Source organism: Streptococcus sp. 'caviae', from assembly GCF_001937065.1.
Lineage (GTDB): Bacteria > Bacillota > Bacilli > Lactobacillales > Streptococcaceae > Streptococcus.
The window spans coordinates 1-57,671 of sequence record NZ_MOWR01000001.1; the positions used below are offsets into that span (position 1 = coordinate 1).

Consider the following 57,671-nt stretch of genomic DNA (forward strand, 5'->3'; position numbering starts at 1 on the left):
CGCGACTCACGATTATGGTGTAGCAAGCTACGGTTTAATCGTGCGTTCCACTTGCATGTATTAGGCACGCCGCCAGCGTTCGTCCTGAGCCAGGATCAAACTCTCTTCATAGTTTGAGCTCTCACTCATTCCTGTCACTGACAGATTTATTTCTTGACAGGTTGGTCTCCCAACCCGCACTTGGTTCGTCTTGTTCAGTTTTCAAAGGGCTTCCCTCGTATTGAGGCAACTACTATATTCTATCAGCTCAGCTCTCTTTTGTCAACACCTTTTTTTACCTTTTTTATCACTTAAATATTTGGCCTCTCCATTTCCACGCTGATGAAGACCTGATGACGTAATAATTCCAGCAGTGGTCGATGGTGTTAAAGGACCTAATGAACTGTGAAGAGGGGGGGATTAAAACTGACATAACCAGTCACCCAACCACTGTGTCAAGAGTTTATTTCTATAAAAACATACTAAGATTAGTAGTGAGGAAATCTCCGACGGGAGAGAGTACTCACTACTTTTTTCATTCTCAAGATGATAAAGTAGAGGTGTCTTGTTAAGTCGAGGGTTCTTTTGACGCTAGACGTCGTAATAAAAACTGGCAAGACACCTGTTTTAGGAAGAATGTTATCAAAGTATGTGGGACGCCAGACGTCGCGTATTGAAAATGACATCACTAAAACAAGGAATCATTCAAGACAAAGAGGTAATAGCATGCGAGTAGTATTTGGGATTGACGTGAGTAAGGTAAGTTCAGAAGTGGCTATTCTAGTCAACGGCGAGAAGGTTCATGGCTATACCATGCCCAATGATGCCATTGGCTTTGCTCGGCTACTTGGCGATTTGAGAACCGTCCACAAGCCAGAAATCATCTTTGAAGCAACAGGTGTCTACTCTCGCCGTCTCCAAGCTTTTCTAGAAGATAATGGCTATGCTTACACACGACTTAGCTAAGAAGCAACTGGATAGCTTGCGTGTACGGAAAACCGATCAAATTGACGCTGAAAAACTGGCTCAATCTCAATTTGTGCTGAATCGTAAACCGACTTATGTCCAAGAAGAAGTCTACCAAAACTTGCGGGATCTCAGCCGTTTCTATCAGAATCTGACTGAGGACATTGTTCGGACCAAAAATCGTCTGCACAAGGTCTTGCAGGTCGCTTTCCCTGAATTGGAAAATATCTTGTCAACACCAACTGGGGAACAATACTGGAACTTAGTTACTGCGTTTCCTTGCAAGGACTTCGTGCTTGAGGTAGGCAAAGATGAGCTCTCGGAGAGCATCCTTCAGTCCACTTCAAAACGGATTTCTGATAAGCGTGTCGCTTACTTAGCAGAGAAGCTGACAGCACTAGCCAATCAGTCTTATTGTGCCGTTAAGAAAACCTCTCCAATGTTCGAAGAGATCCGTTACTATGCAAAAGAATTGCTTAGACTTTCTGAAAAGAGACAAACAATCTTAGACGAAATGGTAGAACTAGCTCAACCCTTACCTGAGTATGAGATCCTTCTCTTCTATTCCTGGTATCGCTGAAACAACTGCAACAAGCATTATTGGTGAACTCGGTGACATTCGTCGGTTTCATTCTGCCAATCAAATCAACGCCTTTATCGGCATTGATCTTAGGCACTATGAATCTGGAAATTTCCTCGCTAAGGAACACATTACCAAACGCGGCAACCCTTATGCCAGAAAGATTCTTTTCAAATGCATTCACAATATCGCTTCAGCCAGTCACACCAATCCTTGCCATATCGCAGACTTTTATGAGAAACGAAAAAGACAATCGCAAACGACTTCAACTAAGCCGCACACGATTGCCTCCATACATCGTCTCATTCGGACAATGTATTACCTCATAACGCATAACAAACTTTACGATTATACTTCAACCAAAAATCAATAAAGGGGTTATGCACTATTATTGTAACACCTTATCAAAAAAATCACAAAATAAGGTGTTGTTTTAGTGTACACTTTTTAGATTTAAACAACTTAAAAAGATACAGTAGACTTTAAACATCTACTATATCTTTAAAAAATAGTTCTCAAAACCGTTGATAGACTTGACAAATGGTAGAAAAAGAATCCGAGATACTAGCATCTCGGGTTCAAGAAGACATTTTTTTAAATAAAGAAATAATTTTTCCTAGATTGCAGTGATTTTTTAGTCTACCGTATTTTTAGTGCTTAGAACACTTGATTTGCCATTGCCGGAAGTAATGCGGTAATCATCATAAGTACTATAAGAATAGCTGTCATCCTTTTTGTCATCGCCAACATATTCAACAAGAGCTGACCATGATAACTTTTGAATGATGTCTCCTGATGAGTCGTGTTCTGAGTTATAGCCATAGTAAAAATCATAGATTACCGTAAATTCAACCGAAAAGGTTGTTGGTCCGGTTTGAGTCACCTTGGTAACATCAACATCGCTAAATGTGATGGAGTCCGCACTTCGATTTTTAGCACCGGTGGTATTCGTATCTATCGTATTTTTGACATCTTGATAGAATTTGTTATTGTTTCCGCCGGTAAACACATCATCCAGATCATCCGGTGTTGTTTGTGAAGAAGCATAGGAACTCATTTTGCGGTAAGCTTCTGTAATCAGTGAATCCGCAGTATCACGGTCAAGAACACCGTCGGCATCCAGAGTAACGGTATCGCCATCATAGATATCTTCTATTGACTGTGTTTCGGATTTCAGGGGCGATTTCCCGGGGAATGATTTTTGAACATAAATCTTGGAAGCATCTGTGACCGCTAATTTTGAAACTTTATATTTGCCATCATGCAGTTTGCCGATTTTTCGGCTGCCTACATACAAATCACCATCAGTAAGATTACTGTTAACCTGAAAACTGAGATATTTTACATTTAAATTAACTTTTACATTATTGGTAATCGTTTCCTCGGATGAAACTTCAAGTTTCTGACCGGATATTACTCCTTTAGCAAGGAAATTATAGGTTCCCGGATAAAGCCGTGACAGTGTTTTAGTGTAAGAATCGCTGTCAGTTTTGGCAATTCTCTTATGATTAACAAATAATTCCAAACCCTTGGTGTTGACAGATACTGTGGCTGAAACAGGTTTGACAGCAACACGCCAGTCAGGGAAAACAAGGAACTTTCTGCCCACATTTTTCAGCTGCCGGTAATCAGACATAAGGTCATCCATCTTCAGCGTCCTGTTTTCCTCAGAATTTCTATAAGTTAATTCTGATTTTTTGATTGGCTTTTCAGTATCACTCCATACTTCAAATGCCAGGGCTTTAGTAAAACTATGATTGGCAGCTTTCAGATACCTTTCGGCGACAGCTTCACGTGAAAAATACTGATTGCCATAGATATATCCTGCTCCAAGCGCCAGTAAAAGAAGGATCATTAGCGCAGCTAACATTTTCTTACCTTTTGACCAAGACTTTTCAGCTGGTTTTGCCGGCTGACTGATGGGCTTAGTCTCTGCCGATTGGCTGATTTTAGCTACATCAAAATGCTGACTTTTCGCAAAAAGGAATTCATCCGGAGTTGGCTTGCGGCCAAACTGTTTTTCAAAAGCCTGTACCCACAATTGTTTAGGGAGCTTTTTAGCACCAGCAGCAGGTGATTTTGATGCATGGACTTTCTCTGTTCCTTCACCTTCAGATTCAGCAGAAGCTTTGCCGGCTTCATTTAAATTTTCCACAGGAACGGCTGGAGAATTTATCTCCGAGGATTCTGCTGTACCTAGAGGGACATGTGCTATTTTCTTAATATCTTTTAAATCAAAATCAGCCTTTTTGCCTTCTAAAAACTCTTGTGCGGTCGGCTTACGGCCGATAACTTTTTCAAATAATTCTACCCATTTTTCTTTGCTTGCCATAGTATCATCCTATATTTAATATAATTTTGTCAATGAATCTTTGATGCCGTCCAGTCCGCCTAAGAGATTGGCTGCAATTGATTTAGTCGTGAAGAAAATAATCAGCATAAAAACAAGCAATGCAAGCAGGCGCACATAAAAATTGTTTAGACTTCCCAGCGAAACCTTGATATTTGCTAAAAAGGCTACAATCAAAACAGCCAAACTAACAACACTTAAGAGAGCTAAATATATAAATACAGTTTGAATAGAGCGAATAGCCGGTACTTCTTTAATCAAATGCGAAACCGATGACAGCCCTTCAAAAGGATCAGAACCGACAGAACTAAAAGATGATACGATTTGATAGGAATATCTGCTGGACACAACCAACTTATTTGAAGTTAAGAAAGTCAGCAAAAAGATAAGCAGGTTAAGCACTGCTAAAAGCGGTGTGTAAGCAATAAGTTTTCCCCATAAGAAAGTCACTTTTTCTTGGGATTTAGCAGCAAATTTATGAATTAAAGCCGGCACAGCAGTTACGATAACATAAGCAATGAAAACAATAACTGCAACCACTATTATCTTACTGAGACCAAAATTGGTACGTACAGCATCTTCAACAACCGAAAAAGCTTCCGGCTCATTAATTTTAAAACTCTCACCGCCGATGGTCATATTAATAATTGAGGTAAAAATTCTATTAATATAGTTGACTAAACCAGCAGCCAGAAAAAGCGCTGCAAGAGCCAGTGTCACCAGTCCATAAGCAAGCTGACTGTTTGATGACTGCGCCTCCGGTCTTTTTAGGCCTTCCCAAAACCAAACAAAATAACTTTTCCCCTTTTTCTTTAACTGTTCAACCTGCTGATGCGATTCTGTCTGAGCCTTAGCCTGATTTGCAGCAAGTTCCTGCTCAAGCTGTGAACTTTGGGCTGGCTCAGCTTCAGCTGCTTCTGTCACTCTTTGGTCAGACTCTTGAACCAGTTCGCTTTTTTCAGCATCAGTTTCGGCAGCATTCTGAAATTCTCCGGCAGCCAGAGCCTCTGCAACCTCTCTGGCAGACGGCTCACGTCCATTGATGGCCTCAAAATAATCCACCCAGTCTTCCTTATTCATGTCAATCTCCTTACAAAAATATTACATAATAAAATAAATTATAGCATGACATTTTTAATCTGACAAGGTGATAACAGCAGTATCTAAGCGGGTTTTCGCCATCCCTTCAAAGAAAATAAGCTATGATTTTATCCCTGTCAATCTCATTTAAATAACTGCCGGTTTCAACCTTTCTCCCAGTTGGCAACCGATGGGCAGCTGAGCTCATGTGTGGTAATAAATCATATAAAAAGGCCGGAACCCTCGGTTCCAGCCTTAATGACTGTCATATTTTATTTAGCTTCAATAACACCTAGATTTCCGTCTTCACGGCGATAAAGGACATTGGTTGTGTTGTCATTAGCATCTGTGTAGATAAAGAAGTCATGTCCCAAAAGATCCATTTGCAGACGGGCTTCTTCAATATCCATTGGCTTCAATGTAATATTTTTTGTTCTCACAACTTTTACTGCTGGTGTTTCTTCAATTTCTTCTGCTTCAAACTCAGTTGTAAAAACATGAGATGCCGGTTTCTTCTCACGGTGTTTCTTAGCAATTTTTGTTTTATTCTTGCGGATTTGACGTTCAATCTTATCAACAACTAAATCAGTTGACCCATACATATCCTGAGAAATATCTTCGGCACGAAGAGTGACTGAATCGAGAGGAATAGTAACCTCAACCTTAGCCGTTTTTTCGCGATATACTTTTAGATTGACGCGCGCATCTAATTCTTGATCCGCATTAAAATACTTTTCGATTTTTTTGAGTTTAGACTCAACATAGTTGCGAATCGCATCTGTTACTTCAATGTTCTCGCCACGAATACTATATTTAATCATAAGCTACCTCTTTTCTTACGCTTTAGATAAGCGCTTTCTTCATTATTATTATATCGCTTTCATGAAAATTTGCAAGCTTTTTTGTCATCGTGCCAAAGAAAAGGACTTTATTGTTTTCACGCCGTTTTCACGCAATAGCTGACTGGCCAGCTGAATAGTGGCACCTGTAGTGTAGATATCATCCACTAAGATAACCTTAGCAGGTAATGCTTTAACCTTTCTTAAATAAAAAAATTGCTGGCTGGACAGCCTCTCCTCACGTGTTTTGTTCGATTGCTTCATACTGTCCTTTTTTCCTAATATTTGGCTGTAGGGTAATTTTGCCTCATCTAAAAAAGCTTCTACCTGATTAAATCCGCGGCTGCTTAAGCTGGAGCGGCTGAGGGGAATAGGAACCAAAGTATAGCCCTGCCTGTTTCTCAAAGCTTTCTTGACAGGCCTCGCAAAAACCTTCCTTAAGAGATAATCTCCTTGGAACTTATACGTGCTAAAGTAATCTTTCATGGCTTGATTGTAACAAAAGAGAGCTCTGTGGTTGACCGCCTGTCCCTTGCTTTGCCAGTAAAGGCAGTCCTGACAATAAGTAGTCATATCATTTTTACAGCAAGCAGGACAATGGCTGTCCGAAATACGCTGAAACTTAGCAAAACAGCTGGAACAAACCGCTTCTTGGCCAGCACTCAGGAAAAAGACAGAAGAAAAGCTCAGACTCCTTTCAAAAGGTGACTGGCATAGCAGACAATTCATGTAAAACCTCCCCTTCGATTCATTTCTTTAATTTCGGAAATGGCCATTTTTATTGCCTTGTTAAGACCATTATGGAAAAAAATCAAGGTTCCTGTCGGCCGATCTGCTGAGCGTCCGACCCGGCCGGCAATTTGTATCAAGGCTGTCTTGGTGAATAAACGGTGGTTAGCCATCATTACAAAAACATCAATATTTGGAAAGGTGACGCCTCTTTCTAAAATGGTTGTTGATACCAAAATTTGAATCTGGCCCTTTCTGAAGCCATCAACCTTTTCTAAGCGGTCCGGGCTTAAACTGGAAACAAAACCAATGGATTCGTTTGGAAAATATTTTTTCAGAGCTTCTGTAAAAAGTATTCCCAATTCGATATGCGGAAAGAAAATCAGCAGAGGAAAGCGGCTCTGCCGCTGCTTGCGAACATAGCTTAAAAAGCGGACTGGCAGCTTTTGCCGGTCTAATTTTTCCAGAGAAAAAGCCAGCCAAACATTCTGAGGTACAACCAAGGGTTTAGCGTGAAAACGTCTGGCTAGGTGCAGCTGTTTTAATTTACCCTGCTTGATCTGCCTGTCCAGCTTATCAGTAGAAGTGGCTGTTAAATACACCTTGACACCGTCAGATTTTAGGCAGCGATTTAGAGCATAGTGCAGCATTTTGTTATCAACAAATGGGAAAGCATCAACCTCATCTACAATTAAAAGGTCAAAAGCCTGATAAAATCTTAAAAGCTGATGAGTCGTCGCAATCACTAAGGGACTGCGTTCATAAGCTTCTGATTGAGCATGCAGCAAGCTAATTGGGCAAGAAAAATCACGGCTTAAACGTTTATACAGCTCCAAGCAAACATCAACCCGAGGGCTGACCAGTGCAGCTGCCTTCCCCTGTCTGAGAATATCATCCAGCGTTTCGTAAATCATTTCGGTCTTTCCGGCCCCAGTAACGGCGTGAACAAGTATATTTTCTTTATTTTTGACAGCTTCTCTGAGACCGTCTGAAACGTCCTGCTGAAAAGGAGTCAGCTGCCCCTGCCAATTCAAGGCCTGAATTTCAGGGAATGCCTGCTGCTCAAAGTAAAACAGTTTTTCTTGGCTGCTGATACGGCCAAAGACCAGACAGCCTCGACAGTAAACAGAACCGTCAGGCAGAGTGTTTTCAGAGCTGTTTTTGCTGCCGCAGCGGTTGCAGATAAAATAAGGAAATTTCTCTGTCATAGCCGGCATACTTTGGGCATGCTTTTTTAACCTGTCATCTAACTGGCTTTCTGTCCACAAACGCCCATAATAATTTTTTAAATCCTCCATCAATTTTATTATTCGTCAAAAGTTATAAAAACCGGCTTGCACCTTTTCAAAAAAATGTGTACACTTTGTCTATGAACTATCGTACAATTGCTAAAAACGGCAGCACAGAAGAAATTATTAAAAAATCCCGCTTCATCTGTCAGGCCAAAAGAATTTACTCAGAAGCAGAAGGGCGCGATTTCATTGCTCAAATCAAAAAAGAGCATTATAAAGCTAGCCATTCCTGCTCTGCTATGATTATCGGAGAAAACAGTGATATTAAGCGCTCCAGTGATGATGGCGAACCCAGCGGTACAGCGGGAGTTCCTATGCTGAGCGTTCTGGAAAAAAACAACCTGACTAATCTTGCAGTTGTTGTCACCCGTTATTTTGGCGGCACCAAACTAGGAGCCGGCGGCCTTATCCGTGCGTACTCGGGAAGTGTGGCCAATACTGTCAAGGCAGTCGGAATGGTCGAAGTCAAAGAACAGACAGGTCTAAAACTGGAATTAACCTATCCTCAGTATCAGAATTTTGCAACTTTCTTAAACACCCACGGACTGCAGGAGCACGATACTGATTTTGCCATCACTGTCACTGCGACTGTTTATGTTGATGAGGAGGATATTGACAAGATTCAGCGTCAATTGAATGATTTTTATCAAGGAAAAGTTAGCAGCCGCATTTCTGGCAGCCAAATCGTCGAAATTCCTGTGATATGATTTATTTATCACGGTGATAAATAATTTATATTTTACAAAGCCTGCTTTTCAGCCTATACTGGAAACAAATTAAACTTTGTGAGGTATATTTATTATGACAAAAATTTACGATAACATCACCCAATTAATCGGAAATACACCTATTGTTAAACTCAACAAGGTTGTTCCCGAGGGTGCAGCTGATGTTTACCTTAAGCTTGAAGCCTTTAATCCCGGTTCTTCAGTCAAAGACCGTATCGCCCTGAACATGATTGAAGACGCTGAAAAACGCGGCATTATAAAACCTGGGGATACTATTGTTGAGCCAACCAGCGGCAATACAGGTATCGGACTTTCCTGGGTAGGCGCAGCCAAAGGCTACAAGGTCATCATTACCATGCCTGAAACGATGAGCGTTGAACGCCGTAAAATCATACAGGCTTACGGAGCTGAACTTGTTTTAACACCGGGAAGCGCCGGAACCAAGGGAGCCATTGACAAAGCTCATGAAATTGCTAAGGAAGTCGGCGGCTGGGTTCCTCTCCAATTTGATAATCCGGCTAATCCAAAGACGCACGAACTGACAACAGGACCGGAAATCCTAGACGCCTTCGGTTCACACGGACTGGATGCTTTTGTAGCCGGTATCGGTACAGGCGGTACAATCACTGGTGTTTCTCGGGTTCTCAAAAAAGATAATCCTGATATTAAAATTTACGGTCTGGAAGCAGATGAATCTGCTGTACTTTCCGGTGACAAACCTGGTCCTCACAAAATTCAAGGTATCTCAACTGGTTTCATTCCGGTAGCACTTGACACCCATTCTTATGATGAGGTTATCCGTGTTAAATCTGATGATGCTTTGGCAACCGGCCGCAATTTTGGCGGTAAAGAAGGCTTCCTTCTGGGGATCTCCGCCTCAGCCGCAGTTTGGGCCGCTATTGAAGTCGCTAAAAAGCTGGGTAAAGGCAAAAAAATCCTGGCTATTGCACCGGATAACGGGGAACGCTACCTTTCAACAGCACTGTATGAATTTGACTGATAAAGATAAAATTAAGGCAGTAAGCTTACCTGTGTTTAAGCAGGTAAGCTTATTGCTTTTTTCATCAAATTAAAGAGAGCAGCATAAAATCACACTGGAATTGATTTTATGCTGCTCTCTTATTTTGTAAGCCATCTTTTGAACGTTTTTTATTTTTCAAACTGTTGGCAATTAGTCGCTTTTAATTTTAAATGTGGTCATCTTTCTGCTGATCCTGTTTTAAATACTCAAGATTTTCCTCAATCCAGACAGGCAGATTGTCCGCTAAGGGCTTAAAGCCAATGTGCAGACGGCTGTTGGAAAAACGATGCCGGTGCTGATAATGGTGTTTTTCTTCTTCCAGAGTGCGCAGGGACAGACTGGCTTTTTGACTGTATTCATCATAGTCAACAACCTGAACAAGGACTTCCTCGCCTACAGACAGGGTTCGGTAGATATTATCAATATAGCCCGTTTTAATTTCAGAAATATGGATGAGCCCTATTGAGCCATTTGCCAGCTGAACAAAAGCGCCATAGGGTTTGATGCCGGTAATTTCACCCCTTATCTTATCACCGATCTTCATCGTCAGTCACCTCAATGGTCTCAATGACAACTTCTGTCAGCGGACGATCTGAACCGTCTGTAGAAAGAGCCGCAATCTCATCTAGGACCTCGTAAGAAGCTTGATCAGCCAGCTGGCCAAAAACAGTGTGCCGGCGGTCAAGGTGCGGTGTACCGCCATTATCAGCATAAGCAGCTGCAATGGCCTGCGGCCAGCCGCCGCGCTCTAATTCTTCAACACTGTAAGGGAAATTTTGATTCTGAACAATGAAAAACTGACTGCCGTTGGTATTTGGACCTGCATTTGCCATTGACAGAGCACCGCGAAGGTTATACAGCTCCTCTGAAAATTCATCTTCAAAACGCTGTCCGTAAATAGACTCTCCGCCCATACCGGTACCGGTTGGATCACCGCCTTGGATCATAAAATCCTTGATAATCCGGTGGAAAATAACACCGTCATAATAACCGTTTTTAGCCAGTCCAATAAAATTAGCTACCGTTTTTGGTGCTTGTTCTGGGAATAATTTTACTGTTAGATCACCGTGATTAGTCTTAATAACTGCTGTGGGAACATTAATACTATTCACATTTAACTGCGGAAACTGTACTTCTTTTTCTGTCAAACCTAATTCCTCCAATGCATATAAAATGCCATCTTCTTCTACATTTTTTGTAATAAAATCAGCCTTTTCTTTCAAATCACCATGGCCATTGCCCATAGCAACGGTGATGCCGGCATAATCAAACATTTCCAAATCATTCAGTCCATCACCAAAGAAAAGGACATTCTGGGGTTTTAAATGAACGCTTTTTAACACATGAGCGAGACCTGAGGCCTTGGAGACACCGTTTTTGATGACATCAGATGAGTTAGGATGCCACCTGACAAAACGAATATCCTTAGCCAGCTCTGCCGGCAGCTGCAGGCTGTCCCCAACATCCTCAAAGGTCCACATATGATAGACGTCATGCTCTTGATAAAAATCCGGCTCAACATCGCACAGGCCGTAAACAGGAACCAGCGCCCTGTCGACTAAGTCAGTACGCCTTGAAACAACAGCCTTATCCTTACCGGCAAAGCCGTAGTCAATGCCTGTTTCCTTGCACCAAGCCACATATTTTTCAATGATATCCTTGGAAATAGGATCATTGAAAATTTCATTGTTCTCATGGTCAATCACGTAAGAACCATTGATGGTTACAAAAAAGTCTGGTTCTAAAGCACGGATTTCAGGAACAACACCGTAGGGTGCTCTGCCGGAAGCGATGCCTGTCAGGATGCCCTGCTTTTTCAGACTTTCAAAAACAGTTGTGATTGACGGCGGCATATAGCCGCTGTCTTTGATACGAAGCGTGTCATCAATATCAAAAAAGACAGCTTTAACTTTTTTAGCCCTGCGTTTTAATTCGGAATCCATCTTTACCCCTTGTCAACTCATTTCTTTTAATATTATAACACACTAATCGTCATCCTGCGGTACCAAATGATGCTGAAAAGCATAGACCACTGCCTGTGTCCGATCATCCACCTGCAGTTTTGACAGGATATTAGACACATGAGTTTTGACCGTTTTTAAAGAGATAAAAAGTTCATCAGCTATTGTTTGATTGTCATAGCCTTTGGCGAGCAGCTCCAAAATATCCCTTTCCCGAGCGGTCAAGTCCTCATGCAAGTCAGGATTGTCATGATGGGCTTTGATTTTCTTATCAACTTCCGTTTCAATGGCCAAATCACCCTTAGCAACTTTTTTGATGGCATTTAGAATTTCTGCAGCGCTGGAAGTTTTTAGCATGTAGCCCTTAGCTCCTGCTTCGATAACAGGATAAATCTTTTCATTATCAAGATAACTGGTCAGCACTAAAATTTTAGCGTCTTTCCATTCCTTCAGAAGTTCAAGCGTCGCCTCAACCCCATCCATCTCAGGCATGACAAGATCCATGACGACAACATCAGGCTTTAATTGCAAGGCCAGATCAATCCCCTGACGGCCATTGCCGGCTTCTCCGACAACCTCAACATCTGCCTGCAAATTAAGAAAACTCTTCAGACCCAGTCTTACCATCTCATGGTCATCAACCAGAATAACCTTTATTTTACTCATCAACATCTCCTTTCATTATCGGTACATGAATATCCATAACAACCCCTTTATCCTTGGCACTCAGGAAGGATACTGTTCCGGCTAAATCATTGACGCGGTCTTCAATATTTTTCAGTCCGTAACTCAGATCGCGAACGGCATCCATGTCAAAACCGATACCGTTGTCAATCATTTTGAGCTGAACCTCAGAAGGCGTTTGGTACAGATAGACTTCTATGCGGCTTGCCTTAGCATGTTTCAGCGTATTACTGATAAATTCTTGGGCAATGCGAAAGAAATTACTTTCAATCGCCTTGGGGAGTTTAGTAATATTTTCTTTATAAACGACTTCAATATTGCTTTTATCTGTCAGCTCTTTAATAATCATAGCCAGCCCTTCTGACAGCGTCTTTCCTTCCAGCTCAGTGGGACGAAGGTGCAGGAGCAGAATCCGCAGATCATTTTGAGCATTGTTCAGCATATCCTCAACAGCCAAAAGCTGGGTCTGCAGCTGATCCTTTTCTAACTGTTCCAGATTATGCGAAACGCCTGACAGAATCATGGAAGAAGCAAACAGCTCCTGGCTGACCGTATCGTGCAGATCCCGGGCAATTCTCTTTCTCTCTTTTTTGACGATTTCCTGACTGCTGGTAATATAGGCATTCTCTGTTTTTTGCAGATTATTGGTCAGCTGCTGCATCTTATTGGATAAGCGGTTGACATTCTTGCCAAGCTCGGTGTCGTTTTCCTGATTGATGGTTTGATTGAGCAAAATCCGCCTTAAATTTTGATTTAAGTGCCTTTTACTGTTATCATCAACAATCATCCACACCAGCAGTAACAGAAAGGTCAGGGAAATAAAAGCTGCAAGAAGCGACAGGATAAACTGCTCCATAACAACCCAGTCTTTCAGTAAATCAGTTAGGTCAAGATTGAGGCTGTTAATGATGACAAAAACAATAGAGATAACGGTAACCGCAGCATAGAGGAAAATCATGAAAATGGTTCGTTTTCTCATATACGTTCCACCTCCACTATCCCTGCAATGACATTTACAATAATCTTAACCGACTTGGTCAGATCCTGCCTGCTGTCTGCCAGCTTAATGCTCTCATTGCGCAGGTCATACTCGGGCGAATCAAAGAAGCGGACACTCCCATAAATACTGCTGGCATCCAGCTTTACAGCAACATCAATAGGAACTAAGATCTTGGTCGGTCCATAAACCTTGCGAATGATGACAAGATTGTTCTGTCCCATCATAATCACCTGACTCAAATTAATCACATCGCTGCCGCTTATCCGAATGACATTAATATCGTCAAAGGCGTAAGAATCGGTCTCGATATACTCATTATTGCCAATCCATTGGTGTGGTTTCTTGATGACATTGAGCCCTTCTTCCTGCAGCCTTAATAAAGCGTAACGATTTTTCTTTTTAACCTGGGCAAAGTGATTGGTCATTACATAGAGGATTCCCATAAGAACCGCAGCAATGGTGTAGGGGTTCAGCATGAAAATCAGAAAAAGCAGCAGCAAACTGGCTGTCAGCAGAAAATCATTTTTACTGCCCAGATGATAAAATCTCAGGGCTAAAAGCGTAATTACCAGAATCAGGATGAAACTCGATAAATCTTTGGACAAAATGGTCATAAAGGCCAAAGCAATTAAAATGGTTTCAACCACTAGAAAAAATTGGAATTTTCGCATAGGTTACCTTCAAGTCTTATAATTCTTAGTCATTGTACCAAAATTCACGATAAATTTCATCTGCTTACCGGCAGTCAAAAAGGAGAAGAAATGTCAGAATCTGCTATCTCTTCTCCCTTTTATATTTAATCATTATTCTGAGACGGATGACTCAACAGTCGTATCAGCTGTTGTTGCTTCCGTTGTCTCTTCTGTTACAGTTGTTGTTTCCTCGGTTGCCTCAGACGATGACGGATGGGTATCGGTTCCACCCGATTCCGAAACATAGAGAATGACATCGTCATCTGATGACAGGCTGACAATCTCTCCGTAATAAGGGCTTTGGCCTACAACCACAGCCGATGAGGCTGGCGATGAAATCTCTGTTGAGTAATCGCTGGCATCATAAACCTTTATACGTTTTGATGAAATGCCCATAGCTGTTAACGTATTAACAGCTTCCTCATAGGTTGTGTTTTTAAGATTCGGCATAGTCATCTCAACAACCCTGAGAGTAATCTTTTTACCGCTGCCGGAACGATAAGTCTTCCCAGCTTTAGGCGACTGGCTAATTACTGTTCCGCCGCTGTACTCATCTGATGACACTTCTTTCAGAGCAATTTTTTTCCTGGATACACCGTAATTATTGGTTAAGTTATCAATAACATCTTGGTAATTTTGACCAGTGTAGTCCTCCATCTTAAAACCTTTGGAGCTGGCGATAAAAATATCAACATTGGATCCTTCGCGCTTCTTAGTGCCTGCGCTTGGATTCGTGCGAACAACCTTGCCATCACTCACACTGTCATCTTCAATCTTACGAACCCGGCCAACTTTTAAGCCTGAATTTCTGATGATTGTTTTAGCCGTTGACAGCTTATTCCCAGAAACATCGGGCACTGAAACAGTACTCGGCTTAGTTAAAATCAGATAGGCTAAAATAATAATGCCGATAAAAACCAAGGCAAAGAAAAGCTTGAAGAAGCGGGATAAAAAGCGTCCCTTCTTTTTAGGCTTATCCTGAAGTTTGGGTTTGGTCTTAGGCTGACTGGCCGGCTTATCCGGATTTGTCGCCTTATTTTTTAAGGACTGGGCAGCCGAAGCGGCTGTGGCAGCCTGTTCAAGCTTTGGCAGCGGTTTGGTATCCGCAGCATCATTGAAGACCAACTTTTTTTCACGGCTGCGGCTGGGCTGCAGACAGGTTCTTAAATCCCGCAGCATCTCTTCTGTTGAAGTATATCGATTCGTCAAACGTTTGGCCGTTGCCTTGATGACAACATTTTCCAAAGCCTGAGGAACGTTTTTATTTTCAGCAATGATAGACGGCAGCGGTTTTTGAAAATGCTGCAGGGCAATGGTCACAGCACTGTCACCATCATAAGGAATGTGTCCGGTCAGCATTTCAAAAAGCATGATACCCATCGCATAGATATCACTTTGAACCGTTGCTTTTGAACCGCGCGCCTGCTCAGGAGACAGGTAATGAACACTGCCCAGCATTGAATTTGTCTGTGTCAGGCTGGTTTCGGCAAAGGCCACGGCAATCCCAAAGTCTGTTACTTTGGCCGTCCCGTCCTTGGTCAAAAGTACATTTTGAGGTTTCAGATCCCGATGAATAATACCCTTTTGGTGGGCAAGAGTCATTGCGGAAAGAACCTCTTTCATAATACGAATAACTTCAGCATTCGATAAAGGGGCGTGATCTTGAATGTATTTTTTCAAGTCAGCACCGTCAACATATTCCATTGCAAGGAACTGCTGACCGTCTTCTTCTCCAATGTCACGAATGGCAACAATGTTAGGATGATTCAGCTCTGCCATGGCCCGCGCTTCCCGCTGGAAACGCGTCACAGCGACCTGATCTGTTTGATAATTGGTTCGCAGCACTTTAATGGCTACTTCCTCATTATCCAGAATCAAATCATTAGCTAAATAAACATCGGCCATCCCGCCTCGTCCGATAGACTGGAGAATTCGATAACGACCAGCAAATAATTTGCCAATCTGAATCATTCATCTCCCTCTCTTTCGGCGTGGACCAAAGCAACGGTGATATTATCAAGACCGCCCGCATCGTTGGCCAATTGAATTAAATATCTGGCTTTTTCATCTAGGTTTTTACTGTCATCGCTCAAGGCATTGACAATAACTTTATTAGAAATCATATTAGTCAGGCCGTCACTGTTGACCAGCAGATAGTCTCCCGGTTCTAAGGTTTGAATGCCAAGATCGGGTTCTACCGGATTAGCCTGACCGATAGACTGGGTGATGATATTCTTTTGCGGATGGCTGGCTGCTTCTTCTTCAGTCAGCTGGCCGGCTTTGACCAATTCATTGACCAAGGAATGATCGCTCGTTAATTGAGTGTAAACACCATCATGAATCAAGCCGATGCGTGAATCGCCGATATGGGCAAAAAGGACATTGTTATCTACAACAGCCAAAGCTTCGATTGTCGTTCCCATTCCTTGAAAATCTTCTGTCTGTCCTAACTCGTAAATACGGCGGTTAACAGTTTCAATGTTGCTGACCAGCCAGTCACGGATCTGACCTAAGTCAGTCAAGTCAGTGTTAACCCATTCGCGGCCTAAGTCGGTAACCGTCATTTCACTGGCAATATTGCCGGCACGGTGCCCGCCCATACCATCTGCTAATACGATTAGGGTATTTCCGGAACGATTATCAAATTTATTGATAAAATCTTGATTATTGGAGCGTTTTTGCCCAATATCTGTAAAAAGAGAAATTTTCATGTGTTCCTTGTCTGACAAAGTCAGCCTCCTTCTAAATCCTATGAAATACGCTTTATTTGGCTGATAAAGAAGCCATCTGTCAGATATTGCTCAGGCGTAATCACAAGGCAGCCATCAACAGCAATATCCTCTTTCTCATGATATAATTTGACCTGTTCAAAATTCGGATGGTTATCCAAAAATTGTTTAAGTACCATCTGATTTTCTTCTTTAAAAATGGTACACGTACTGTATGTTATTATACCACCTTTTTTTATAGTTTGGCAAACACTATCTAAAATTGCCAGCTGGATTCTTTGCAGGCTGGCAAAGTCTTGATTGTCCTTGTTGTATTTAATATCAGGTTTGCGCCTGATAAGACCTATACCTGAGCAAGGAGCATCCACCAAAATCTTATCAAACGTATCCGGGGCAAATTGCTCGTGGACTTTTCTGGCATCCAGCTTTTGCGTTTTTATTTTGTCTGATAGGCCGAGGCGCCGAGCATTGTCCTCAATTAATTTTAATTTGTGATCATACAAATCTAAGGCGGTCAACTGACCGCTTTTCAAATAAGAAGCCAGATGAACAGCTTTGCCTCCAGGAGCGCTGCAGGCATCAAGAACGATATCGTCTTCTTGAAGTTTTAAAGTTGGCGCGACTAACTGGCTGCTCTCATCCTGAATAGTAATTTTTCCTTCTTTGAAAAGATCACTGTCGCTAAAATGGCCGGCTGCTTTAACGAGACCGACAGGAGACAGTAACGATCTGCTGGCGCCGGTTATCTGTTTAATAGCCTCTAATTCAGCCGGATTGACCACACGGATGCTGGCCTTGCTGCGGATTAAGAGGCTTTTGAAAATGGCAAGAGCTCGGTCTTCACCGAATTCATCAATTATTTTTTTAACCAGCCAGACTGGCAGCGAGTATTCAACCGAATAACGCTTGTTTTTTCGCTTGATCGCTTTTATATCTGGAATTTCCTGCCGCAAAAACTGCCTCAAAACAGCATTGACCAGTTTGGCAGCTCCCTTATGCTTCTTTTTGGCAATCGTTACGGCATCGTTAACAATGGCATGCTCAGGAATTTTATCCAGATAAAGAATCTGGTAAAGGCTGAGCATTAACAGATAATAAACCCAGGTATCAATCTTTTCACGATCTGCAATATAGTGAGACAGGTACCACTCCAGAGTAATTTTCCGCGTTAACGTTCCATAGACAAGCTCGGTCAGCAGGGCTCTATCCTTTTTAGAAAGGCGGTGCGCTGTCAGATAATGATTCAGGACGATATTGCTGTAAGCTCCCTTATCAAAAACATCCGTCAAAACAGTAAGAGCGCCGCTTCGGGCCAACTGTTGCTTACTCTCCAAAATAATCACCCACTTTAAGTTTTTGACCCAAACCATTTAAAAAGTCAGCAACAGCCATCTTTGGCTTACCTGCCGGCTGCACTGTTTTTAAAGACAGGGCTCCCTGACCCGCAGCTACAAGCAGACTTTTCTTCGTTTTCTCAATAATCTCGCCCGGCTTGCCGCTACCCTCAGCCTCTTCTACCTCATAGATTTTAAAGCGCTGCTGATTTAAAAGCGTATGGGCAACGGGCCACGGATTCATGCCCCTCACCTGATTGAAAATCTCCCGAGCTGATTTGTTCCAGTCGATGCGCTCTTCTTCCGGCCTAATGTTGGGTGAGAAGGTGGCCTGACTCTCATCCTGCGGCTGAGGAGTGATATCCCCGGCAATATAAGCAGGCAGGGTTTCTAAAAGCAAATCGCGGCCGACAGTTGCCAATTTTTCAAACAGCGTTCCAACATTGTCCTCATCGGTAATCGGTATTGAGGCCTTGGCCACCATATCACCGGCATCCATCTCTTTAACCATTTCCATAATAGTCACGCCAGCTTCCTTATCTCCCTTGATGAGGGCATAATGGATAGGAGCTCCGCCTCTGTATTTGGGCAGCAGCGACGCATGGACATTGACAGCAAAACCAACACTGTCAATCAGCTTCATGGGTAAAAACTGGCCAAAGGCAGCCGTGACAATGCCATCGGCTCCTATATTAATCAGTTCAGCCATTTCGGGAGAACCTGACAGTTTTTCAGGCTGGTAAACGGTCAGCCCGTGCTCCAAAGCTACTTGCTTGACAGGCGTCATCTTGATTTCTTTCTTGCGGCCGACAGCTCGGTCTGGCTGAGTGACAACTGCTGCAATCTCATAACGGCCGTCTGCCAGCAGGCCTTTAAGAACAGTTGCTGAAAAATCGGGCGTCCCCATAAAAATTAATTTTGTCATTTTAACCTCATTAACATTATTAGATTGCAAACCTTTTACATAAAGCTCTGCGGTTCATGGTCAATAATCAAACGCAAATCGCGGTTTTCTTTTTTCTGCGTTAAATCCAGAATCTGGTTCAAAACAGACTCCAGATGCTCTTCGAAGCGATACTTAATAATAATTTGATAGTGGTAGAGATTGTGTGTTCTGGCGATAGGCTTGGGTGTGGGGCCCAAAATTTTAATCTTATCCGTCAGCTCGGCTCTAAGAAGAGCTACCACTTCATAAGATTTTTTGACAGCCTCCTGCTCGTCCTTATGCGACAGGGTCAGGCCTACGGTAAAATAATAAGGCGGATAGGCCAAACTGCGGCGAATAGCCATTTCCCGGCGATAAAAGGCTTCATAATCCTGATTCTTAGCCATTTGGATGGCATAATGATTGGGATTATAGGTCTGTATCAAAACATCACCGGGCTTATCAGCCCGCCCTGCTCGGCCGGCCACTTGGGTTAAGAGCTGAAAGGTGCGCTCACTGGAGCGAAAATCAGGCAGATTCAAAGAAGTATCTGCATTTAAAACCCCCACTAAGGTAACATTAGGAAAGTCAAGACCTTTGGCAATCATCTGAGTGCCCAGAAGAATATCTGCTTCTCCTCTGCCAAAGGCCGTGAGAATTTTTTCATGGGCACCTTTTTTTCTGGTTGTGTCAACATCCATGCGCAAAATCCGGGCAGTTGGCAGCACTTGAAGCAGCTCGTCGTAAGCTTTTTGCGTTCCGGTACCGTAATAGCGAATCTTCTTGCTCTCACAGTTAGGACAGCTGTGCGGGATGCTTTTAGAAAAGCCGCAGTAATGGCAGTTCATGGTTTTCGTGTCCATGTGCAGGGTCAAAGAAATGTCACAGTTAGGGCAGTTATCCACATAGCCGCAGTCCCGGCACATGATAAAGCTGGAATACCCACGCCGGTTGAGCATGAGCACCGCTTGCTCCTGTCTAGCCAAACGCTCTTTGATCTTGTCAATCAATACCGGCGTTAAATTGCTTACTTCCTGCCGGCCTATAAAATCACGAAAATCAACAATTTCTACCTTAGGTACCTGAGCCAACGGGTTAGCCCGCCTGGACAGTCTCAGCAGTTGATAAACATCGCGGCTGGCTCTGGCTCTGCTTTCAATACTGGGCGTAGCACTGCCTAAAACAAGCACCGCCTTGTGATAGTCTGCCCGCAGCAGGGCCACATCACGCGCATGGTAACGCGGATTTGACTCTTGTTTATAGCTTGCTTCATGTTCTTCATCAATAATGATGGCACCGATATTTTCCACAGGGGCAAAAATAGCCGAACGTGCACCGACAACAACCTTGGCCTGACCGGATTTAATCTTGCGCCACTCATCAAATTTCTCACCGTCAGATAGACCTGAGTGCATGATGGCCACCTGACTGCCAAAACGAGAAATAAAACGGTTGGTCATCTGCGGCGTCAGCGAAATTTCCGGCACCAAAACGATGGCCGTCTTTCCCATCTTCAAGGCTCTGTCAATCACATGCAGGTAAACTTCTGTTTTCCCGCTGCCGGTAATGCCCTCTAACAAGTAAGGCTTGCTGCCTAGGCCAATAGCAGCCGTAATGGTTTCAACAGCTGACTGCTGCTCTTCATTTAAGTCCAAAAAATCAGACTGGGTGACATCTTCAAAGTAAGCATCGCTGCGATTGACTTCTACCTCTCTTATCTTCAGAATGTCCTCTGCAATAAAATAATGAACCACTTCCCGCGAAAAAAGACGTGTCAGTCCCGAGAGAGCCTGACCTTGCGGATGGCTGAGAAGGTAATCTTTCAGCTCCTGCCGCTTTTTAGCCCGTTTGCTGACAGTTAAGTCTGCTAATTTTTCGACATCAACTTCATAATACTTTTGTGTCTTAATGTTCTTTTTATCTTTGGCAATGTAGGAAACAGCAATTTTGCCAGCTTGAATCAAGCGCAGACTTTTCAGCTGAGCTTCTCTGTCTAGCTGCGAGAAATGAATTTGCTCCCTGCCTGCAAAAATCAGGGCCTTATCTGCCTGAGACAAGCCGTCCTGAGCTTTCAAGAGCCGGTCGTAATTCGAATTTAAAAGATTGGGAATCATCGACTTCAAAATCGAAATCTTATAAGAAAAAACCGTCTTGCGCATCCGATCAGCCAGCAGGAGCTGCTCCTGATTGAGCACCGGTTCTGCATCTAAAACCTCTGCCAAAGACTTTAACTGCTCATCGTCTCCTTCGGTAATAGCGACCACAAAACCCTGCAAAAGACGGTTTCCTCTGCCAAAAGGAACATGAACACGCGAACCTGCCGCAAGGACCGATGACAGTTCTTCCGGAATTTTATAAGAGAAAGGCTTATCCGTCTGCATTAAAGGCACATCCACAATAACCTCTGCAATTTTTACCATCATCTACCTCAAACATGAAAAATCTAAGATTGCCGCCAACCTTAGATTTTTTCACCTTCTTCTTCCTTTTCTTTAGCAATTTGTTCCTTGATTTTACGCTCTTCTTCTTCCTTAGCCAGACGTTCAGCTTCAGCTTTGGCACGCATCGCCGCCCGCTTAGCTTCCGGGTCAGGATGGATAACAACATTGCCTGATTCAATTTCCTCAAGCGCTTGGAGGGTTGGCTTCACTGATGAAAATTCCTGTGTCGGATTGGCGCCGGCTTCAAGCTCATGGGCACGTTTCGCCTGCAGCATAACAAGGGAATATTTTGACGGTACTTTATCTAATAAAGTATCAATCGAAGGTTTTAACATCATAGGTCTTTCTTCTCTTTTCTAATTTATCTTAGGGGCAGTTCTTCTTTAATCATTTTATCATAGCGCCCGATGACGCGCTCAACGCGGTAGTGTTCTGTTTCGATAATATGCTTAACGCGCTCTGCAGCCAGTTCAACTTCATCATTAACCACAGCATAGTCATATTCCCGCATCAAGGCTATTTCTTCCTTGGCACGTTCAATACGCTGGGCAATAACTTCCTGACTGTCCGTTCCGCGGCCTACCAAACGATCTTTTAATTCGGCTAAATCCGGGGGAGTCAGAAAGATAAAGACACCGTCCGGAACTTTTTGCTTAACCTGAAGCGCTCCTTGAACTTCAATTTCCAAGAAAACATCAATTCCCCTGTCAAGCGTCTCATTGACATAAGCCAAGGGCGTTCCGTAATAATTGCCGACGTATTCCGCATACTCCAGCATCTGGCCTTGTCTGATGAGCTCCTCAAATTCCTCACGTGTCCGAAAGAAATAATCAACACCGTCAGTTTCACCGGGTCTTTGCGGACGCGTTGTCATTGAAACCGAATATTCAAACTGATGGTCAGGTGTTGAAAAAATTTTCTGCCTGACAGTCCCCTTGCCGACACCGGAAGGTCCTGAAAAAACGATTAGCAAACCACGTTCAGACATTTTTAGCTCCTTAAAGTTTCTGTTTCTAGTTTAACAAAAAGCCACCTGTTTATCAAGAAAATTTTGCCCGTTTTCGCAGGCAAAATGCCAGCCAAACCGCACCAAGACTAAGAATCAGCCACCAAGAAAGTTCAGCCTGAGCAGTCTGCTTTCCCAGAAGGTTTTTTGTCTTTGACAGACAAACAAGTGCAGTTAATAAGGCCGGGCACATCTGTGTCCCAGCCTCTTTGTTTTTTTAGTTTGCTCTGCAGGGGCCTACTAAGGCAGCAGCTCATTGTTATTTAGCGTAATCAACGGCACGCAGTTCACGAATGACCGTAACCTTAATATTGCCTGGATAATCCAGATTGTTTTCAATTTTTTCACGCACTTTATGAGCCATGATAGTTACATCATCATCAGACAGTTTGGCAGGTTCTACCATGATGCGGATTTCACGTCCTGCCTGAAGGGCATAACTGTTTTGAACTCCCTCAAAGCTTGTTGCAATCTCTTCCAGATCACGCAGACGCTTGATGTAGTTTTCCATGGACTCATTGCGGGCACCGGGGCGGGCAGAGCTGAGAGCATCTGCTGCAGCTACCAGAACAGCAATGACCGACTCTGGTTCAACATCGCCGTGGTGGCTGGCAATTGTATTGATAACAACTGGGTGTTCCTTATACTTGCGGGCAAATTCTGTCCCGATTTCGACATGGCTGCCTTCAACCTCACGGTCAATAGCTTTTCCAATGTCATGAAGAAAGCCTGCGCGGCGGGCCAAATCAACATTCTCACCCAGCTCGCTTGCCAAAAGTCCAGCTAATTTACCAACTTCAACCGAATGGCGCAGGACATTTTGACCATAAGACGTACGGAATTGCAGACGTCCCATCAATTTAATCAGATCCGGATGAAGATTTGGAGCGCCGATTTCAAAGGCAGCTGCCTCACCGTATTCGCGGATGCGGTTATCCATTTCCAAACGGTTCTTCTCGACCAATTCTTCAATCCGAGCCGGATGAATGCGGCCATCCTGAATAAGAGCTTCCAAGGTCATGCGCGCAATTTCTCTGCGGATAGGATCAAAGCCTGATAGAACAACAACTTCAGGGGTATCATCGATGATAATATCAATACCCGTCAGACTTTCCAAGGTGCGAATATTGCGGCCTTCACGACCGATAATCCGTCCCTTCATACTGTCATCAGGCAGGTGGACAGTCGTAATTGTCTGCTCTGTAACATAATCTCCTGCCAAGCGCTGCATGGCCTGAGCCAATAGATTTTTAGCGGTCTTATCAACCTTATCCTTCACTTCGCGATCAGCTTCTTTGATGCGGTTAGCAATGTCGTGGGACAGATTCTTTTCTGTTTCAGAAAGAATAATACCACGCGCTTGTTCCTGACTTAGAGCTGCTACTCTTTCCAGCTCTTCAGTTTTCTTCAGTTCTAATTGTTCAACTTGTTGCTCACGCTCATTAATATGTCTAGATTTATCGGACAGACTTTGCTCTTTGCTATCAAGCAACTGTTCTTTACTGCTTAAATTCTCATCTTTACGGTCAAGAGAGCTTGCACGTTCAGTCAAACGTGCCTCCATTTGCTTGAGCTCTTGTCTTTCAGATTTAAATTCTTTTTCAATCTCTTCGCGATATTTTCTAGCCTCTTCTTTTGCTTCTAAAAGCAATTCCTTTTTATAGGCCTTACTCTCACGTTCTGCTGTTGTCCTAATATGCTCGGCATCCATTTCCGCCTTGCTCCGAGCATTGACAGCATCTTGTTCTGCATTTAAAAGAGTCAGCTCTGCCGTTTCTTTAGCCTTTTTTAATCGGGCTGAAATAACAACATAGCCAATAACCAAACCAATGAGGGAGAAAACAAGTGCTAAAAGAATATTTAACATGTCTTACCTCAAAAATTTTATTGGATTTCAATTAGAAAATCCAAATTATAGTTTATCATAAAATATTATTTTCTACAATAAAATTATCAGCAGTATTTCCTAATTTATGATATGATTATCGTAAATTGACAAAGGAGATTATTATGTCTAAAAAAGTTATTGTTGAAAGTTTTGAACTGGACCATACAGCCGTAAAAGCCCCCTATGTCCGCCTCATTTCAGAAGATCAGGGTCCAAAGGGAGATGTGATTACCAACTTCGATATTCGTTTGGTGCAGCCCAATGCAGATGCCATCCCAACCGCCGGCCTTCATACGATTGAACATTTGCTGGCTAAGCTTATCCGCCAACGGATTGACGGTATGATTGACTGCTCTCCTTTTGGCTGCCGCACCGGTTTTCATCTCATTATGTGGGGCCGGCACACGACAACAGAAATTGCCCAGGTTATCAAGTCCAGTTTAGAAGAAATCGTCCAGGCTACTTCTTGGGAAGACGTTCCCGGAACAACGATTGAATCCTGCGGGAACTACAAGGATCACAGCCTCTTTTCCGCTAAGGAATGGTCCGCTCTTATTCTCGAGCAGGGCATTTCCGATGACCCCTTTGAACGCCGCCTCGTCTGATAACTGCTGAAAAGCGAGATCAAATAAATCAACCTGTCTTTATCCGCTGCTGAAAACGAAGAGCCCGAGCTAGCGGAACAGCAAGATTTAAGATCTTGCTTTTTTATTGCTGCAAACTCAACAGCAGATTTCTTCTCTTAGCAGCAGTCCGAAAAATCTGCCCAATTTAAAAAGCGAGTTTGCCAAATGCTGCAGCTGATTGCAGCAAAATGGATACTCGCTTTTTTTAATAGTCTAATTTATCCGAATTTCCGGAAGCATTGCCGACAAAGTAACCTGTCTTACAGTTGATAGAGAAAAGATAGGTTCCATCCGGCTTAAACATATTATAATAGCCATTGCCATTGATAATATTGACTTTTTCAAGAATGTAGTTATTACCTGTGATATAGCCGCGCTGCTGCGAAATCGCAACAATCTTTTCCAGAACACCTGCATTGAAGGTCCATGCCGGATTGCTGCTGTCTGCAATCTTAGACTGATCATAAGGAACCCGGCTGCGATCCCGCTGAAGCGTGGATACATCATAATTAGAAATGCCGTGACCAGATGCACCTGACGGAGCAGAAGCTGCGGCGTTGGAAGAACCGCTGTTTGGAGCGGCCTGTGCCGGTGCACTCGATGCGCTATTTCCAGCCGAATTAGAAGAGTTATCAGCAGCAGCTGAACCGGCTGAATCAGAGCCCGAGTTCTGAGCATTTTGCCCACTGCTGCCCGAATTTGATGCGGCGTTGCTGTTCGTATTAGACGAAGAGGCCGCCGCATTGCTCGCCTTTTTCTTAGCGTCCAGCTGTTTACGGCCGTCAGCAATGACTGACTTCAACAGCGCATCCAAGGTAGCATTGCCCGTGTTTAATGTGTTTTCTGAAATATCATCAAAATTAGCGTCATCTTTTACAGTTGCCGCTTTCTTTGCGCCATCAACAATAGCATTGGATTTAAATTTCCCGTTGACCGCATTAATGGCAGAGAACTGCCGTTTCAGGCTGTCATATTTTTTCTTAGCTTCATCATAGTACTTGCTGCCCTTAAGTTTTTTTAAGGTTTTTTCCAGCTTAGGCATGTTCGCAAACTGGCTGTTTTTCAGCTTGACACGCTTAGCATCTGCAAAGAAGGCTGAGTAAGATTTTTCAAACTCTTCTGAGACTTCGGCAAAATCTGTCTTCTTCTTTGCCGATGTTGATGTCTTTGCTGTCTTGCTGGTTTTAGGTGAAGGATTGCTCAAATTGTAAACACCATAGGCCGTACCACCCGCCAACAAACAAAGAACAATAAGAGAAGGAATAATAACCCGCTTACGTTTATAAAACGGCTTTTCTTCATGATCATCTTCATCTTCATCAAAATCAGCAAAGAAATCATCAGAAGCTGCATTGCTTCTGCTGTAAGTAGAGGCAGCTGGTTCAGTAGTCTCTTCTTCTGCTGCTTCTGCAGGAACTGCTTGTTCCTGCGTATCTGTCAGAGGCACGTCATCAAATTCAGCCTTATGCCAGACTTCCTGATCAGGATTGACAGCCGGAGCAACAATGGTATCTTCCAATTCATGCTCAGAGTGAGTCTCCTCAGTCGATGCGGATGCAGCTCTTGAAGCTTCCGGCTCTTGCTCAGCAGATTCCTCTTCTATAGGATCAATTAAACCGGTGTCAGCCAATTCCTGACGCTGCTGCTTGATGAAATTATCCAGTGCACTGGTATCAATGTTCTGAAAATCATCACTCTTCGTATCAAATTTTTGTGAAGCGACTTCATCACGGTGCTGCTTAATATAGCGATCAAGCACACCATCTTCTTCTCTTACGCCAGCCTTGATTTCAGAATCCTTGCGTACAGCCTCTTCGACTGTCATGTCTTTGGCATCTTGAAAATCAAGTTTTTCTGCATTTTCCGTGTTCTCTACTGAGTTATTTTCTTCCTTGGACACGCAATGTTTCCGCCTTTCTATTTTAGCATACGCTTGACACGCTGACCGTAGAACTGATACAAATCAACCCTTAAGGTTCCATTGTAAAGTTTACGTTTTTTATCTGCTTTTCGTCTGAATTTTTCTTCAAAATTCTCATCGCTGGTTAAAATAAATTGACTCCACGTTTTTAAAGGAGCAAAAGTTTTACCCATTTCATTATACAAAATGTCAACTGCTTTGTCATCAAGCAATCTCTCCCCGTAAGGAGGATTGGAGACAATAACACCGTTGATTTTATCGGTTTTAAAGTCTTGCAGGCGCATTTGTTTCAATTTGACTACATCTTCGAGTCCGGCTTCTCTGACATTTTTCTGAGCGATTTCAATCATCCGGCCGTCAATATCAAATCCTGAAATATCGAGCTCTGCCTCGTAATCAGCCTGCTCATCTGCTTCCTTGCGCACCTTATCAACCAAGTCCTTATCCACCCAAGGCCACTTTTCAAAAGCAAAATCACGGTTACGGCCCGGTGCCATGTTCATGCCAATCATAGCAGCTTCAATACAGAACGTTCCCGAACCGCAGGTCGGGTCAACAAAAGGTTTATCCGGAAACCAGTTGCTCAGCAAAAGAATAGCGGCAGCCATATTTTCTTTAATGGGAGCGCCGCCTTTTTCCGCACGGTAGCCGCGTTTAAAAAGGCTGGAGCCTGTCGTATCAATCATCAGTCTGGCCTTGTCTTTTAAAATGGACACTTCTATCTTAAATTCAGGTCCGTTTTCAAGCAGGGGGATGTTTTCAGGCCTGTGAAAATGCTTCTGCAGTTTTTTGACAACTGCCTTTTTCGTGATGCTTTGAACGCTGGGCTCATTGTGCAGTTTGGATTTAACAGACTTAGCCTTAGCCACAGGAAAGCGGCAGCCTAAAGGCAGATAGCTTTCCCAGTCAAGAGCATAGACCCCCTGAAAAAGCTCTTCGAAGGTTTTGGCCGGAAACTCTCCAACCAAAATCTTAATACGGTCTGCCGAGCGCAGCCACAGGTTTGCTGTAGCGATTGTTTCGATGTCTCCTTTGAAAAGAACTCTGCCGTTTTCCACCTGACAGTCAATTCCCAGCTGCCTTAATTCCTTGCCGACAACTGCTTCAATTCCTGCTGCCGCTGTTGCTATTAAATCAAAAGATTTTTTCATAATTCCTCACTAAATGACAATAAAAGCTAGCAAATCGCTAGCTCACCTATTATGCAATTTTCTATAAGCCATGTTTTGTTCCAAAGGTGACTAGGTCTCACCTTCTTCGATAATCATCTGTCTACTGCTATGCAGTCAGAAAAGACCGTTCTGCTTCCGGCTCTTCCATGCCCCTACCAAAGTTTGGGTTGCTAGCTTGAGGGGTTTACCGCGTTCCACTTTTTACGTTTCCGCAAAAACTACGTCACTGTGGCACTTTCAGGATGACTCTCACCTATCCGAAGACTTAGTGATTTTATCCGCCGTAATGTGCAAAACACATCCCTAGGCTTATTTGTTCGCCTAGCACAAACACTACCGGCATCACAGCCAGTGCTAGCATGGACTTTCCTCATGATAAAATTACCACGCGATTATCCAAAAATTGCACAGTTCTCCCTTTTTATTCGGTAATTTGCTTGCCGAAAACTTCCTTTTCAAGCCGGCTGATACGCTTCAAAATATCAAAATTTGTTGCAGTTGTCGCCACATGGCTGGAACCTACAGCAGAAGCCGATGCCGCTGACGGATGAACGGTCTCCTGACGTTTTTTAGCCTGCTTGACTTCTTCCTTCAAACGAGCATTTTCCTGACGGAGCTCTTCAATCGTTGACATGTAAGTCTCATAATCCTTGATGATGTCATCAAGAAATTCATCAACTTCTTTTTTGTCATAGCCTCTCATGCTCGATTTGAATTCTTGTTCAAAAATATCTTTAGGGGTGTACATAATACTTGCCATTCGTTCATCTCTCCAAACATATCATTATGTGTAGAACTGGCCTACACTATCATTCATAATCATACAGAAAATTAATTTAAAAATCAAGTCTTTTATGTACAAATTCTAATCTAAATCCTGCACGATATCATTTAATTCTTCAAAAGTAAGACATTTCAGCGGATAAGTATCTTTGGCCTTGATCATTTGATACAAATATTTGAGATTCGTTTCTTTATCTTCGTCATAAAATAAATAAGCACCGTCTGTATTGTTCAGCAAAAATTGATTGTACTGCTTGAGTTGGCTGGGATTTTGATAGCTATCATAGACATATTTAACAAAATCTGTCTGTTTAAATTTCGCCAGTTTTTCCTGATTGCCTTCATTCCAGTTCTGTCCATGATTTTCAAAAAGGAAAATGGTTGCCAGCTGAACGTCATATGTTTCTTGGAGCTCTAAAGCCACTTCCAGCGCCCAGTATTCAAAGCCCAGATTTCCCAGAAAAATAAACCAGTCTGCTCCCTCATCCAAAAAGCGAAGGAGGTCGCGTTTGATGGCTTTTTTGATAATTGGTATTTTAGGATCCTTATCTTTAAAAATTCCTAATTCAAAACTTTTGTAACCAGTAATAAGAATTGCGGTCATAGACTGTTTTCCTTTTTAAATTTATGATATAATAGGATATGCTTTATGTTATGTTTTACTTTATTGCAGAGTTAGGAGAACTATGGTCAACTATCCGCATCATTTAATTCGTAAACAAAGCAGACCTGACCAAACGGCTAAAACAACTGATTTTGCCAATCGAGGTATGTCCTTTGAAGCAGCGATCAATGCGACAAATGAATATTATCTGTCCCAGCAGATTGCTGTTATCCACAAGAAGCCGACACCTGTTCAAATTGTAAGGGTGGATTATCCTAAGAGGAGTCGCGCTAAAATTGTCGAAGCCTATTTCAGACAGGCCTCAACGACAGATTATTCAGGAGTTTATAAGGGATATTACATCGATTTCGAGGCGAAAGAAACGAGACATAAAACATCGATACCCATGAAAAATTTTCATGCTCATCAGATTAAGCATATGTCACAAGTTTTAGACCAACAGGGTATCTGTTTTGTCTTACTGCATTTTTCAACACTTAGAGAAACCTATTTGCTTCCTGCTTCCTACCTGATTCGCTTTTATCAGATTGATAAGGGCGGGAAGTCTATGCCACTTGATTATATCAAAAAAAACGGCTATCAGGTCAACGAGTCAGCATTTCCTCAAGTTCCTTATTTAGACGTTCTTGAAAAAAATATTTTAGGCGGTGATTAAAATTAAAAATAAATTGAAATTTGACAAATCCAAATTAAAAAATCTCAAATTTAATAAATCCAGTTTTAAAAACGTGAAATTCGATAAGCGTTTTGGATTAAAAGTTTTAAAATATGGACTTGGCATTATTCTAAGCGCCGTTATTTTAGCTATTATTATCGGGGGGCTCCTCTTTACCTACTACGTCAGCAGCACCCCCAAACTCTCTGAGACCAAGCTCAAGGCAACCAATTCCAGTTTGGTCTATGACAGCAGCAATAAATTGATTGCCGATTTGGGAGCTGAAAAACGTGAGAGTATTTCTTCTGACAATATTCCTATCAATTTGGTCAATGCTGTAACCTCTATTGAGGATCACCGCTTTTTCAAACATCGCGGGGTTGATATCTATCGGATTATTGGTGCAGCTTGGAATAACTTGGTCAGTAAATCCACTCAAGGGGGGTCAACACTTGACCAGCAGCTGATCAAACTGGCGTATTTCTCCACCAAAGCATCGGACCAAACGTTAAAGCGTAAATCGCAGGAAGTTTGGCTGTCGCTGCAAATGGAAAGAAAATATACCAAAGAAGAAATTTTAACTTTCTATATCAACAAGGTTTACATGGGAAATGGCAACTACGGAATGCGTACGGCTGCCAAATCCTACTATGGCAAAGACCTTAAAGAGCTCTCTATTGCTCAGCTGGCAACCTTGGCCGGAATTCCGCAGGCACCGACTCAGTATGACCCTTATGCTCAGGCAAAAGCAGCAACAAACCGACGAAACACTGTTTTGTCTCAAATGTATAAGCATAAAAAGATTACTAAGTCTGAATATGACACGGCGGTCGCTACACCAATTTCAGATGGTCTGCAGGAACTCAAGCGCACGTCCAGCTATCCGAAATACATGGATAACTATCTGAAGCAAGTCATTGCTGAAGTCAAGAAGCGTACCGGTCAGGATATTTTCTCAGCCGGCATGAAAGTCTATACAAATGTCAACGCCGAGGCTCAGCAGTACCTTTGGAATATTTACAATACCGATCAATATGTTGCTTATCCGGATGCTGATTTCCAAGTTGCTTCAACTGTTATGGATGTTACTACTGGTAAAGTTATCGCTCAGCTCGGCGGACGCAATCAGGATACAAAAGTTTCCTTTGGTACCAACCAAGCTGTCCTGACAGACCGCGACTGGGGATCAACTATGAAACCGATCTCCGCTTACGGTCCAGCCTTGGAGAGTGAAGTCTTTACCACAACGGCACAAATGCTCAATGACTCCGTCTACTACTATCCGGGAACCACTACTCAGGTCTATGACTGGGATCGCCGCTACAACGGCTGGATGACCATCCAAACCGCTATCCAGCAATCCCGTAACGTTCCGGCTGTAAGAGCTCTCGATGCTGCCGGATTAGACACTGCTAAAGGCTTCTTAAACGGTCTTGGTATTGACTATCCGGAAATGCGCTATTCAAACGCCATCTCAAGTAATACAAGCAGTGCTGACCAGAAGTACGGAGCCAGCAGTGAAAAAATGGCTGCAGCCTTTGCTGCCTTTGCCAACGGCGGAACCTACTACCAGCCTCAATATGTCAACAAAATAGAATTTAGCGACGGTACATCAGAAACCTATGATGCTAAAGGCAGCCGGGCGATGAAAGAAACAACTGCCTATATGATGACAGACATGCTCAAAACTGTACTGACCTACGGTACAGGTACTGAGGCAGCCATTCCCGGCCTCTACCAAGCAGGTAAAACCGGAACATCCAACTACGATGACCATGAACTAACTGAAATGGCTGAAAAGTATGGCATCAATCCATACGGACTGGGTACTATTGCTCCCGATGAAAACTTTGTCGGCTATACAACGCAGTATTCGATGGCAGTTTGGACCGGCTACAAAGACCGGCTGAAACCTGTTTACGGAGAAAGTCTTAAAATAGCAACTCAAGTTTATCGGGCGATGATGTCTTATCTGTCCAGCTCAGGCAGCTCCGACTGGGTAATGCCTGACGGCCTCTACCGCAGCGGCGGCTATCTTTACTTAAATGGTTCTTCTGGTTCGAACAGCAGATACGGTGCTGCTCCCGTAACTTCAGGATCATCTGCAGCTGATGATGCTGACAGTGATGAGGAGGAGACAGACAACCAAGATGATGATCAAAATACCAGTCAAGAACAACCAGAGCAGCCGGCAACTCAGGCACCTCAAAGCAGTGAAGCTTCTTCTGCAAACAGTGAAGCAACCTCTGCTGCAGAGACAGGCTCTGAATAAATAATTAATAAAAAAGATACCTGAAAAATTTGCTTTCAGGTATCTTTTTTATGCTTTATTTTTCAAGACAGCAGCCATACAATCACTAAAACTGAGCGGCCGTCTAAGAACAGATTCGCTTAACTGCAATAAAAGAGTTGAAAACTGCCGCTTTGCCAAGGATCACTGCCTGATTGAGTTCAGATTTTACCTAGCCAAGGCACCCATTGGATCCCAAGGTGCAAGGACTACTGGTTCAGCTTCATAGGCAGTCAATTCTTCAGCCGTAAGAAACTCTTTGCAGACAACAATCTGATACGTATACTCATCCATCCAAGCATCTGAGGCAACAAAGTAGCCTTTTTGGCCAACCTTGTCTCCCCAGGAATTTTCAACCTTCCATTTAACCGCTTTGCCATTGTCATCCAAATCAACCCCTGTCAAGACCATGGCATGGGTCATCAAACTTTCGCTGTAGTCAAGGCGGCCGGCTTTATCCTGTGTTAAATCAATATCCATAGCAGCCTTAAAGTCGTAGGTATTTGTTGCAAGGATACCCTTTTGCCGGTCAGACACCTGTCCGACATCAGAACCAAACCAGACTGTTTCTCCCGCCTGCATTTGAGCAATAGCCAGTTCCTTGAAACGTTCCATATCAAGATTGAGATAGCGAACAGCAGGGCTGCCTACAACATTTCCCAGCATTTCGACAGTGTAGGACTTGCCATAAGGCTTATCAGCTGTCGGAGCATTGATAATAGAAACATAATCGGAAAGTTTGATACCGACATACTTTTGATAAAAGGCCTGCGGTGTCATATTCTTTTCAGACTGATAATGATTGTCCTTATCACGGTAAGCAAAATCAAAGGTGCGCGGCGGCAAGCCGAGGTTCATGGCAAGAAAATTGAAAACATCCTGCAAAAGTTCTTCTTTCTTGCTTTGAACGGCTCTACTGTCTGCACCTCCTGCAATCAGCTCACGCAAAAGTTGAGCATCTTGGCGGAGCAATTTATTGAGGTATTGGTTGAGTTCCCGGCTGTTGCTTGATGAAATGGATTCTGGGTAGGCAGCTTTAGGAACCACACCGTATTTTTCAAACAGAGCAACCACCATATCCCACTGGCCCCCATCTTGCTGCGGAACATCAAGCAAGAATCTCACCTTGCGGCTGCTGAGATCTTGATCTGCTGTGGCAATGATTTGCTCGAAAAACCAATTAGCTTTTTCGTATTTGTCCCAAAAGAAGGTGTGAGCCTGAGACAGTTCAAAATTTTCTAGTTTAAAATCGGCAATCATCTTATGGCGAAAAGTATTGAGAGCCGCAAACATCCAGCAGCGGCCTGAAGCTTTTTGATTGGCGACTTCGTCCTTGGTCAGATCGATGGAAAAAACATGGTCGTTGTCTATTTCGCTCTGACGTGTTTCCAGCGACTTCAGCAGGCCATTGTGAGTAACGGCATTTTCAACTGCTCGAAATTTAGCCTTGGCTTCGTACTGGTCAAATAATTTATCTGTAAAAGTTGTTGTTAATTCTGACATCTAATCTCCCTTTCCTATCATCTCAGCATTAAAGTCCTGCTGTTTTATGCTGCCTTTTAGTCTCCTAGCAGCTGATGGTGACACCTAAAAAGACCTGCTTCTTGTACTGCATTTTCCGTTAGTTCTGCTTTTTAATTTTAGCGCCAAAAATCATCAAAAATAGAAATGGGCAGATGGCGTTTATGCTCAGTCTTGTGCCACCAATTTTCGATTTTTTCCTGAGCTTCAGCAGAAATTTCTTTGCCTTCCAGATAGTCATCTATATCATTGTAAGTCACTCCCAAGGCCACCTCATCGGCAATTCCTGGTTTATTTTCTTCAAGGTCTGCAGTCGGAACCTTTTCATACAGAGCCTTATCTGCTCCCAGTTCGGCTAAAAGCTGTTTTCCCTGGCGCTTATTCAGACGGTAAAGCGGCAGGATGTCCGCACCGCCGTCGCCAAACTTCGTAAAGAAGCCGGTAATGTTTTCAGCGGCATGGTCCGTACCAATAACAGCTCCGCTGTTTTCACCGGCAACAGCATACTGAGTAATCATGCGCTGACGAGCCTTAATATTGCCCTTGTTAAAATCAGAAACAGATACTCCTGCTTCTTTAAGAGCTGCCACCTGACCGTCAACGGCTGCCTTAATATTCACTGTCAAGCTGACATCCGGCTGGATAAAGGTCAAAGCACGCTGGGCATCGGCTTCGTCAGCCTGTGTGCCGTAAGGCAGGCGAAGTGCGATAAACTGATAGTCTTGATTCCCAGTTTCCTGCCGCAGCTCTTCTATGGCAATCTGCGCCAGACGGCCGGCCAAACTGGAATCCTGACCGCCGGAAATTCCTAAAACATAGGTTTTCAAAAACCGATGTTTTTTCAGGTAGTCTTTTAGAAAGTCAACTGATTTGCGGATTTCTTCCTTGGCATTAATACTGGGCTTTACACCTAATTGAGCAATTATTTTCTCCTGTAAACTCATTGAACTTCACCTTTCTCATAGGCTTCTTTGCGGATACGATCAATAAGGTTCATCTTGTTTTCCCAAACATCACGCGCAAGGTCAACCGGATAATCCTGAGGATTGAGGACACGCTTATATTCATCCCACAATTTATCAAATTCCTTGCGGGCATATTCTTGAATCTCCTGCAGACTTGGCTGATTATAAACGAGGCGGCCGCGGTCAAAAATATCAACCAGCAGCGGCACTGCATCAAAATCCTTCACTTTTTTATTGATGTAAGTATAGGTTGGGTGGAACATATCCAGCTCTTCTAAATCATTGACATCAATATCAGTAAAAGTGATATAATCGCCTTCTGATTTTCCCTTAGCGCGGCTGGTGATGCGCCAAACTTGTTTTTTGCCTGGCGTTGACACCTTCTCAGCATTGTTGGAGAGTTTGATGGTGTCCTGCATGACTCCCTTGTCATCTTCAATAGAGACAATCTTGTAAACAGCTCCCAAGGCCGGCTGATCATAGGCTGTGATTAGTTTAGTTCCTACTCCCCAGACGTCAATTTTAGCTTTTTGCATTTTGAGGTTGAGAATGGTATTTTCATCAAGATCATTGGAAGCATAAATCTTAGCATCAGGATAACCGGCTTCATCCAGCTGTTTTCGCACCTTCTTAGACAAATAGGCCATGTCTCCTGAGTCAATCCGCACACCTAAAAAGTTAATCTTATCGCCTAATTCATTGGCCACCCGAATAGCGGCAGGTACGCCCAGACGAAGCGTATCATAGGTATCTACCAAAAACACACAGTCCTTATGAGTCCCGGCATAAGCCATAAAGGCATCATAATCGTTGCCGTAGGCCTGGACGAGAGCATGCGCATGAGTTCCGGAGACGGGAATGCCAAAGAGCTTGCCTGCGCGGACGTTGCTGGTTGCATTGGCACCGCCGATAACGGCAGCCCGTGTTCCCCAAATGGCCGCGTCCAATTCCTGTGCACGCCGAGTACCAAACTCTAAAAGCGGTTCATCCTCAATAACTGAGCGGATACGGGCCGCTTTTGTAGCAATCAAGGTTTGAAAATTGACAATATTTAAAAGAGCCGTTTCGACCAGCTGGCACTGAGCAAGCGGGCCTTCAATCTGAACAATGGGTTCATTGGCAAAAACTAAGTCACCTTCCTGAGCAGATTTGACACTTAAGTCCAGTTTAAAATTTCTAAGATAAGTGAGGAAATCTTCTGGATAGTTGAGCTCTTCCAAGTAGGCCAAATCAGTTTCCGAAAAACTTAATCCCTGTAAATAGACAATCATCCGCTCCAAACCTGCAAAAACGGCATAACCGTTTGCGAAGGGTTCCTTGCGGAAATAAATTTCAAACACAGCATTTTTATTGTGGATACCTCGGTCAAAATAGACCTGCATCATATTGATTTGATACAAATCTGTATGTAAGGTTAAACTGTCATCCTTGTACATACATACTCTCCTTTATTTAAGATACAAAGAGCGTTAAGAAATCCGTATAAAAATAGGAAACGGACGCCGTGTCGTTAAGACACAAGGACGTTTATCTTTTTTACTAGGATTTTAGCTCGTGTTCAATTAGTAAGATACGGTAGAGGTTTGTTTGGTTAGTAAAATCGACTAACCAAACAAAGTGTCGCAAAGGGCGTAAAGAAAGCGAGAAGAAAATAGAATCCTAACGCCATGCGCTTGCGCATCAGGCAGGCTATCTTTTTCTCGATACTTTTAGCCCGTATTTAATTATGTTTATTGCTACTATTATATCACAAAATCGCTAGCCGATAAGCTAAAGTGATAATAATCACAAAAAAGTCTGCTTCTTTCAGCATATAAAAAACCAGCTCCAGACTCTAAGCAAATGAAGGTCAGAATTGGAAACTGGCTTTCTTCTTTTTAAAAATGATTGACAATATACTGATAGGCTTCCTGAGCTGCTACCGCACCATCTCCGACAGCTGTCGTAATCTGACGCAGGTCTTTTTGACGGACATCGCCGACAGCAAAAATGCCTGAGACCTTGGTATTCATGTGGTCATCCGTTGGAATCCAGCCGGCTTCATCGGTGATAGACAGACCCTCCACCATGCTTGAAACCGGATCAAGTCCTACATAGATAAAGACACCGCCAAATGCATGGTTGGTCACCTGACCGGTCTTGACATTTTCAATATCAACGCTGGTAACCTTGACATCATTGCCTTTGATTTCTTTGACAACCGAATCCCAAATAAATTCGACCTTGTCATTGGCAAAAGCACGCTCTTGCAACACTTTTTGAGCTCGCAGCTCATCACGGCGGTGAACAATCGTCACCTTATTGGCAAATCTGGTTAAGAAGAGAGCTTCTTCAACAGCTGAATCACCGCCGCCGACAATCAGTAGATCCTGTCCGCGGAAAAAAGCACCGTCACAGACCGCACAGTAAGAAACACCTCGGCTGTTGTAGGTTTCCTCTCCTTCCACTTCAAGAGGACGGTGCTTGGCACCGGTAGCAACGATAACCGTTCTTGTTTGGTAGCTGGCATCTTCGGTCAGTACTTTTTTGACCTCTCCGTGGTCTTCAACTGCAGTAACAATGCCGTAGAGATTTTCAACCCCAAACTTTTCAAGCGGTTCGTGCATCTTCATTGATAATTCCGGTCCGGAAATCATTTCGTAGCCGGGATAATTTTCAATATCAGACGTATTGTTCATTTGGCCGCCCGGTGCTCCCTGCTCTAAGACAGCAACCTTAAGATTGCTTCTGGCAGCATAAAGAGCCGCTGTCATGCCTGCAGGACCCGAGCCGATAATAATTGTATCGTACATAGCTTCCCTTTCTTGCTTTTTTGTTCTTATATTCTAAATCAAATTGTCAAAATTTGCCAATGTTATGCTTTAATCATCAAAATGATAGCCATGAAAGCAAAAGACAAGATGGGAATCGTTACTAAATCCATCAGCAGGGCCTCATAGAGAATCGTCAGGCGCTCTTTGGATGTCTTATCTTTTTTTCTGACAGCACGGTAAAGAATCCATCCGGCACTGGCTAAAACAACTGTTAAAGCAGACAAAAGCAGTCCTTGTACATATAAATTAAAAATCTCTGCTAGCATATTACCACCCTAAATAAAAATACTCCAAGTCCAAAGTATTCTTATTATATCAAATAAAGGTTTTTTTGTAACTGGCAAAAAACTCTTTGGTCCGTTCTTCTTTTGGATGATTGAAGAGCTGATCCGGTGTCCCTTCTTCCAGAATATGCCCCTTCTCAAGGAAAAGGACCTTGTCAGCTACCTGGCGGACGAAACTCATATCATGACTGACCAAAACCATGGTCTGACCTGACTTAGCCGCATCCGCAATTGATTTTTCAACCTCGCCGACAAGCTCGGGATCAAGTGCTGATGTAGGTTCATCCAGCAAAAGAACATCCGGCTTCATGGCAAGAGCCCGTGCCAGAGCCACACGCTGTTTCTGACCTCCCGAAAGGTGACGGGGATAATGGTTTTCACGGTCAGATAGGCCAACCTTGGCCAGTTCTTCCTTGGCAATCTTGGTCGCTTCTTCATCGGATAATTTCTTAACGATTTTAAGGCCTTCCTTGACATTGTCCAGCGCCGTCCGGCGTTCAAAAAGGTTAAACTGCTGGAAAACCATAGCTAATTTGCGGCGCAGCGTCAGAATTTCTTCTTTGGTAATGGTATCGAAATTGACCTTGAAATCATCAATTTCAATCCTGCCTGAATCAGGCTGTTCCAAATAATTCATGCTGCGCAGGAAAGTCGATTTTCCCGCACCGGATGCACCGACAAGGGCGACAACTTCTCCCTTTTCAATATCAAGATTGAGACCGTCTAAGACTTTTTGTCCGGAAAATTCCTTGGTCAAATTGGAAATGCGAATCATTAGCGGACACCTCCTTCCACTGCCTGATCCTTAACGAGGTTACTAGGAGAGGAAATCTCCATTTTCTGTTCAATCAAACGTCCGGCCTGCTCAATTAGAATGCTGACCCCCCAATAGATAATGGCTACAGAAATGAAACGTTCAAAATAACGGTAATCGCTGCCGCCGAGAATCTGAGCCTGAGCAAACATTTCGACAATACCGGCATTGAAGGCAAGAGATGTTCCCTTGGTCAAACCGATTAAGGTATTAATCAGGGTCGGGGTCGCAACAACTGCAGCATTAGGAATAATAACCCGGCGGTAAACCTGAAGAGTCGTCATTCCCAGGCTCCTGGCAGCCTCGATTTCTCCTGAATTGACCGACTGGATAGCTGCTCGGATAGTCTCGCTGGTATAGGCAGCCTCATTAAAGGCAAAGGCTGTAATGGCAAAAACAGAAGCCGGGATAGCATTAATATTAAAATCAGTTCCCAGCTTTTGATTGAGAGCCTTCAGCAGCAAAGGAATCCCATAGTAGGTCAGCATGAGCTGAACCAAGATGGGTGTCCCCCGCAGGAAAGAGACAAAGAAAGCCTGAATCGGATAGAGAATTTTGACCCGATTAATTTTGACAACAGCAAAAAGAAGAGCCAAAATCAAGCCAAAGACAGAACCGCCTAAGGTTAGAATCAGCGTTGTCGGCAGTTTCTCCAAAATAGAAGGAATCGCGTCAAATACCGCCCGCCAGCTAAAGAGTTTCCCATTGGGCAGGCTGCTGACAAGTTTGTCATACCAGCCTGCCGCTAAAAGTAAATAAAACATAGTTCTCCTTTAGTTAAGATACAAAGGGCGTGAAGAAAGCGAGAAGAAAATAGGAGCCTAACGCCATGCGTTTCGCGCATAAGGCAGGCTATCTTTTTCTCGACGCTTTTAGCCCGTGTTCGATTAACAAGATACGGTAGAGGTTTGTTATCTAAGTGCTCTGCACTTGATAACAAACGAGGCTGGGCAAAATCTCATCCAATATTTCTGTTTTGGAATAAGCTCTTGACGCAGTGGTTGGCTGGCTTTCCTTTTGCCACAAGGCCAAAGCGGAAAACCTAGCCAACTGTGCGGAGGTGGGAATACGAACCAAAATTTTCAATTTTTGGGTTGATCCCACTCCCTGCCTCTCCCGCTAACTTCGTTTGGCTAGTAAGATCGACTAACCAAACATAGTGTCGCAAAGGCGTAAGCGACACAAAACAAAATAGGAAAGCTGACGAAGATGCCTAGCATCTAGGAAGTCTTTCTCTTTTTGCACAGTGTCGTAGCCGTGTTCAGTTAAATCAATCAAGCGAAGAAACATAATCGCCGCCAAAGTATTTCTGGCTCAGTTTTTTCAAAGTGCCGTCTTTTTGAAGGACTTTGATGCGTCTATTAACAAACTTCTGAAGTTTTTGTCCTGTCTTGTCCTTGGCAAAAAGAAGGTATTCCAGACCGTCCTTGGCTCCGCCGACTTTCCCCTGAACATTAGCAACCTTCAGCTTCATGCCTTGATCCTTGATGACTGTTTTCAGCGAAATGGCATCGTAAAGAAGGAAGTCAATCTTTCCTGCTTCGACATTTTGGAGACGCTGGGTCAAGGTCACACTGTTGGCTACATAATGAATGTCAATAGCTGTCTCATCTGAATGGCGCTTGTTCCAATTTTCAAGAATGGCAGCATAGTTAGAACCGGCATAGACTTCTACCGATTTGCCAGACATACTGTCTAAAGTGTTAAACTTGCCCTTTTTACTGGCAATGGCGTAATTAGATTTTGAGACAGGATCTGAAAAGAGGTATTTTTCTGCTCTTTCGTCGCTGTAGTTAAAATTATTGGCCGACATCTGATAGCGACCGGCATCTATCCCCGTTAAAATGGAGGAAAAAGCCACAGTTTCAAACTTAGCCTTATACTGTTTTGAGCCCTTAAAAATAGCCTTCACTAAGGCAATATCGTAACCATCAAATTGTTTATCTTTTTTATAGGTAAAAGGTGCAGTATCTGAATCAGTAGCCACTGTCACTGTTTCCTTTGCGGCTGCCCTGACCGGTGACACTAAAGCCAGCGTCGTTACAGCAAGCAAAATAGAAGCAGCCAGTAATTTTTTTATTTTCATATCGTTCTCTCCCCAAATAAATCTGCAGCTTATGTTCACTATATCTCAGTCTATCACGATAAACAAGCTCTGTATAATAGTTTTTTTCTATCACAGTGATAATCTTTCCCTATCACTGCTGTTAAAGCAATCGTCCTAGATCAAAATACCTGAGGAGACTTTAATAATAGCACCCGTCCGCTTCTCTTTCAAACAATTGAACTGCTCTTTGCTCAATGCAACATTTAAGGCTGGAACACATTTGTCCCAGCCTTCCTTTCTTCTTAAATCATGTCAGATTACTGACAGCAGACTGTTACTTGTTAAAAGTTTTGTCTTTTGGCCTTGCGCTCTGCACGTCCCTTAGCACGAGCTTCTGAACGGCGGGCTTTACGCCGTTTTTCGTCCACCTTCCACTGAATTTTCTTTTTGTAGCCCGGCTTGATTTTTTTCTTTTTCTTCTTCACCAGACCAATCATTTCAGTATCTAATTTTTGATAAGTCTTCTCACGGTTGATGCGGCGGTCACGGTCATAAGTATCTTCAATACTGCCATTTTTCACCATTTTCGGTGTAAAGGCAATACCCATTTTTTCAAGTTCTCTGATATCTGAATCATCACTGGGCTGATAAAGAGTGATGGCTGTCCCGGAAAGCCCCATGCGGCCGGTACGTCCTACACGGTGCACAAAGAAGGACAGATCCTGCGGAATGGAGTCATTGATCACATGACTGACCCCTTCGATGTCAATTCCCCGCGCAGCAAGGTCTGTTGCTACAATGTATTCAAACTGCAGCTTTTTCACCTGATTCATCACACGCTTACGTTCCCGCGATGGGATTCCCCCGTGAATCTTAGCAACCTTCAGGCCGTTAGCCGTCAGATAGGCATGCAGTTCATCTGCCCGCTCCTTGGTATTGACAAAAATAATGGCCAAGTAAGGATTCAACAGCTGAGCAATTTCCAAAATTTGGCTGTTTTTATCGCGGCCCTTGGTCGAGATCAGCCAGTTGCTGATGGTATCTGCAATAACCGTATGATTTTGGATTTTTTCCATGATGGGATTGCTCAGATATTTTTTCAAGAAAGGCTGCAGCTTTTGCGGAATAGTTGCCGAAAAGACCAGTATCTGAACGTCTTTGGGCAGGGTGGCAGCAATCTTGTCCACTGTATTCAAAAAGCCCATATCAAGCGTCATATCCGCCTCGTCAACAACAAATGTCCGTGCCTTGTGAATATCAAGATAGCCCGAATGAACGAGGTCATAAATACGCCCCGGCGTGCCGATAACAATTTGCGGCTGACCGGCTTTTAATTTTTCAATCTGACGCAGCTTATCCGTTCCGCCAACATAATAAGCAAGGCGGATTTCCTTGTCTGAAAAAGCCGCAATTTGCTTAGCAGCCTCATAAATCTGTCTGGCCAATTCACGGCTGGGGGCTGTAATCACAGCCTGAACTGCTTCTAGGTCTTCTTCCAATGTTTGAAAAACAGGCAACAAAAAAGTATGTGTTTTCCCTGAACCTGTCTTTGATTCCCCAACCAAATCCTGTCCGGATAAAACAAGAGGAATCAGGCGCTCCTGCACCTCTGTCGGCTCTTCAAAATGCAGGGCTGCAAGAGCCTGATTGATATAGTCTTTAAATGCAAAATCTGTAAATGTCATAGGTACCTCATAGTGCTCTTATAAACCGTATATCCTAAAGAGCATTTTCAATTATTATAGCAGAAAATAAGACAGGAAAGAAGCCTCCTGCCTTATCCATTAAAAAATGCGGCAAATACCGCACCCTTATCTTCTTATAAATACAGCAGAGCCAGCGTCAACAGGCTTCCGCAGATGCCCAGAGCCCAAAGAAAAGCATCAACCTTCCACTCGCTCCATTTAGCACCTGCTTTGGTCAGACTCAGACCTCCTAATTCCAGATGATGATGAAAGGGGGTCATACGGAAAATTCGGCGGCCTTCGCCATACTTTTTCTTTGTGTATTTAAAGTAAGCAACCTGCAGCATGACTGAAGCTGTTTCAAAAACATAGACAATCCCAATAAGCAGCAAGGTCCATTCCTGCCGCAGAGCTATGGAAATGGCAGCCAGCATTGCTCCCAGAGCAAGGCTTCCGACATCTCCCATGAAAACCTTGGCCGGCTTATGATTGTAAACAAAGAATCCAAGCAGGGCACCAATCATGACGATAATAATGAGAAGAATATCAAACTGCTTTTGCTGATAGGCGATAACCCCATAAGCTGCCAGACTGATAACAACCGAAATAGAAGCCAGGCCGTCAATACCATCTGTCAGATTGACAGCATTGGAAAAGCCGACAATCCAAAACAAAATAAAGGCAATGTAAAAAATACCCAGATGCAAAGGAAAACCAAAGACATTTAAAGAATCTGCTCCGCTTGGGCGAACATGAACAAAATAGAAAACTAAACCGCCGATAATCTGCAGAGCCATCTTCTGTCCTGCCGTCAAACCTTCATTAATCTTCTTAAAAATCTTTAAAAAATCATCAAGAAAGCCAACAGTTCCATAGATTAAAATAATGAACAAAATGGCCAAAGTTGCACCAAAAGCCGGTCCATTCACAAGATTAACAAGAAAGGCAAATATGAAAGTTACCAAAACAGCAACTGCCAGAAAGACAGTTCCTCCCATCGTCGGAGTGCCTGCTTTAGCCAAATGCTGTTTCACATCCTCATGCATCTGCTGACCATTAATTTTTTTCAGCTGATAAAAGCGGATGAAAGAGGGCATAGCAAGAACGGTCAAGATAAAAGACGCCATTCCTGCAATGATCATAGTGGTTAACATGTTAGTCTCCTAGAGTTATTCTAATTTTTTTCAAGTTTTTAAGTTTGCTGCCAGTACTGATGCTTTGTTTGATGACTTTTCCGGATTTTTTCCCCTTAAAAACCACATTGATACCGGTCCAGTCCTCAAATTTCTTGACATTTTTCTTGGTCCAGCCGTACATATCAGGCATGGTTTCAAAGTGACTGGTCAGCATTAGCACCTGCTGGTTTTCCTTCAGGTTTGAGCCTTCAGATACAGATGTTTTGGTGATTTTATTGCCCGTTCCAAGCACGATAGGATGAACAAGATTCTGACGAAGTTCATCGGCCGTATCGCCCGGACTTTTTCCGATAACATCCGGCAGACGGTACTTGGTCTGCTGATCTTCCGGTGTTTCAACCGGCGACAGCAGCGTATCCTTCATCAAAGTTGCTTCTTCCAAAACAGGATTGACCACATCCTGCCAAAAGGCGACACTAAAGGTTTTTGGCTGCTGCAGGGTTACATACATAATAAAGTCAGGATTGTCAGACGGCACCATGGCTACAACCGAATAGATATAGTCGGTGCTGCCGGTCAGATAGCCTGACCCGTCTTCAGAAGCAATCTGGGCAGTCCCTGATTTAACGGCGACAGACTGATTGCCGACCTTGATGACAGGCCCGCCCAGACTGGCTGAATAGAGGGTTCCATAATAGGGGTCTGTTCCGACAGTTACCATATACTGCCGAGTTTGCTTGGCTGCATCTGCCGATACAGGATTACCGACAACTTCTTTTTTAGCTGTACGGCTGGTTCCTGTTTTAGGATCATAAATTTTTGTGATGAATTGAGGTTCGAGCATAACACCGTCATTTGACACGGATGAAAAAGCTCTGAGCATCTGTGTCTGGGTTACTCCGATCCCCTGTCCGAAAGCACTCATGGCAATCGTAACCACATTGTCAGACGGCAGCAGTCCCGAGGCCTCACTGCCCATACCAAAACGAGTCGGCAGACCAAAGCGGTATTTACTGAGGTAGCTAAGCCAATTATCATTGCCCATCTTTTGCTCCAGCAAGGTCATGCCGACATTACTTGAATAGGCAAAACCTTGGGCAAAAGTCATATAGCCCCCTTGAGAGATCCCTTCGTTGACAGACCAGTCTTTAATGGTTGCATCGGCCAGAGAGAGGCTGGCATTATTGTAGGTTTCATTCGGATTGAAGACACCCTCGTCAATAGCTGCCGCAAGCAGCATGACCTTCATTGTTGAACCGGGTTCATAGTTGGTCTGATAGAGAGTATTTTGCCAGGTGAACTCCTTGGAATCCAATCCCTCTTTCGTATCTGAATTAAAGCTTGGCCGCTGCGATGTTGCTAAAATTTCTCCCGTTTTTGCATTAACAAGAGTGGCACTCGCCTGAACACCCTGAGCCTTGCTTTGGAAGGTGTCCATCTGCGTTTCTAAATAGGTCTGGATAGGAGCAGATAAGGTCGTATAGACATCTTTTCCGTCCACCGCTTTTTTAACCGTTGTCGCAGCCCCCAGCAAGGTGTTGCCGTTTTTATCTTTTTCGTAGGTCACTTGTCCGTCTTTCCCGGACAAAAGTTTATCCAGAGCAGCTTCCATGCCGGTTGCACCAACCAGGCTCTTGCTGCCGTCCTTATTTTCTTTAACCTGGGCCAGACCGATGAATTGTGATGCAAAAGTACCGTTTGGATACATGCGGCCGGGACTTGTAGTGAAAGCGACTCCCTTAATTTTGGCATCCTCAAGCGCCTTGGTCACAGCTGTCATCGTGCTGTAGGTGATATTTGACCCTTTGGTCCCAAAAGAAACCTGAGTTAATTTTTTTTGCTCCAGCTGAGAAATAACATATTTTTTCTCCATGCCCAGATGCTGATGGAGAATATCAGCGACCTTATTGTACTGATAAGGCTGCACATAAAGTTTCTCTCCGGCAGTGGACACATAGGATTTATCAATAACAGCATAGACATTGTAGGTTGTTGAGTCCTCGGCAATGGGATTGCCATTGCGGTCATAAATCGTTCCGCGCTTGGCCTGAACTTTCTGCACTGTCTGATAAACAGAGGAAGCTCCCTTGGATAAATTAACACCGAACTTTCTGTCTGTTCCGATAATGATAATAAAATTAATAATGAAAACGAAAAAGACAAAGACAGACAAAATCATTAAATTTTGTCCGACACGTTCGCGGTTTTTTTCAGGTGTCCTGCGATCACCTATGACATAGTCTAAAAATCGCTTTTTAAAGTTATTCATAGGCTAGTCCACCTTCTTAATATTATCTTTTTGAACAGTCATACCCGCTTTTTGAGCAATATCGGAAATCCGATCATAGCGGCTCAGTTCATTGACTTCCTGCTTGGCATTGTTGTATTCTGTTTCCTTGTCATTAATCTGACTGTTTAAGTGGCTGATTTCCTGCTGGATCTGCAAACTTCGGCTTTGCAGGTAAATAATGCTGATGGACAGCGTGATAGCCGTAATAATGATGGCACCATAAAAAGCCTTTTCCAATCTAGTAAAGGTTCTGATACGTTTTTGCAAGGCTTGCGAAATAGCTTCGCTGCGTTTTTCATTTGTCATGGTTTTTCTCTATTTTCGAATTTTTTGAATGACTCGCAATTTAGCTGAATGCGCACGATTATTAGCATCAATCTCAACCTGACTCGGCAGAATCGGTTTGCGGCTGACCAAGGAAAATTTAGGCTGCAGATCATCGGGAATAAAGGGAAGGCCTTTGGGAACATCAATGACTGTCGCTTCTTTAAACAGCTGCTTCACCAGACGGTCTTCCAAAGAATGAAAGGTAATCACGGATATCCGTCCGTTCACTGCCAGCAAATCCAAAGCCTGAGATAAGGACTCCTCAGCAGCTCCCAGTTCATCGTTGACTTCAATTCTGATGGCCTGAAAAATCTGCTTGGCAGGATGTCCCTTTTTCTTGAGTTCCTTAGCCGGCTTAGCCGATTTGATAATCTCTGCCAGCTCTCCGGTCGTTGTAATCGGCTTTTCTTGTCTGGCTTTTTCAATCTTCCGCGCAATTTGTTTTGAAAATTTATCCTCGCCGTATTTAAAGAAAATGCGCACTAAATCGTGATAATCATAAGTATTTACAACATCAAAAGCCGTCAGCTCAGCCTCTTGGTTCATTCGCATGTCAAGCGGCGCATCTTTTTTATAGGAAAAACCGCGTTCCCCTTCGTCCAGCTGGGGGCTCGATACCCCTAAGTCATAGCAAATACCGTCAATTTCAAAGACATTTTCCTCAGCCAGACGCTGCTTGAGATTGCGAAAGTTATCCTTAATAAAAGTAACCTGCCCTGCTTGGACATAGGGCTGCAGGCGTTTTTGGGCATTGTCAATAGCCTTTTGATCCTGATCAAAACAGTAGAGGTGACCCTTTTTGCCAAGTTTTGAGAGCAAATACTCACTGTGTCCCGCACCGCCAAGCGTCGCATCAACATAGATGCCGTCGGGCTTAATATCAAGCCTGTCAATGGCTTCATGCAAAAGCACAGTGATATGATGAAAATCATTAGTCATAAGTTTTATTTTACCACACTTTTGTTCCATAATAAACCAAAAAGAGAAAGCTCATTTGTTTCATGCCTAAGAAATCCAGTTCCGCTTTTGTGCGGCTTAAAAAGCATGTCCGCTTATGCCCAGTCTTTTTCTTGGTCTTAGCTTAAACTTAGGGTATGGATAGCGCAAAAAAGATCGGAAAAATTCCGATCCCTGTGCAAAAAGCTTACTGTCCTGCTGTCCAGCAAGCATCCTTTGCAGCCTTATTCTCTGATTTGGCCCTGTCCATTAATATAAAATTTAGTGCTGGTTAGGGCTTCCAGCCCCATCGGGCCGCGGGCATGTATTTTCTGAGTTGAAATTCCGATTTCTGCTCCCAGACCAAAAACAAAACCATCGGTAAAACGTGTTGAGGCATTGACATAGACTGCAGCGGAATCAACTTCGTCTTGGAAATGCTCAGCCGAGGCAATATCTCGGGTAATAATCGATTCTGAGTGGTGGCTGCTGTAAGTATTAATCCAGCTAATAGCTTCATCAAGACTGGCCACTGTCTTAACCGACAGGATATAGTCTAAAAACTCGGTGCTGTAGTCTTCCTGGCTTGCCGGCTCAGCCTTTTGAAGCAGAGCCAGCGCTGTTGGATCTGCACGAAATTCAATCGGATGAACTTTCTGAGCAGCTGCCTCCAGTTTCGGCAAAAACTGCTCTGCTATTTTTTCATGCACTAAGAGAGATTCGGCAGCATTGCAAACGCTGGGACGAGAGGTCTTGGCATTGATAACAATCTTAACGGCCATATCCAGATCGGCAGACTCATCAACATAGATATGCACATTGCCAACGCCTGTTTCAATGAAAGGCACCTTGGATTTTTCCTTAACCGTCTGAATCAAACGGCCACTGCCGCGCGGAATCAAGACATCAACGTAATCCACGGCCTGCATCAGCTCTTCGGCTACTGCATGGCTGGTATCTTCAACCAGCTGTACAGCATTGGCATCCGCTCCAAAATCAGACAGCGTTTCCCGAAGAACCTTGACGAGAGCCTTGTTGGAATTAATCGCATCACGGCCGCCCCGCAGAATGATCGCATTGCTGGTTTTGAAAGCCAGACTGAACGCATCAACCGAAACGTTGGGACGACTTTCAAAGATCATGGCAATGACTCCCAGCGGTACGCGTTTTTGAACGATTTTAAGACCGTCCAGATTGGTATAGCCGCGAACAACCTGACCGATTGGATCCTGGAGGTCAGCTACCTGACGGACCCCCTCGGCGATTCCTTCAATACGTGCAGCGTCCAAACGCAGCCTGTCTGCCATAATCTCAGAAATGCCATGTTCCTTGGCACTTGCAAGATCACGCGCATTTTCAGCTAAAATATAATCAGTCTGTGCCAACAGATTGGCAGCTGCCTGCCTCAGTATTTGATTTTTTTCCGCTGTTGCCAGCTTAGCCAGATTCAGGCTGGCTTTTTTAGCCTGCCGGCCTAACTCATCAATATAGCTCATCACTCCACCTCGTTTCCTTTTTGGATAAACCAGGTTCCCAGGTTAGCACCGTCCAGCATACGCAGAATATCACGCGGGTTGGCACCGTTCATGAGAACCATCTGACCCTTGTTGTCAAAGACCATCTGGGCACTTTGAATCTTGCTGATCATACCGCCTGTCCCAAATTTGCTGCCGGCACCGCCCGCAGATTTCAGGATGTTTTCGGTAATCTCAGATACCTGCTCGTACAAAACAGCATCATCGTAAATGGTTGGATTCTTATCATAGAGACCGTCAATATCTGACAGCATGACCAGCAAGTCTGCCTCAGTAATTTTAGCAACGACAGCCGACAGGCGGTCATTGTCGCCGAACTTGGTCGCATGATCCATTTCATCAACACTGGTCGTATCATTTTCATTGACAATCGGTACAATTCCCATGGACAAAAGAGTCTCAAAGGTATTGATAACATTGGCAAGACTTTCGGGATACTCGATAACATCACGCGTCAGCAGAATTTGTGAGACTTTGGTCTGATAGTGCGAAAAAATCTGTGAGTATAGGCTCATCATCGCCACCTGACCGACACTTGACACTGCCTGCTGCTGGGCTATTTCAGCCGGACGCTTGTCCAGTCCCAGGACATCTAAGCCAAAACCCACAGCACCGGATGATACCAGAACAACCTCCTTGTCCTTATTCATAAGACTGGCAATGACGAAGGCCAGCTGATCAATTTTTTCAAGATTGATTTTGCCATTTGGCAGAACAAGAGAACTCGTTCCAATTTTAATGACTAGGCGTTTAACCGTTTCAAAATTCCGTTTCATAAGAAAAATTATACTATAAAAATCTCAAATATGCACTGCTATTAAGGGAATATTTAAGATTTTCACGGTCATTTTTTGGCAATTCATAAAAAAATTGTAATCTAATTGCAATCGGATCTTTTTAAAATTTTATCAAACTAATGATAAGCTAATTTTTGATTGTAGGACTGTCCAAAATCATTTAAAAGAAAGGTAGATTCATGCAAAAGAAAATTTTCAGTAAACGTAAAAATAAGGTTTTGGGACTGTGCGGTACTATTTTAACAGCTGCTGTTATTGCTTTAGGAGCTGCCCAAACGGCAGAGGCCGATGACAGTGCGGTACAAGCAGCGCCAGAGACCGCTCAGGTGACAGAAGCCCAGTCTCCCGCAGCTGACACACTGACACAGGCAGCCGGCACTTCTGCCGAACAGACAGATATAGCGGCAGCTGACCCCGCTAATGTCAATTCTCCTTCTCAAGAAACTGCGCCGCAGGCAGCAGATACAGCTGAAGCTCCCCAAACAAGCACGGCAGAGCAGACCGCTCCAACTGCAGACAGCCCGCAGGCAGACACAGCAAATACCATTGCTGATGCCTCAACAGAAACAGCGCCTGCTCAAACTCAACAGGCAAGCGCTCAGCCTGCCCAGTCTGCTGCTCAGACAGCGTCAAGTACCTCTGCTGCTGACAAGCAAGAAAGCAGTGCTGATGAAAAGGCAGGAGCCGTTTATGACAGTGTTAATTTTAATGATGAATTGGAATCCGTCGGCAAAATTGCTCAGGTAGCAGACGTTGTTTACAATGGCACAAGGGATGAATATATTACTGTTGATGACCCCAGCCAGCTTTATCAGCCCGACACTGCAGAAATTGCTAAGTATCTCAACCAATATTTAACAGAACTTCGGCAGATTAACGGCATTGATTTTCCTGTTCCTCCAGTTAATCAGGTGATGCAGGATTTTGCTCAGGCTCGGGCCAATGAAGAAGCGGCAGAATCTGACGGTCTGGAACACGATACAGCCTTAGCCTTTCCTCAAGGCATGACTTGGTATGAAGAAAACGGGCACATGGACAATAATCTGCGCCGAACCAATGCTGCCGGTCAGACGATTGCATCAGACCAAGCGACCGCTTATTACCTCGCCCTTAACTGGTTTGCTGATTATTTCAACATCCTAAACGACCCAAATGACGGACTGCAGTCATTTGGCCATGCTATCAGTATTCTTTCTGCTTCTGGCAGCGCTATGGGAATCGGCATTGCTGACGGACAGGGCGGCGAAGAGCAGTCATGGTATGCTGAACTCATCTTTGGCGGCACAGGAGGAACCTCTAATGAACAGGACTTCTCTTCTCAAAAAGATGCTGATGGCAACTGGGTCCTCTACTACAAGGGCAAACCTGTCACATTTTTGCCAAATACAACCTTCCATTACAGGACTTCGGCGGCTGCTAAAAAAGCTGTGCTTGCTGATCCTCAGCCGCCAATTGCTGAAACAGACAGCGACCCTGACCCAAGCCTTCCTCAGCAGCCGGCTGCCGATAGGACAGAGCCCGCGGCAGCCTATCCAAATATACCGCAGGCAGCAAAACCAAACCCAGGCAATGAACCAGCAGCAATGAGTCCAGCTCCTGCCTTAGACCAACACTCTCCAAAAACAGCTAAGATCATTTCTCAAGCCAAGGCGAAAGACCTGCTTCCTGAAACGGGGAATAAAGTTTCTCTGCTGCCAGCCGTTCTAGGAATGGGAATCGCTCTGATGGGCCTTGGTTTCTTGGCAAAGCGCAGGTTTAACCGTTAAAACTTCTGTCATATCCATAGAATTTTACTGTTTATAAAAAGCGAGGGCTAATGTGATTTAAAATCGCTGCTCCCGCTTTATTCTTTTAATCGAACAACTTCAATCTAGAGCTAAAAAGATGCTGGTTTTACTCTGGCATCTTTTTAGCGTTCTAAAATCTTCACATTTCTAGCAGCAAAACAAGCTGCCCTTTAAATGAACAACGGATCAGCTGCTCTTTGTTCCCACAAAAAAGACTGAACTCTGTACAAATACAAAAGTCCAGCCTTTAGCTAATCTGATTTATCCAGCCTTTGAGAATCGGGCTGAAATGCTGTCTCAGTTCTTTTTTGCATATATTTTTGAGAATATGCAGAAATCAGAAAGGTTTAATCATTAACATTTTCTGATTCTTTGGAAATAATATCTCCTGTATCAGCATTGATAGTATAGCTATACTCAGTTGTGTCTTTGGTAAACTCAATTTCAAATTCTGCCGCACCGTCATCAGTATCTTGCTCAACAGTTAAGAGAGTGACATCTTTTTCAGCGAAACCGGCATCTTTAAGGGCGATAGCCTTGGCCTTGTCCGATGAAATTTTTGTCTGAGAACTGTCAGACTGATTGGCTTCAGAGTTCGCTGTCTGCTCAGTTCTGGTCTGTGTCTGCTGATTATCGTCATCATCAGTATCACAGGCTGCCAGCAGCGAAACGGAACAAACAGTCAGTAATAGGGCTAATAATCTTTTTTTCATAATAAGTCCTTTCTATTTTTTGATTATATCCTACCCCATGATAAACCGTCAATAAAAGTGCTTGCTATCCCTAGATGCTGACAAATCCAGCCATAAAGAAAGGGATTGCTTTTCCCAGCAAGGTGTGGTGCTGCTGACAAACAGCACTAAAAAGACAGCAGTTTTCACAATGACTGCTGTCTTTTCTGCTTTTTAGCTCTTATCTCCCGGTTTTCTGCCATGAAGACCTTTTCGGCGCTGAATTTCCTTGAGCTTTTCAGGCGTAATATCATTGCCCTGTTCATCAACAATTTTAAGCCCTTCAATATGATGGCGGAAACTCCGTCGGTAGCCTTCAATATATTCCTCACGAAGCCGCGCCTGTTCAACTTTTTCAGCACCTGTCAAACCTTCACGTTTTTTCTTACGAGCAAGCTCGTTGATCCGGTCAATTTTTGCCTGTTCCATTTTCTCTCCTTTTATCAAGATACAAAGGCGTAAGCGACACACAGCAAAATAAGCGGTAAGTCAGAAATCCAGGATTTCGTTGACGCACCCTCGTCAGGACGACTAGAACTCTCAATGCCTGCAAGGCGCAGAGAGTTCAGACGTCTACGACGAATTTAAGACCAAGAGTCGCAGGACTCTGGGAGAAGCTCTCTTTTTGCACAGTGTCGTAGCCGTGTTCAGTTATTTTGTATTAATCTCATTAAAGGCCGCAATGGTCTTAGCCTTTTCGCCTAAAGCAGCAAGAAGGGCCAAACGATTATTTCTGACAGCCTCATCTTCTGCCATAACCATAGTATGGTCAAAAAAGGCATCAATAATCGGACTGAGAGCAAAAAGTCTGTCAACATTTTCTGTCATGTCTTCTGTAAAATGAAGTTCTGTCACCGCATCGTAGAGCTCTTGCTCGTGTTCATTTTCAAAAATGCTGGTATCTATTGACTGCTCGCCTGCTTTTTCGGCCAAATTAAAGACGCGGGAAAGGCTTTCTACAGAAGCCTTGAAATTAGGATCCTTGGATTTTTCGGTCAGCGTTGCTGCCGCCTCAACCTGCAAACGAACAATGTGAGTTGAACTGTCAAGCACCGCTTCTCTAATATCTTTTGGTACAGACGCATCAATCATTTTCTCAACACGGCCGCGGATAAAGTCCATGACATCGGACTGATTTTGATAGGTCAAACTGTCAAAATTCAGCTGATACAAATTAGCAATTAAATCATCCAGCGGGATTTCCCAGCCGAATTTATCGAGGATACGGACAATTCCTTGGGTAGCACGGCGGAGTGCATAAGGATCATTAGAGCCGCTTGGAATGAGACCGACTGAAAAGAAGGATAGCAGGGTATCTAACTTATCAGCAATCGCAAGAACCGCCCCTACCTTAGTATCAGGGAGCTCTCCTTCACTGCTGGTCGGCAGATAATGCTCACGGATAGCAGCCGCAACAGCCCGATTTTCTCCAGCTAAGACAGCATACTTCTCACCCATGATACCTTGTAATTCATCAAACTCACCTACCATGCCTGTCAGAAGGTCAAATTTATAGATACCGGCCGCACGCTCTACCTGCGCCTTTTCTTCCTCTGTCAAATCTGATAAATCCGACAGATAAGCTGCAATGCTCTTGGTTCGCATCATATGCTCATACAAGGAGCCGATCTTTTCATGGAAAGTGACTAATTTTAATTTGTCTACCAAGTCAGCAATCTGCAGTTTTTGGTCTTCGCGCCAGAAAAATTCACCATCTTCCAGCCGTGCCAGAAGAACCTTTTCATTTCCCTTGATGACATTATCAATAAACTGATCATTGCCGTTGCGAACGGAAATAAAATTCGGCAGAAGCTTGCCCGCTTGATCACGGACAACAAAGTAGCGCTGATGCGTTTTCATTGAAGTTACCAAGACTTCTTCAGGCAGCTCCAAATATTTCTGATCAAAACGGCCCATAAAGGCAGTTGGGTATTCCACCAGATTGAGGACTTCATTTAACAAATCTTCGTCGATTTCAACACTGACATTGTAGGTTTTTTCAATGTTTCTGATTTGCTCAATGATCATATCCTCACGCTTAGCAGCGCTGGCGATAACGAATTCTGCTTCCAAGTCCTCTTCATAGGAATCTGCTGAAGCAATTTGGGCTTCCTTGCCCAGAAAACGGTGCCCTCGGCTGGTGCGGCCGGAAGTAATATCCAGAAAATCAAGATCCAGCTCCTCATCATCTAAAAGCACCACAAGCGTATGAACGGGGCGGATATATTCAAAAGTATGGTTAGCCCAGTGCATGTTGACAGGAAAAATCAGTGATTTCAACACATCAATGACGCCCCCAAGAACTTCCTTGACGGGCTTTCCAGCTTCATTTTTCGTCACATAAGCATATTCTTCGCCATTGACACTGCGAAATTCGATATCATCCGTGCTTAGACCCTTGCCGCGTACAAAACCTTGGGCTGCCTTGGTAAAATTTCCTTGGGCATCCAGAGCGATTTTTTTAGACGGTCCCTTAAAATCTTCAGAGTAGTCGCTCTGCCAATCGGCCAAATTGACCACGCGGACAGCCAGGCGGCGCGGTGTTGAAAACATTTCAATTTTTTCAAACGACAGACGGTTATCCTCTAAAAATCGGCCCATTTTCTGCCGCAGCTGCTTCATGCTTGGTTTGACAACATAAGCAGGCATTTCTTCCAGTCCAAGCTCTACTAGTAAATTTTTCGTCATTATTCTGCGTCCTCCTTCAAGAGCTGTGCTCGGGTTTCTTCATCCAACAGCGGATAGCCTAAACGCTTGCGTTCAGCTACGAACGTCTTAGCTACGATACGGGCAAGATTGCGAATGCGGGCGATATAACCGGCGCGCTCGGTAACAGATACAGCGCCTCTGGCATCCAGCAAATTGAACGTGTGCGAACATTTGAGCACGTAATCATAGGCAGGATGCACCAAGTGCTCATCAAGACAGCGTTTGGCTTCTGCTTCAAACTTTTCAAAATTTTCCAGCAGCATGTCTTGGTCGCTGATTTCAAAACTATATTTTGAATGCTCGTATTCAGGCTGGGTAAAGATTTCTCCGTACTTGACTCCCCGTGCCCATTCAATATCGTAGACAGAATCCACTTCCTGAATGTAAGAGGCCAGACGCTCTAAACCGTAAGTCACCTCAGCTGTGACAGGCTGGGTCGCTAGTCCTCCAACCTGCTGAAAATAAGTGAACTGCGTAATTTCCATGCCGTCCAGCCAGACTTCCCAGCCAAGGCCGGCCGAACCGGTTGAAGGATTTTCCCAGTTGTCTTCAACAAAACGAATGTCATGCTCCAAAGGATTAATTCCCAGCACTTCAAGCGACTGCAGGTAGAGTTCCTGAATATTTGCCGGTGATGGTTTCATGACCACTTGAAATTGATGGTGTTGGTAAAGACGGTTGGGATTTTCACCATAGCGGCCGTCTGCAGGCCGGCGGGAAGGTTCCACATAGGCTGCGTTCCAAGGCTCAGGACCGATGGCACGCAGGAAGGTGTAAGGGCTCATAGTCCCAGCCCCCTTCTCATTATCATAGGCCTGCATGAGCATGCAGCCTTGGTCATTCCAGAATTGCTGCAGGGTTAAGATAATTTCTTGAAAGGTTAGTTTTTTACTCAATGTAGTATCCTCTTTCTTTTTTGATTATTCGGCGACGCTTTCGTTGCCAAAACGATTATTTTTAGTAACAAAAGCTGGCGCATCGACTAGGCAAACCGCTCTAGCGACTGCCGTTAGATGCTTGCTCCTTTAAGAGCCAGCACCTCCGGCGAGGTGAAAAGTTAGTTTTTAACTCCATTTGGTTTGGACAGCCCTGTCACGACTCAAGCCAAATATAAGCTGGATCCTTATAGATATGGCGTTTAGGGATAGCTGAAAGGTCTTGATCTGTAGTATCTACCAGTCCCATCTTGAGAGTCAGCAGCTCAGGTTGACTGTCCTGAGTGTGGTAAATCTGGCTGTGACAGGTCTTGCAGTAATACCTGTCTTTTCCTGGCGATGAGCTGTAGCTGACCAATTGTTCAGCCCCACATAAGAGCTTAAACTGATCCTTAAATACCCTAGCATTGACCGAATAGGCTGAGGCCGTCGCCTTACGGCAGAAAGAACAATGGCAAACCACCAGCTCCTCAATCGTCGCATCTGCCTGATAACTGACAGCCTTACATAAGCACGATCCACTTATCATGATTTTTCCTTTCTGATGTTCAGCATGAGTACAAAAAATGGAACCCATCTTCTGCCCTATGCCGACTGGCATAGGGGCGCAGAGACGCGGTTCCACCCTAATTTTTTACTTCATTTTATATGGATTACAGTAATTAAAGAAAGCTCCAATCATTCCAATCTCATATCTGGCTTGCACCAGCCCAGACTCGCTTGAAAAAGATTCTGAAATGATACTCTTTCACGACAGCTATTATAGCAAAAAATAAGCAGCTTGTCTAATCAGATAAAATTTGGTATGTATAATAAGCAATTTCCCTAGTTTTTTTCCTATCTTTCAAAATGATATAAATCCTTATTTCCTAAACCTCTCCACTAATCTCAACCATGGATCATTATGCTCCTTTGTATAGCTCGTTATTGGCCCAGACCATACACTAGAAATAAGTTTGCAATAATCTTCTAGCATCTGTCCAAACATCTTATTATTTTCAATAATTAAGAGACGATTTGCATGGAGAATTAAATTTCTATATGAATTGTTAAACCTTTTTTCCCTGCTATAATAGTTATCTCGAATACCTATCAGTACATTTTTCAAATTAATAAAATAACCATTCCTGTCGAACTCCTTTTCAACCATATCCTCAGCTTTAATTGACTGTTCCTTAATGAGATATTCTCTTAAAGCAGACAACTTCTCCTTTTCATCCACAAAACCAAGTAGAGTTAATTTATCATTTCTTATTTTTTGCCAAATTTGATATCTTATATCACTTTGAGCCAATTGTAATGGAGATTCTTTGGATAAGAGTTTATCCAAAATATTCACAGCAGTTGGTTGTTCTTTTATATTTTTTTCAATATGGATAATTCTTCTCAGAACAGATTCCATACTAACCAAAATAAAAGGAATAAAAATATTATTCGGATTACGAATTCCTTCCCATTCTTTTTGATACATCATTTTCATATCTTTAAAGTAACTGGGATTTCTTTCTATCTGTTCTCCATCTTGTAAATTTGTAATCATTTTTTCTTCTTGTTTAATGATTTGATCAAAAATATTGTCTAAATCTTGTTTCAATCGCATAATTCCCCACTCATTCCACTTTTATATAATTAAAAATATACATAAAGAAATCTTTACTGATTTCAAAATGTCCGTAACGTAACTGACTAGCATATATTTTTCAGTCTGAGTGTAGTCTGGCTGCTTATTGCTCAGCCCGTTCATATTTTTTCTCACCGCCCAAATAGGTAGCCATAAGGTTCAAATCATGGTCCAAAACGATAAAATCAGCCTGGTGTCCGGCTTTAATCTGACCGCAGACTTGATCAAGTCCTAAAGAAAGAGCCGGAATGAGGCTGGCCATACGAACAGCTTCAGCTTTATTGGCAATCCCCCAGTCAGCGACATTTTTGACAGCATCTTTAAGCTCCAAAACGGATCCTGCAAGATTGCCGCCCTCCTTAAGCCGCGCTGTGCCATTTGCCACAACAACCGGAAATTCTCCCAGCATATAATCTCCGTCTGCAAGGCCTCCGGCACTCAT

General features: G+C 43.5%; 50 protein-coding genes, 1 rRNA gene, 1 other RNA gene and 2 pseudogenes (1 of these 54 running past the window's edge). 7 read left to right on the forward strand and 47 right to left on the reverse strand.

The features are described from left to right. Nucleotides 1-111 (reverse strand): 16S ribosomal RNA (locus BMI76_RS00005); the annotation flags it as partial. A gap of 594 nt (nucleotides 112-705) precedes the next feature. Between BMI76_RS00005 and BMI76_RS10525 the strand changes: the two are divergent. Continuing rightward, nucleotides 706-1,898 (forward strand): annotated as a pseudogene (locus BMI76_RS10525) (IS110 family transposase). Between the two features lie 261 nt (nucleotides 1,899-2,159). Here the strand turns inward: BMI76_RS10525 and BMI76_RS00030 are convergent. From BMI76_RS00030 to BMI76_RS00050, 5 genes are all read right to left on the reverse strand, one after another. Further along, nucleotides 2,160-3,857, reverse strand: a complete 1,698-nt coding sequence (locus BMI76_RS00030) for a zinc ribbon domain-containing protein (RefSeq protein WP_075345599.1) — start codon at nucleotides 3,855-3,857, stop codon at nucleotides 2,160-2,162. 15 nt (nucleotides 3,858-3,872) lie between these two features. Beyond that, on the reverse strand, nucleotides 3,873-4,955 hold the full coding sequence (locus BMI76_RS00035; RefSeq protein ID WP_075345600.1) for a hypothetical protein: 1,083 nt from the start codon (nucleotides 4,953-4,955) through the stop codon (nucleotides 3,873-3,875). A gap of 272 nt (nucleotides 4,956-5,227) precedes the next feature. Further along, nucleotides 5,228-5,776 carry a ribosome hibernation-promoting factor, HPF/YfiA family gene (gene hpf, locus BMI76_RS00040; protein ID WP_075345601.1) on the reverse strand — a complete coding sequence of 183 codons (549 nt, stop codon included), beginning with the start codon at nucleotides 5,774-5,776 and terminating at the stop codon, nucleotides 5,228-5,230. Between the two features lie 84 nt (nucleotides 5,777-5,860). After that, nucleotides 5,861-6,523 (reverse strand): ComF family protein, encoded by a 663-nt coding sequence (locus BMI76_RS00045; RefSeq protein ID WP_075345602.1) that lies wholly within the window; start codon nucleotides 6,521-6,523, stop codon nucleotides 5,861-5,863. Beyond that, entirely contained in the window at nucleotides 6,520-7,821 is a 1,302-nt protein-coding gene (locus BMI76_RS00050; protein WP_075345603.1) for a DEAD/DEAH box helicase, read from the reverse strand. Before BMI76_RS00050 ends, BMI76_RS00045 begins: the two co-directional genes overlap by 4 nt. A 71-nt stretch (nucleotides 7,822-7,892) precedes the next feature. On the opposite strand from BMI76_RS00050, the gene BMI76_RS00055 reads away from it, so the two are divergent. Together BMI76_RS00055 and cysK are read left to right on the forward strand one after the other, a co-directional pair. After that, a complete protein-coding gene (locus tag BMI76_RS00055) occupies nucleotides 7,893-8,522 on the forward strand; it encodes a YigZ family protein (RefSeq protein WP_075345604.1) in 630 nt (209 codons plus the stop codon). 94 nt (nucleotides 8,523-8,616) lie between these two features. Further along, nucleotides 8,617-9,543, forward strand: coding sequence for a cysteine synthase A (gene cysK, locus BMI76_RS00060; protein WP_075345605.1), 927 nt, complete (start codon nucleotides 8,617-8,619; stop codon nucleotides 9,541-9,543). A gap of 187 nt (nucleotides 9,544-9,730) precedes the next feature. On the opposite strand, the gene BMI76_RS00065 is transcribed toward cysK, so the two are convergent. The 13 genes from BMI76_RS00065 to BMI76_RS00125 all read right to left on the reverse strand — a co-directional run bounded on the left by BMI76_RS00065 (nucleotide 9,731) and on the right by BMI76_RS00125 (nucleotide 24,203). Further along, nucleotides 9,731-10,108: a S1 RNA-binding domain-containing protein gene (locus BMI76_RS00065; RefSeq protein ID WP_075345606.1), complete on the reverse strand. Its 378-nt coding sequence runs from the start codon at nucleotides 10,106-10,108 to the stop codon at nucleotides 9,731-9,733. After that, nucleotides 10,095-11,507: a bifunctional Cof-type HAD-IIB family hydrolase/peptidylprolyl isomerase gene (locus tag BMI76_RS00070; RefSeq protein WP_075345607.1), complete on the reverse strand. Its 1,413-nt coding sequence runs from the start codon at nucleotides 11,505-11,507 to the stop codon at nucleotides 10,095-10,097. Before BMI76_RS00070 ends, BMI76_RS00065 begins: the two co-directional genes overlap by 14 nt. Nucleotides 11,508-11,549: 42 nt before the next feature. Then, nucleotides 11,550-12,191, reverse strand: a complete 642-nt coding sequence (locus BMI76_RS00075) for a response regulator transcription factor (RefSeq protein ID WP_075345608.1) — start codon at nucleotides 12,189-12,191, stop codon at nucleotides 11,550-11,552. After that, nucleotides 12,184-13,188, reverse strand: coding sequence for a sensor histidine kinase (locus BMI76_RS00080; RefSeq protein ID WP_075345609.1), 1,005 nt, complete (start codon nucleotides 13,186-13,188; stop codon nucleotides 12,184-12,186). Before BMI76_RS00080 ends, BMI76_RS00075 begins: the two co-directional genes overlap by 8 nt. Next, nucleotides 13,185-13,880, reverse strand: coding sequence for a cell wall-active antibiotics response protein LiaF (gene liaF / locus BMI76_RS00085; protein WP_075345610.1), 696 nt, complete (start codon nucleotides 13,878-13,880; stop codon nucleotides 13,185-13,187). The genes BMI76_RS00080 and liaF overlap by 4 nt, the downstream gene beginning before the upstream one ends. Before the next feature lie 132 nt (nucleotides 13,881-14,012). After that, complete coding sequence (gene pknB / locus BMI76_RS00090) at nucleotides 14,013-15,872, reverse strand: Stk1 family PASTA domain-containing Ser/Thr kinase (RefSeq protein ID WP_075345611.1); 1,860 nt, start codon at nucleotides 15,870-15,872, stop codon at nucleotides 14,013-14,015. Continuing rightward, nucleotides 15,869-16,612: a Stp1/IreP family PP2C-type Ser/Thr phosphatase gene (locus tag BMI76_RS00095; RefSeq protein WP_075345948.1), complete on the reverse strand. Its 744-nt coding sequence runs from the start codon at nucleotides 16,610-16,612 to the stop codon at nucleotides 15,869-15,871. The genes pknB and BMI76_RS00095 overlap by 4 nt, the downstream gene beginning before the upstream one ends. A 38-nt stretch (nucleotides 16,613-16,650) precedes the next feature. Continuing rightward, nucleotides 16,651-18,000 carry a 16S rRNA (cytosine(967)-C(5))-methyltransferase RsmB gene (gene rsmB, locus BMI76_RS00100; protein ID WP_075345612.1) on the reverse strand — a complete coding sequence of 450 codons (1,350 nt, stop codon included), beginning with the start codon at nucleotides 17,998-18,000 and terminating at the stop codon, nucleotides 16,651-16,653. Then, entirely contained in the window at nucleotides 17,954-18,889 is a 936-nt protein-coding gene (fmt, locus tag BMI76_RS00105; RefSeq protein ID WP_075345613.1) for a methionyl-tRNA formyltransferase, read from the reverse strand. The genes rsmB and fmt overlap by 47 nt, the downstream gene beginning before the upstream one ends. Before the next feature lie 35 nt (nucleotides 18,890-18,924). Next, nucleotides 18,925-21,309 (reverse strand): primosomal protein N', encoded by a 2,385-nt coding sequence (locus BMI76_RS00110; RefSeq protein ID WP_075345614.1) that lies wholly within the window; start codon nucleotides 21,307-21,309, stop codon nucleotides 18,925-18,927. Nucleotides 21,310-21,350: 41 nt separating this feature from the next. Further along, complete coding sequence (gene rpoZ, locus BMI76_RS00115; RefSeq protein WP_075345615.1) at nucleotides 21,351-21,668, reverse strand: DNA-directed RNA polymerase subunit omega; 318 nt, start codon at nucleotides 21,666-21,668, stop codon at nucleotides 21,351-21,353. 23 nt (nucleotides 21,669-21,691) lie between these two features. Continuing rightward, nucleotides 21,692-22,318 (reverse strand): guanylate kinase, encoded by a 627-nt coding sequence (gene gmk, locus BMI76_RS00120; protein WP_075345616.1) that lies wholly within the window; start codon nucleotides 22,316-22,318, stop codon nucleotides 21,692-21,694. 277 nt (nucleotides 22,319-22,595) lie between these two features. Then, a complete protein-coding gene (locus tag BMI76_RS00125; RefSeq protein WP_075345617.1) occupies nucleotides 22,596-24,203 on the reverse strand; it encodes a ribonuclease Y in 1,608 nt (535 codons plus the stop codon). Between the two features lie 143 nt (nucleotides 24,204-24,346). Here BMI76_RS00125 and BMI76_RS00130 point away from each other — a divergent pair, with 143 nt between their 5' ends. Continuing rightward, complete coding sequence (locus BMI76_RS00130; protein WP_075345618.1) at nucleotides 24,347-24,829, forward strand: S-ribosylhomocysteine lyase; 483 nt, start codon at nucleotides 24,347-24,349, stop codon at nucleotides 24,827-24,829. Nucleotides 24,830-25,055: 226 nt separating this feature from the next. Here the strand turns inward: BMI76_RS00130 and BMI76_RS00135 are convergent, their stop codons facing one another. The 5 genes from BMI76_RS00135 to BMI76_RS00155 all read right to left on the reverse strand — a co-directional run bounded on the left by BMI76_RS00135 (nucleotide 25,056) and on the right by BMI76_RS00155 (nucleotide 29,330). After that, entirely contained in the window at nucleotides 25,056-26,750 is a 1,695-nt protein-coding gene (locus tag BMI76_RS00135) for a cell division site-positioning protein MapZ family protein (protein WP_075345619.1), read from the reverse strand. 17 nt (nucleotides 26,751-26,767) lie between these two features. Further along, on the reverse strand, nucleotides 26,768-27,922 hold the full coding sequence (locus BMI76_RS00140; protein ID WP_075345620.1) for a class I SAM-dependent RNA methyltransferase: 1,155 nt from the start codon (nucleotides 27,920-27,922) through the stop codon (nucleotides 26,768-26,770). Between the two features lie 59 nt (nucleotides 27,923-27,981). Further along, nucleotides 27,982-28,347, reverse strand: an RNA gene (rnpB, locus tag BMI76_RS00145) — RNase P RNA component class B. A gap of 17 nt (nucleotides 28,348-28,364) precedes the next feature. After that, on the reverse strand, nucleotides 28,365-28,703 hold the full coding sequence (gene gpsB / locus BMI76_RS00150; protein ID WP_027974888.1) for a cell division regulator GpsB: 339 nt from the start codon (nucleotides 28,701-28,703) through the stop codon (nucleotides 28,365-28,367). A 105-nt stretch (nucleotides 28,704-28,808) separates the two neighbouring features. After that, a complete protein-coding gene (locus tag BMI76_RS00155) occupies nucleotides 28,809-29,330 on the reverse strand; it encodes a DUF1273 domain-containing protein (protein ID WP_075345621.1) in 522 nt (173 codons plus the stop codon). Between the two features lie 82 nt (nucleotides 29,331-29,412). On the opposite strand from BMI76_RS00155, the gene recU reads away from it, so the two are divergent. After that, the gene (recU, locus tag BMI76_RS00160) at nucleotides 29,413-30,006 is read left to right on the forward strand and encodes a Holliday junction resolvase RecU (RefSeq protein ID WP_075345622.1); all 594 of its coding nucleotides are present in this window, start codon (nucleotides 29,413-29,415) and stop codon (nucleotides 30,004-30,006) included. Then, nucleotides 29,999-32,278: a penicillin-binding protein PBP1A gene (gene pbp1a, locus BMI76_RS00165; protein ID WP_075345623.1), complete on the forward strand. Its 2,280-nt coding sequence runs from the start codon at nucleotides 29,999-30,001 to the stop codon at nucleotides 32,276-32,278. The genes recU and pbp1a overlap by 8 nt, the downstream gene beginning before the upstream one ends. 186 nt (nucleotides 32,279-32,464) lie before the next feature. Here pbp1a and pepC read toward each other — a convergent pair whose 3' ends face one another. The 15 genes from pepC to proB all read right to left on the reverse strand — a co-directional run bounded on the left by pepC (nucleotide 32,465) and on the right by proB (nucleotide 49,425). Beyond that, nucleotides 32,465-33,799: an aminopeptidase C gene (gene pepC / locus BMI76_RS00170; protein ID WP_075345624.1), complete on the reverse strand. Its 1,335-nt coding sequence runs from the start codon at nucleotides 33,797-33,799 to the stop codon at nucleotides 32,465-32,467. Nucleotides 33,800-33,936: 137 nt separating this feature from the next. Further along, on the reverse strand, nucleotides 33,937-34,761 hold the full coding sequence (gene nadE, locus BMI76_RS00175) for an ammonia-dependent NAD(+) synthetase (protein WP_075345625.1): 825 nt from the start codon (nucleotides 34,759-34,761) through the stop codon (nucleotides 33,937-33,939). Then, nucleotides 34,758-36,218: a nicotinate phosphoribosyltransferase gene (locus BMI76_RS00180; RefSeq protein ID WP_075345626.1), complete on the reverse strand. Its 1,461-nt coding sequence runs from the start codon at nucleotides 36,216-36,218 to the stop codon at nucleotides 34,758-34,760. The genes nadE and BMI76_RS00180 overlap by 4 nt, the downstream gene beginning before the upstream one ends. A gap of 441 nt (nucleotides 36,219-36,659) precedes the next feature. Then, a complete protein-coding gene (trxB, locus tag BMI76_RS00185; RefSeq protein WP_075345627.1) occupies nucleotides 36,660-37,574 on the reverse strand; it encodes a thioredoxin-disulfide reductase in 915 nt (304 codons plus the stop codon). Between the two features lie 62 nt (nucleotides 37,575-37,636). Next, entirely contained in the window at nucleotides 37,637-37,861 is a 225-nt protein-coding gene (locus BMI76_RS00190) for a DUF4059 family protein (RefSeq protein ID WP_075345628.1), read from the reverse strand. Nucleotides 37,862-37,910: 49 nt separating this feature from the next. Beyond that, on the reverse strand, nucleotides 37,911-38,654 hold the full coding sequence (locus BMI76_RS00195) for an amino acid ABC transporter ATP-binding protein (protein ID WP_075345629.1): 744 nt from the start codon (nucleotides 38,652-38,654) through the stop codon (nucleotides 37,911-37,913). After that, nucleotides 38,654-39,457 carry an amino acid ABC transporter permease gene (locus BMI76_RS00200; RefSeq protein WP_075345630.1) on the reverse strand — a complete coding sequence of 268 codons (804 nt, stop codon included), beginning with the start codon at nucleotides 39,455-39,457 and terminating at the stop codon, nucleotides 38,654-38,656. Before BMI76_RS00200 ends, BMI76_RS00195 begins: the two co-directional genes overlap by 1 nt. 506 nt (nucleotides 39,458-39,963) lie before the next feature. Beyond that, nucleotides 39,964-40,779, reverse strand: coding sequence for a transporter substrate-binding domain-containing protein (locus BMI76_RS00210; RefSeq protein WP_075345632.1), 816 nt, complete (start codon nucleotides 40,777-40,779; stop codon nucleotides 39,964-39,966). A gap of 302 nt (nucleotides 40,780-41,081) precedes the next feature. Beyond that, nucleotides 41,082-42,425: a DEAD/DEAH box helicase gene (locus BMI76_RS00215; protein WP_075345633.1), complete on the reverse strand. Its 1,344-nt coding sequence runs from the start codon at nucleotides 42,423-42,425 to the stop codon at nucleotides 41,082-41,084. Nucleotides 42,426-42,559: 134 nt separating this feature from the next. Then, nucleotides 42,560-43,579: a phospho-N-acetylmuramoyl-pentapeptide-transferase gene (gene mraY / locus BMI76_RS00220; RefSeq protein WP_075345634.1), complete on the reverse strand. Its 1,020-nt coding sequence runs from the start codon at nucleotides 43,577-43,579 to the stop codon at nucleotides 42,560-42,562. A gap of 1 nt (nucleotide 43,580) precedes the next feature. After that, nucleotides 43,581-45,830: a penicillin-binding protein PBP2X gene (gene pbp2X, locus BMI76_RS00225; RefSeq protein WP_075345635.1), complete on the reverse strand. Its 2,250-nt coding sequence runs from the start codon at nucleotides 45,828-45,830 to the stop codon at nucleotides 43,581-43,583. Between the two features lie 3 nt (nucleotides 45,831-45,833). After that, nucleotides 45,834-46,157: a cell division protein FtsL gene (gene ftsL / locus BMI76_RS10580; protein ID WP_142355015.1), complete on the reverse strand. Its 324-nt coding sequence runs from the start codon at nucleotides 46,155-46,157 to the stop codon at nucleotides 45,834-45,836. A 9-nt stretch (nucleotides 46,158-46,166) separates the two neighbouring features. After that, complete coding sequence (gene rsmH, locus BMI76_RS00230; RefSeq protein ID WP_142355016.1) at nucleotides 46,167-47,117, reverse strand: 16S rRNA (cytosine(1402)-N(4))-methyltransferase RsmH; 951 nt, start codon at nucleotides 47,115-47,117, stop codon at nucleotides 46,167-46,169. A 242-nt stretch (nucleotides 47,118-47,359) separates the two neighbouring features. Continuing rightward, entirely contained in the window at nucleotides 47,360-48,610 is a 1,251-nt protein-coding gene (locus BMI76_RS00235) for a glutamate-5-semialdehyde dehydrogenase (protein WP_075345636.1), read from the reverse strand. After that, complete coding sequence (gene proB, locus BMI76_RS00240) at nucleotides 48,610-49,425, reverse strand: glutamate 5-kinase (RefSeq protein ID WP_075345637.1); 816 nt, start codon at nucleotides 49,423-49,425, stop codon at nucleotides 48,610-48,612. Before proB ends, BMI76_RS00235 begins: the two co-directional genes overlap by 1 nt. Nucleotides 49,426-49,625: 200 nt before the next feature. Here proB and BMI76_RS00245 point away from each other — a divergent pair, with 200 nt between their 5' ends. Next, complete coding sequence (locus tag BMI76_RS00245; RefSeq protein ID WP_075345638.1) at nucleotides 49,626-51,212, forward strand: LPXTG cell wall anchor domain-containing protein; 1,587 nt, start codon at nucleotides 49,626-49,628, stop codon at nucleotides 51,210-51,212. A gap of 368 nt (nucleotides 51,213-51,580) precedes the next feature. Here BMI76_RS00245 and BMI76_RS00250 read toward each other — a convergent pair whose 3' ends face one another. The 8 genes and pseudogenes from BMI76_RS00250 to nagA form a co-directional block, all read right to left on the reverse strand. Beyond that, complete coding sequence (locus BMI76_RS00250) at nucleotides 51,581-51,946, reverse strand: PepSY domain-containing protein (protein WP_075345639.1); 366 nt, start codon at nucleotides 51,944-51,946, stop codon at nucleotides 51,581-51,583. Between the two features lie 192 nt (nucleotides 51,947-52,138). Next, a complete protein-coding gene (locus BMI76_RS00255) occupies nucleotides 52,139-52,393 on the reverse strand; it encodes a DUF896 family protein (RefSeq protein WP_075345640.1) in 255 nt (84 codons plus the stop codon). 222 nt (nucleotides 52,394-52,615) lie between these two features. Then, entirely contained in the window at nucleotides 52,616-54,652 is a 2,037-nt protein-coding gene (gene glyS, locus BMI76_RS00260; protein ID WP_075345641.1) for a glycine--tRNA ligase subunit beta, read from the reverse strand. Beyond that, entirely contained in the window at nucleotides 54,652-55,569 is a 918-nt protein-coding gene (gene glyQ / locus BMI76_RS00265) for a glycine--tRNA ligase subunit alpha (RefSeq protein WP_075345642.1), read from the reverse strand. Before glyQ ends, glyS begins: the two co-directional genes overlap by 1 nt. Nucleotides 55,570-55,765: 196 nt before the next feature. Continuing rightward, nucleotides 55,766-56,137, reverse strand: coding sequence for a GFA family protein (locus BMI76_RS00270; RefSeq protein WP_075345643.1), 372 nt, complete (start codon nucleotides 56,135-56,137; stop codon nucleotides 55,766-55,768). A 333-nt stretch (nucleotides 56,138-56,470) separates the two neighbouring features. Then, on the reverse strand, nucleotides 56,471-57,208 hold the full coding sequence (locus BMI76_RS00275; RefSeq protein ID WP_075345644.1) for a hypothetical protein: 738 nt from the start codon (nucleotides 57,206-57,208) through the stop codon (nucleotides 56,471-56,473). Nucleotides 57,209-57,218: 10 nt separating this feature from the next. Beyond that, nucleotides 57,219-57,308, reverse strand: a pseudogene (locus BMI76_RS00280) (EVE domain-containing protein); the annotation flags it as partial. Nucleotides 57,309-57,332: 24 nt separating this feature from the next. Then, a protein-coding gene (gene nagA, locus BMI76_RS00285; protein WP_075345645.1) for an N-acetylglucosamine-6-phosphate deacetylase crosses the window boundary here: on the reverse strand, nucleotides 57,333-57,671 show its final stretch. The gene runs 819 nt beyond the window's last position; 339 of the gene's 1,158 nt are visible here — the last part of the coding sequence; its start codon lies off the right edge, out of view; its stop codon occupies nucleotides 57,333-57,335.

Coding starts and splice junctions, on each gene's coding strand:
- liaF (WP_075345610.1), bottom strand. CDS start 13,880: ATGCGAAAATTCCAATTTTTTCTAGTGGTTGAAACCATTTTAATTGCT.
- BMI76_RS00030 (WP_075345599.1), bottom strand. CDS start 3,857: ATGGCAAGCAAAGAAAAATGGGTAGAATTATTTGAAAAAGTTATCGGC.
- BMI76_RS00275 (WP_075345644.1), bottom strand. CDS start 57,208: ATGCGATTGAAACAAGATTTAGACAATATTTTTGATCAAATCATTAAA.
- proB (WP_075345637.1), bottom strand. CDS start 49,425: ATGAAACGGAATTTTGAAACGGTTAAACGCCTAGTCATTAAAATTGGA.
- BMI76_RS00045 (WP_075345602.1), bottom strand. CDS start 6,523: ATGAATTGTCTGCTATGCCAGTCACCTTTTGAAAGGAGTCTGAGCTTT.
- BMI76_RS00210 (WP_075345632.1), bottom strand. CDS start 40,779: ATGAAAATAAAAAAATTACTGGCTGCTTCTATTTTGCTTGCTGTAACG.
- BMI76_RS00195 (WP_075345629.1), bottom strand. CDS start 38,654: ATGATTCGCATTTCCAATTTGACCAAGGAATTTTCCGGACAAAAAGTC.
- cysK (WP_075345605.1), top strand. CDS start 8,617: ATGACAAAAATTTACGATAACATCACCCAATTAATCGGAAATACACCT.
- BMI76_RS00255 (WP_075345640.1), bottom strand. CDS start 52,393: ATGGAACAGGCAAAAATTGACCGGATCAACGAGCTTGCTCGTAAGAAA.
- BMI76_RS00130 (WP_075345618.1), top strand. CDS start 24,347: ATGTCTAAAAAAGTTATTGTTGAAAGTTTTGAACTGGACCATACAGCC.
- BMI76_RS00075 (WP_075345608.1), bottom strand. CDS start 12,191: ATGAGTAAAATAAAGGTTATTCTGGTTGATGACCATGAGATGGTAAGA.
- hpf (WP_075345601.1), bottom strand. CDS start 5,776: ATGATTAAATATAGTATTCGTGGCGAGAACATTGAAGTAACAGATGCG.
- pepC (WP_075345624.1), bottom strand. CDS start 33,799: ATGTCAGAATTAACAACAACTTTTACAGATAAATTATTTGACCAGTAC.
- BMI76_RS00065 (WP_075345606.1), bottom strand. CDS start 10,108: ATGAAGATCGGTGATAAGATAAGGGGTGAAATTACCGGCATCAAACCC.
- gpsB (WP_027974888.1), bottom strand. CDS start 28,703: ATGGCAAGTATTATGTACACCCCTAAAGATATTTTTGAACAAGAATTC.
- fmt (WP_075345613.1), bottom strand. CDS start 18,889: ATGACAAAATTAATTTTTATGGGGACGCCCGATTTTTCAGCAACTGTT.
- ftsL (WP_142355015.1), bottom strand. CDS start 46,157: ATGACAAATGAAAAACGCAGCGAAGCTATTTCGCAAGCCTTGCAAAAA.
- BMI76_RS00155 (WP_075345621.1), bottom strand. CDS start 29,330: ATGACCGCAATTCTTATTACTGGTTACAAAAGTTTTGAATTAGGAATT.
- BMI76_RS00095 (WP_075345948.1), bottom strand. CDS start 16,612: ATGAAAATTTCTCTTTTTACAGATATTGGGCAAAAACGCTCCAATAAT.
- BMI76_RS00270 (WP_075345643.1), bottom strand. CDS start 56,137: ATGATAAGTGGATCGTGCTTATGTAAGGCTGTCAGTTATCAGGCAGAT.
- rpoZ (WP_075345615.1), bottom strand. CDS start 21,668: ATGATGTTAAAACCTTCGATTGATACTTTATTAGATAAAGTACCGTCA.
- pknB (WP_075345611.1), bottom strand. CDS start 15,872: ATGATTCAGATTGGCAAATTATTTGCTGGTCGTTATCGAATTCTCCAG.
- BMI76_RS00050 (WP_075345603.1), bottom strand. CDS start 7,821: ATGGAGGATTTAAAAAATTATTATGGGCGTTTGTGGACAGAAAGCCAG.
- nadE (WP_075345625.1), bottom strand. CDS start 34,761: ATGAGTTTACAGGAGAAAATAATTGCTCAATTAGGTGTAAAGCCCAGT.
- recU (WP_075345622.1), top strand. CDS start 29,413: ATGGTCAACTATCCGCATCATTTAATTCGTAAACAAAGCAGACCTGAC.
- BMI76_RS00180 (WP_075345626.1), bottom strand. CDS start 36,218: ATGTACAAGGATGACAGTTTAACCTTACATACAGATTTGTATCAAATC.
- pbp2X (WP_075345635.1), bottom strand. CDS start 45,830: ATGAATAACTTTAAAAAGCGATTTTTAGACTATGTCATAGGTGATCGC.
- BMI76_RS00070 (WP_075345607.1), bottom strand. CDS start 11,507: ATGGATTCCGAATTAAAACGCAGGGCTAAAAAAGTTAAAGCTGTCTTT.
- gmk (WP_075345616.1), bottom strand. CDS start 22,318: ATGTCTGAACGTGGTTTGCTAATCGTTTTTTCAGGACCTTCCGGTGTC.
- mraY (WP_075345634.1), bottom strand. CDS start 43,579: ATGTTAACCACTATGATCATTGCAGGAATGGCGTCTTTTATCTTGACC.
- rsmB (WP_075345612.1), bottom strand. CDS start 18,000: ATGGTTTGGGTCAAAAACTTAAAGTGGGTGATTATTTTGGAGAGTAAG.
- BMI76_RS00140 (WP_075345620.1), bottom strand. CDS start 27,922: ATGAAAAAATCTTTTGATTTAATAGCAACAGCGGCAGCAGGAATTGAA.
- BMI76_RS00055 (WP_075345604.1), top strand. CDS start 7,893: ATGAACTATCGTACAATTGCTAAAAACGGCAGCACAGAAGAAATTATT.
- BMI76_RS00215 (WP_075345633.1), bottom strand. CDS start 42,425: ATGACATTTACAGATTTTGCATTTAAAGACTATATCAATCAGGCTCTT.
- BMI76_RS00125 (WP_075345617.1), bottom strand. CDS start 24,203: ATGTTAAATATTCTTTTAGCACTTGTTTTCTCCCTCATTGGTTTGGTT.
- BMI76_RS00190 (WP_075345628.1), bottom strand. CDS start 37,861: ATGCTAGCAGAGATTTTTAATTTATATGTACAAGGACTGCTTTTGTCT.
- BMI76_RS00035 (WP_075345600.1), bottom strand. CDS start 4,955: ATGAATAAGGAAGACTGGGTGGATTATTTTGAGGCCATCAATGGACGT.
- rsmH (WP_142355016.1), bottom strand. CDS start 47,117: ATGACTAATGATTTTCATCATATCACTGTGCTTTTGCATGAAGCCATT.
- BMI76_RS00250 (WP_075345639.1), bottom strand. CDS start 51,946: ATGAAAAAAAGATTATTAGCCCTATTACTGACTGTTTGTTCCGTTTCG.
- trxB (WP_075345627.1), bottom strand. CDS start 37,574: ATGTACGATACAATTATTATCGGCTCGGGTCCTGCAGGCATGACAGCG.
- BMI76_RS00200 (WP_075345630.1), bottom strand. CDS start 39,457: ATGTTTTATTTACTTTTAGCGGCAGGCTGGTATGACAAACTTGTCAGC.
- BMI76_RS00245 (WP_075345638.1), top strand. CDS start 49,626: ATGCAAAAGAAAATTTTCAGTAAACGTAAAAATAAGGTTTTGGGACTG.
- BMI76_RS00235 (WP_075345636.1), bottom strand. CDS start 48,610: ATGAGCTATATTGATGAGTTAGGCCGGCAGGCTAAAAAAGCCAGCCTG.
- BMI76_RS00110 (WP_075345614.1), bottom strand. CDS start 21,309: ATGGTAAAAATTGCAGAGGTTATTGTGGATGTGCCTTTAATGCAGACG.
- glyS (WP_075345641.1), bottom strand. CDS start 54,652: ATGACGAAAAATTTACTAGTAGAGCTTGGACTGGAAGAAATGCCTGCT.
- BMI76_RS00080 (WP_075345609.1), bottom strand. CDS start 13,188: ATGAGAAAACGAACCATTTTCATGATTTTCCTCTATGCTGCGGTTACC.